This window comes from Streptosporangium subroseum (assembly GCF_900188345.1).
Taxonomy (GTDB): Bacteria; Actinomycetota; Actinomycetes; order Streptosporangiales; family Streptosporangiaceae; genus Streptosporangium; species Streptosporangium subroseum.
In genome coordinates this window covers 172676-228148 of sequence record NZ_FZOD01000006.1, presented here as the reverse complement: position 1 = coordinate 228148, position 55473 = coordinate 172676, and the positions used below count along the sequence as shown (strand labels likewise).

Here is a 55473-nt window from a genome sequence, read left to right as displayed (position 1 = left end):
TCGCGGCCACGTGCCGGCGGCTCCGCCGTGCTCACCCGCGCCGACGGATTCGTGCACCCCATCTGCGGGCGCGTTCCTCATGGTGCTGACAGAGAAAGCAGATGTGCAAACCTCGTTGCCGAATGGCAAAATGGAGGGGTGGACGAAGCCATTGATCGCACTCTTGACGCTGTCGGACCGAGGTTGAAACGCCTTCGGCTGCATCGCGACGTCACGCTCGCCGACCTCGCGGAGGAGACCGGCATCTCCACCAGCACCCTGTCCCGGCTCGAGGCGGGCCTGCGACGTCCCACGCTTGAGCAGCTGCTTCCGCTTGCTCGTGCCTACGGGGTCACACTCGACGAGCTCGTCGACGCGCCGCCGACCGGCGACCCCCGCGTCAATCTGCGTCCCATCCCCTGCGGCGACGGCTCGACCATCCTGCCGCTGACCCGCAGGGCCGGAGGAATCCAGGCCTACAAGTTCGTCCTCCCGACCGGCGATGACGACGCCGAACCCGACCTGCGCACCCACGAGGGCTACGACTGGGCCTATGTCCTCAACGGAACGCTCCGCCTTGTACTCGGGGAGCACGACCTCATCCTCAAGCCCGGGGAGGCCGCGGAGTTCGACACGCGCACCCCGCACTGGTTCGGGGCCACCAGCGCCGGTCCCGTCGAGTTTCTGAGCCTCATCGGGAAACAGGGCGAACGCGCGCACGTCCGTGCGGCACCGAGACAAGGCCCGGCCGAGTAAAAAAGCTCAGAGACCGGACAGCCCGGATCACAAAGAGCCAAGGGCAACACTGCCGGAACCTTCTGAACCCGTCAACGATTCTCCATGCGCCCGTCGATGCACCTCATCGCCCCTGATGCCTCGCCGTGAGGAGACAGTTGATGATCCAAGATCATGTCTCTTGTGGGACGCCGCTGGGATGAACTTCTCTCCGTCCAGGACGCCACCTTTCACGTGACGTATGAGACGGCGGCGGGGTGACCCGCATCCCGTGCATTCTCCAGTACACCTGCGGCGGCACCAACCAGCAGTGGCAGTGGATCGCCACCGGCGGCCACTACCAGCTCAAAGCCCGCCACAGCTGCAAGTGCCTGGACATCGTCAACGCATCCACGGCCGACGGAGCCGACATCCAGCAGTACACCTGCGGCGGCGGCACCAACCAGCAGTGGACCCGCAGCCAATCCTGAGCCGTGGGCTCCGCACGAGCACCGGGAGCGGACGACGCGCTCACAGTGTCCGCTCCCGACCTCTCCTTCTCCACCGGCATCGACGGGCCCGCACCGGACCGATCCGAACCGCTCCCTCCCCACCTTCCGCATCACCGGCTGAACCGAGCCTCGAGTGGTCGCATCCGGTGCGTGATCAGACGGAGGTCACGCCGAGAAGCGGGCGACCCACTCGCGGGCTCCGGGAAGGATCTCCTCCACCGGCGCCACCTGCGGATACCAGGTGCGCTCCCATTCCAGGGAGACCCATCCCCCGAAACCACGCAGCAGATCGCCGCACTCGTCGAGGGGAACCCCGCCCTCCCACATCGGCACCGGAGTCGTGTCGGTGGCCGAGATCGCGTCCTTGACCTGCACGTATGCCAGGTGCTCGCCCAGCGCCTCCAGGGTCCGGGCGGGCTCCTCGCCATGACGCCACGGGTGCAGCACGTCCCACAGCGCACCCGCCGCCTCGGGCACGCCCGCCGCATCCAGCAGCCGGCCGACCGCCGCACCGGTCGGCATCGCGTCATGGGTCTCCACCAGCACCCGGACCCCGGACTCCGCGCACAGGCCCGCGACCGCGCGCAGCCGCCGCGCCCCCGCCTCGACGTCCTGCCCACCGGGGAACACCCGCACAGCGGGAGCACCCAGGTCGGCGGCGAGCAACAGGTCCTCCCGCAGCGCCCGCACGACGGGCTCGTCCGGGCCGGCCACGGCGATCCTGACGTACCCGGCAAGAGCCGAGATCTCCAGCCGGGCGACCTCGGCCGGGAGATCGGCGGTGGAGGATGCGGGACTCCGGCCGCCACCGGACTCGGGCCCGGCCTGTACGCCACCGGACCCAGGCCCGGTCTGTGCGCCACCGGCGGAGAACGCCGGGTTCTGAGCATCTCCGGGGCGAGTGCCCGGTGCTCCGCCGACGGTCGCGCGGATCGCCGCTCGCCGCTGCGCGGAGAGCCCGGCGTGCACCCCTGTGTCGGGGTGAAGACGGAGTTCAAGCCCGGCGCACCCGTACTCCACGGCCGTCGCGATGGCCTCGTCCAGGCTCTGCCCCGGCATGCCGAGCGTGCTGAACGCCAACCTCATCAAGGTGCCCTTCCTCCGCTGAGCCGCTCCGGTGGACCAACCACCCTGGAAAGCGCTTCCCGAAAAGCTCATCATAGGGTTCGTGCTGTTGTCCCAGAACGCTACGTGAACCTCGGCAGACCTGTGGGGCCGGCAGGTCTGCCGTCGGGTGTACCCGGGCGGCCTCGGCCAGCACGGCCATGACCGGGCGCGGCTCGACATGCGTACGGCGCATCAGCAACGCGAGCTGCCGGCCCACCGTCTCGGCCGGCAGCCCGCCCCTGGCCGCCATCCGCACCAGCAGCGAGGCGGCCTCCGGATTCCGCGCGGCCACGATTTGGGCCAGGACGATCGCCGTCGCGTCACCGGCGGGTCCGTCTGCGTCGATCAGCCCCCGCACGCACGCCGGGTAGACACCGAGGTGCGGCAGGTAGTTGACGGCCACGACCTCCCGGTGCGAGGGCAGGATCGCCGGCCACCAGCACATCGCCTGGCCGTGCTCGTCCCAGCTCCAGTGCAGCGGCTCACGGAGCAGCTCGTCGAGGAGATCGTGCCCGGTGGGCGCGGCCCGCAGCACCGGCTTGAGGCGGAGCTCCCAGACGCGGTACCCCGGTTCGCGCTCGTCGTAGAAATAGTCCGTGGCGCCCTCCAGGTAGGCCCACCTCAGGCCCGCTTCCGGGTCGGGCAGCCCTTCCCCGGCCATCCATTCGGCGGCGGTGGCGGCGGCCCGCGAGCCGAGCCCGGCCGCCCGCGCGGCCGCGCGGCCGCGCCGGGGTGCGCGCCCCTGGGCAGCCGCAGCAGCGCCTGCAGCAGGTCGGCGGAGAGCGGCTCGACAGCGGCCGCCGCGCACGCCGCCAGCCGATCCACGAGCACGTCCGGATCGAGGTGGCCGCTCAGCGCCGTGGGCGTGGCCAGCAGCACGGGCGGCAGCGTGCCCTCCCGCAGCGCCAGATAGAGCTCACTGAACCGGTGCAGCAGGAAGAAGTGCGGCCGCGAGACCTGGTCAGGCTGCGGGAGCCGGTTCCTGCGACGGAACTCCGCCGACTCCTCCGGTGGCCCAGGCTCTTCCGGCTCCTGTGGCCTCCCGGGTTCTTCGGCTTCATGCGCTATCTCCTCGTCGGTGTCCGGTACGGCCATGACGTGCACCCGGAAGCTCGCCCCCGCCCACGGATCGACGGGTTCGGGCTCGGGCAGCCCGGGGTCGGAGCCGGGCGTGATCAGCTCCCTGGCCAGGCCGGCGATCCACTTGCCGGGGTCAAGCCAGCGGGTGTACTGGAACAGGTCGGGGTAGGCGCCGCCGAACTCGGCTACCAGCGTCCGACGCAGCTCCTCGCGATCACCGGCGGCCTGCGCGACGAACGCCGCCAGCCACCGCTCGCCCTCCGTCCACTCGTACACGCTCCATCCCAGCCGCACGGTGGGCTCCGGGAACGGCTCGGGCACGAAGGGCGTGAGCGGCGGCGGGGTGAATATCTCGTTTCTCCGGTTCCGCCACGTCACCGCCGAACACGGCGGCGACCCGCGACCCGAGGGCCGCCGGGAGTAGGGGCACGGCCTCGGCGAGGATCTGCCCGGCCGGGGCGAGGGTGATGGCGTGCCGGAGCGCGAGGCGGGCGGCCCGCCCCTGGACCTCGTACGAGGCGTGCCCGAACGCCGCCGCCAGCGCGGGTGCCGCCTCGGTCGCGGGCGGCATCTCCTCCTCCAGCCAGCGCAGGCCCGCCAGGGCCAGTTTGGCCTCCGGGCGGAAGGTCAGCGCGCCGATGGCCTCGGCCACGTCGGCGCTCTCGTGAGGGCCGACGAGCCGGAGCTGCGCGAGCGCCAGCTCGGCGACCGTGCCCGGGGCGGCGGGCAGCAGCCGCAGGTAGTCGCGTGTCCGCGCGGCGACCTCCTGCGGCGTCGGGTCCAGCATTCGGTGCAGCCGGACAAAAAAGCGCAGGCCGGCGGCGTCCCCGCCGCGCAGGAAGCGGCGCAGGCAACCGTCGAGCAGGTCCGCTCGCGAGACCCGTCCGGCTAGCTGCAACCGCCCGATCAGGGCCAGCCAGCGGGTGGGCCGGGGTTCGAGCCGCTCCTCGCGCAGTATGCGCCCGACACCCTCGGCCTCGAAGATCCGCGGCAGCAGCGGGCCGATCAGTGGGTCGTCGGCACTCGGCCGTCCCCTGAGCCAGGCGCTCACGAGCGGGTCGTGCTCAGGCGGTGTGGCGCCGCAGGCCCGCAGCAGCGCCAGCGCGAGCGGGGCGTTGCGATCGTCGGCCGTGCGGATCCGCCCGGCCAGCCGGGCGGCCGCGTCGGCCTGCCAGGCGGCGGGGCGGACGGTCAGCACGCGGAGCACCTCGTCCGTCCCGCTCTGGGGGCCGGTGAACTCGCGGCGGGTCAGCCAGGTGACCGCGGCCGCGGCCCCGGACAGGGTGCCGGCGCCCGCGACGCGCAGTGCCTCGCCGTACCCGCCGATCCCGTCGCCGGACTCCGGATCCCCCTCGTCCCACTCCGTCTCGTTCCCCTCGCCCTCGTCGTCCAGGTCGAGCATCCACCGCCTCATGGCGCGGCGGTCGGCGGCCTCGCGCAGTTCCTTGCGCAGCTCTGGCAGCCGACGCGCCACCTCGGCGCGCCGGTCCTCGCTCAGGCCGAGCACGTGGTCGGCAAGGTCGCGGGTTCTGCGGGCGGTGACAAGGTCGCGGACCCGGTCATAGTCCGTCGGGGAGTCGGAGATCACGGTCATGGACGGCATCCTAAAGATCAACTCCGACAAATTCGGGCACCGCTCCTGATCGCGACTCGCGACGATCCCCAGCGAGCAAGTCGTCCCTGGGACCAGGAGGACATCACCCCGGCGGGTTGCCGGGAGGACCACCGCGCTCGCCATCGGCGCCTCGGGCTCGGCCGTGGGGCGGTGTTCCTGAGCAGGGGCTGAAACACTTTTGGAGGTTCCGGACACCCAATGAGGTGTTCCAGCACCTTTTCGGCTAGTACTCCAGTGACACTTTGGGATCATGGTTGGTCGACACGCGTTTCGATGACGTTCCGCGCGGACTTCTCCTGAGCGTCGAGAAGCTTGTCACCGTGCTCAGTCGCCCAACGTCCGAGGGCCTTCATCGGGCCGTCGACCAGGCTCTGTCCCAAGCCTGTCAGGGCGTACTCGACACGCGGCGGGGCTTCGGCATGTGCGCGGCGGTCGATCAGCCCGTTTGCAAGCAGGCGATGCAACGCATCCGTCAACACCTTGTCACTGATGCCGCCGATGGCGTCGCGCAGTTCGCGCCGTCGGCGCGGCCCAGAGGCAAGAGCCGCCAGGACCACAGAATCCCACATGTGGGCGAACAGATCGGTGGCCGCACGCACACGGCAATCCGCCACGAACTCGTCTCGATCCATGTCCTGATCGCTCCTCTCGCCGAAGCATAATCGCCTGTTCGTTACACACCGATCGGTGCGTAACGGCTTCTCTACCGTGACCACCAGACGATCGTCGCTTGACGCGAGTGCGCGAGTGCATGAGAGGGGTACGCGGATGCGCATCGGAATTTTGGGCACGGGAATGCTGGCGGCGGCACTCGGCGAGGGCTGGGCCCGCGCCGGACATGAGCTGACCGTCGCCGGGCGATCTCCGGCCAAGGCGCAGGAGCTCGCTGATCGGCTGGGTTGCAGGGCGCGCGCCGTCACGCCGCGCCAGGCCATCGCGGATCGCGATGCCGTGCTGCTCGCGGTGTCATGGCAGGGCGCCGAGGACATGCTGCGCAGCGCGGGCGCAGCTGACGGCTCGCTGGAGGGAACTGCGTTGATCGATCCGACGAACGCCGTCGAGCACGGCGTGGGCGTGGTGCTGACCGGACCCGGCGAGGCGATGGCGCAGCGGATCGCCAGGCTGTCTCCGGGCGCGCACGTCGTGAAAGCCTTCCACATGTTTCCCTCCAATCAGTGGACGGGGTCTCGCGCCACTGGCGAACCCCCTGTCACGGTGGCGATGTGCGGTGACGATCCGGAAGCGTTGCGCGTTGTCGGCGAACTGGTCCGTGATGTCGGCGGAGTCCCGGCCGTGCTGGGGTCGCTGGATCGCGTTCGCCAGCTTGAGGAGGTCGCGGGTTTCGTTATCGGGCTGGCCTTCGCCGGTACCGACCCCAACTCCGCCATCCCATGCGTCCCATCAGCGGCTGTGTGATATCCGCGCTGACACTCGCGATCTTGGCGTGGTGGTCGCATGATGAAGGCCAACACGTGATCATTTGGAGTCTGTGAAGACATCTAAAGATCGCGTGATGGCCGTGGCCGGCAGCGTAGATCCTGACGGCTGGATGGTCACCTTCAATGACCTGATGAGCCGGATCGCCGGCCACTTCGGACGGGTCGAACCCCGTCGTGCGGCCACCGCCTACGTTCGTGGCCTACTGTCCGACATCGACCGGAAGAACTGCTGGAGCCTGGCCGAACAGGCCAGGCTCGCCGGCCCGCAGGCCATGCAGCGCCTGCTGCGCAGCGCACGATGGGATGCCGCGGCCGTCCGCGATGACGTGCGCGATTATGTGATCGAGCACCTGGGCGATACCGGTGTGCTGATCGTGGACGAGACGGGCTTCATCAAGAAAGGCACCGGCTCGGCAGGAGTTCAACGCCAGTACACCGGAACCGCAGGAAAGATCGAAAACAGTCAGGTGGGCGTTTTCCTTGCCTATGCCACCACTCGGGGACGAGCGCTGATCGACCGGCGCCTATACCTGCCGCAACAATCATGGCTGGCCGATCCCGGCCGGTGCCGGGCCGCTGCGGTTCCCGGCGATGTCACCTTCGCCACCAAACCCGCCCTGGCCGCGCAGATGATCGCCGCTGCGCTGGAGTCCGGGGTGGGCGCCCGCTGGGTGAGCGGTGATGAGGTCTACGGTCAAGACCCGAAGCTGCGTGCGTTCCTGGAGGAGCAGCGGCTGGGGTACGTCCTGGCCATCGCCGGGAACCGACGGGTGGTCCTGGATGGGTCCGACCAGACGGCCGAGCAGATCGCCGCCGCAGCAGCGGATCGGCACTGGCACCGCTACAGCGCCGGCAACGGTGCCAAGGGGCCACGCATCTACGCCTGGGCCTGGGCCCGCATCGACACCCATGAGTCCGGCTACCGCTGGCTGCTGATTCGCCGCAATCTCACCACCGGCGAGCAGGCCTTCTACCGCTGTTACGCACCCACCCCTCAGCCGCTGCTCAGGCTGGTACGCATCGCAGGGATCCGGTGGGCGGTGGAGGAGTCCTTCCAAGCTGCCAAAGGTCAGGTCGGACTGGACCACTATCGAGTTCGCACCTGGACCGGCTGGCACCGGCACATCACCCTGGCCATGCTCGCACTGGCATTCCTCGCCGCCCTCACCGCAGGCCAATCCGACAGCGACGAGGAACACGTCCCACTCACCATGCCTGAGATCCGGCGTCTGCTGGCCGTACTCGTGCTCGCCCTGCCCCGCCGGGTCGAGGAGGTCCTGCACTGGTCACGGTGGCGACGGCACCATCAAGCCACCGCCCGCCGATGCCACTACCAGCGCAGACGCCAACCATGATCCCAAAGTGTCACTGGAGTACTAGGAGATACCTGTGCAGGATCCACGCGTACCCCCCGGCGCGCGAGATCGTTTCGAGGCGCTCTACCTCGCCTGCTATCCGGCGGTCCATCGCTACGCGCTGCGCCGCACCGACTCGGTCGACGACGTCGCCGATGTGATCGCGGAAACCTTCCTCACCGCGTGGCGACGGCTGGATGACGTTCCCGAGGGGGACGCCACCCTGCTGTGGCTGTACGGTGCGGCCCGGCGCGTCCTGACCAACCACCGGCGCGGGCAGTCAACCAGCTCAACGAGATCGGCCGCCGCCGGGTGCATGAGCCGGCCGCGCCCGCTTCGAAGGCCATCCGACCCACAGCCACCTCAATAGAACGAATTCAAAAAGAGTTACCCGGTTTACTGGACAATCCCCGCACGCTATGGCCTGGTCGAGCGAATAATCTATGGCCGGCGAGAAACATGATTAGCATTGAGACATCTATCTCGTTGTGTGAAGCGGAATTTCATGCCCTTGCCAGTGGAGTCGACCCGCTGCCGACCCCGCTGACCTGGGATAGGACATCTTGGACGGCAGAACGAGTGCGTGACCTCAGCCGGCGAAGACGGCCGTTTCGGCTTTTCCAGCGGATGCGGGCGACTTGTATGGGGTCGAGCGTTTGCGACAGGCCGTTAAAGTCAAATTCATGGAATTGAATTTTCAGGCGGCCGAAGAACTCGCGGCTGCCTTGCGCGCCGGTGAAGTGAGTTCGGCGGAACTGACCGACGAGGCGATCGCCCGTATCGAGCGGGACGACAAGGTGATCAACGCGATTTGCGTGCCGGACTTCGACCGTGCGCGGGCCGCCGCGCGCGATGCTGACCAGGCGCGCGCCCGCGGCGAGGACCGGCCGCTGCTCGGCATTCCGGTGACGGTCAAGGAGTCCTACAACATCGCCGGACTGCCCACGACCTGGGGCATGCCGCCGCACCGGAGCTACATGCCGGCCGAGGACGCGGTACAGGTGTCGCGGCTCAAGGCCGCGGGAGCGGTGGTGCTCGGTAAGACCAATGTTCCGTTGGGGCTGCAAGATATCCAGAGCTTCAACGAGATCTACGGCACCACCAACAACCCGTGGGATCACGGTCGCACACCGGGTGGCTCCTCCGGCGGATCAGCGGCGGCTCTGGCGTCCGGGTTCGGCGCGCTGTCCATTGGCTCCGACATCGCCGGCTCGCTGCGCACCCCCGCGCATTTCTGCGGCGTCTACGCGCACAAGCCGACGCTCGGACTGGCGGCGAACCGCGGTATGGTCCCGCCGTCCGAGCCGGCATTGCCGGCCGACCTCGACCTCGCCGTCGTCGGTCCGATGGCGCGCACCGCCCGCGACCTCACGCTTCTGCTCGACGTCATGGCCGGACCGGACCCGCTGACGCTCGGCGTGGCGCACCGTTTGGCACTGCCGCCCGCCCGCCACGAGCGGCTCTGTGATTTCCGGGTCTTGGTCCTCGACGAGCATCCGCTCATTCCGACCGGGTCCGCCGTGCGGGCGGGTGTGAACCGGGTGGCCGACGCGCTCGTCGACGGCGGCGCCCGCGTCGGACGGCGCAGTCCGCTGCTGCCCGATCTGACCGAAGCCGCGACGCTCTACATGCGGTTGCTGATTTCGGGCTCCGTTGCGCGTTTTCCCATCGAATCGCACGAGCAGCTGCGGACCCGCGCCGCCGGACTGAGCGCGGACGACCAGAGTCTCGACGCCGTACGGCTGCGCGCCATGGTGTTCAGCCACCGCGACTGGATGGAGGCGAACAACCGCCGCGAGGTCCACCGCCACGGCTGGCGGCAGCTGTTCGCCGAGTTCGACGCCGTGGTGTGCCCGATCACGCCGACGCCCGCGTTCCCGCACGACCACAGCCCCAATCCGTTGGAACGGCGCATCGACATCGACGGCGTCGAGTACCCGTACTTCGACCAGCTCGTCTGGGCCGGCCTGGCCACCATGCCCGGCCTGCCCGCCACCGCCATACCAGCGGGCCGGTCCCCCGAGGGCCTACCGGTGGGAGTGCAGCTCATCGGTCCGATGTTCGAGGACCGCACCCCGCTGCGGCTGGCCGAACTGCTCGAGCAGAAGATCGGCGGCTTCCACGCACCGAAATAGAGCATATCGCCGGGTATCCGTCGAGGACGAGGTGTGGATCAGTCTCCTCCCGACACAGGAAATCCACGGTGCCGGCCGTCCGGCGCCTCCCGATGATTCTCGGCGGCGATGTCGTCGCCCGGCTCTTCACCGTGGTGCCGCGCCAGGGGTGCGTTCCAGGCGTGCCCAGTTGGCCAGGCGTACGAGCTGCGGGTGGACGAGGTAGGCGTCGTAGAGGCGGACGGCGTAGCCGGGCAGGTCTTCAGCTGTCAGCGGTGCGGCGTCGAGGATGCCTTCGACCTGGTCGGTGAGGACGGCGTCGAGGTTCTGGACGCCTACACCGAGACCAAGACCGTCATGGTCCACCTGTGACCTCCACACCGATACCCCATCGCATCCCTGTCCGCAGGGCATGACGCACCGGTCCGGTGGCCGAGCCCTCGGCCCGGCCACCGGACCGGCCAGGAGACAACAGTGCAGGAGAAGACAGTGCAGGAAACGATCCGCCAGGCCCTGGCCCTCACCCGCCGCTCCACCGCACGCGAACGGACCGTCGACATCACCACCACCGGCCGCCGCACCGGCCGGCCCCGCCGCATCGAAATCTGGTTCTACCGTGTCGGTGAGACCAACTACCTCAGCGCTACGGCGTATCGGCCGAGGTGTCCCCGTCCGTCGCGCGGCCGAGAGTGCGGTCGAAGACGTTCAGGAGGAGGTAGAGCACGCCTGCGCCGAGCATGATCCAGGCGAGGTGGTGCATGCCGCCGGTGTCCGCGCGCTGCCCGAAGGAGGCGGCCGCCGTGGAGGAGGCGACCATCGAGCCGATGTAGGCGAAGGTGCGCAGCAGGCCGGCCGAGGAGGCGATGCGCTCGGGATCGGCCTGGAAGTAGACGGAGTTCTGCAGGCCCAGGCTGTTCAGTCCCTGGGGGACGCCGAAGATCAGGGCGACGAGAACCAGCATCCACACGGGGCTGTCCCCGGTGAGCGTCAGCATCACCGCACAGGCGACAACCTGCCCGAGCGCGCCGACGAGCAGCTTGCCGCGCACGCCCTTGCTCCGCCCGGAGACGATCGAGACGCCGATGGCCACCAGGAACATGGGGATCTGCACCAGCCCGGCGTGGAAGGGCGAGAGTCCGAAACCCTCCTCCGTCCACTGGGTGAACCCGTAGAGGAAGGCGTAGGCGACGACGTAGGCGACCAGCGCGCGCCCGTAGGTGACCAGCAGCGGCGTGTTGCCGCCCAGCACCCGCAGGTCGATGAACGGGATGGGGGCCCGTAGCTCCCACGCCGCGAACGCGGCGCTCGCGGCGGCGGCGATCACCAGCAGGTACCAGTCGCGCAGGTGCAGGTTCATCAGGAACAGCAGCAGCGAGATGAGCGTCACGGCGAACAGCGCCATGCCGGGCAGGTCGAGCTGGGCGGCGAGGCGCCCACGTTGCTCCGGCTCCCCCGCACCGGCCTCCTTCGTGCGGGCCTCCTTGGGCAGCCGGAGCAGTCCCAGCAGCACGGCCGCGACGGCCAGCGGAACGTTCAGCGCGCAGGTCGCGCGCCAGCCGCCCAGCCCGATCAGCAGGCCGCCCAGCAGGGGGCCGATCACGGCGATGGTCTGGTTGGCGACGGCCAGGGCGGTCAGCACCCCGCCGGGACTGTCCTGCCCGGTGCGCCTGGCCTCGCTGCGCAGCAGCGCCATCGCGGCGGGATAGCCGGCGCAGGTGCCGAACCCGAGCAGGACCCGCGAGGCGATCAGCACTCCCAGGTTCGGCGCCAGGGTGCCGATGACACCGGCGACCCCGACAAGGCTCGTGCTGACGAGGAAGAGCCTGCGCGGCCCGAAGACGTCGATGAGCCGGCCCACGACAGGCTGCCCGAGAGCGGTGGCCAGGTAGAGGGCCGAGACCAGCCACGCGGTCTGCGAGGGCGGCGCGCCCAACGCGTCGCCGATGGGTACGAGCGTGACCGCGATGATCGTCGAGTTGATCGGGTTCAGGACCGAGCCCAGCAGCATCGGCGGCAGCAGCCGCCGGTCGAAGCCCGCCGTCGCCGTCCTGCCTCGCCTCTCCGCTTTCTGATCAGTCATGGGTGAGGCGCTCCAGTACGGCCATGGCGGCGATCACGGCCCGCCGTTCCTCCTCCGTGCACCTCTCCTGTAACTCACCGGCGAGCCATTCCTGCCGGGCCTGCCGTCCCTCCTCCACCCGCCGGTGCCCCTCCGCGGTCAACGCGATCAGCAGACGGCGCCCGTCATCGGGGTCGGGCCGCCGTTCCACCAGCCCCAAGGCGGTCAGCGACGCGACCGTCGCCGTCATCGACTGGTGGCGCACTCCCTCGGCGGAGGCAAGCTCGCTGGCCGTGACGCCTTGCTTGCCGGACAGGCGAGTCAGAACGGACGCCTGCCCAAAAGTGATGTCCTCGGCTTCGGCGGCGTTCAGGATGCGGCGCCGCAGGCGGCCGATGACCGTACGGACCTCTCGCGAAGCCTGAACCGCCGAGGGAGACAGACGCGGGCTCTCATTCATGCGCTCCACACTAGAACCCGCAGTCCGAGTTGTACAGTTTCATCTGTACAGTTTGGACTGTGTGATGAACCCCACCCCGCGGACCGTTTCAGGCGTCCGGTCACGCGCCGTCGGTGGCGCCCTTGTCGCGCGGAGGCCGCCAGGCGGGCCAGGGAGCTGGAAGGAGCGATGGCACGTCGATGCGGTGGTGAACGAACTCGCCGTACGGTTTCAGCACCGACGCGTCGCCGATGTCGAACCGCTCGGCGAGGCCGTCGACAACCTCCGCCGGGTCTATCGGGTCAGTTCGCGCAGGACTGCCGAGGCGACGGCCGCGTCGAGTGCGCCGACACCGGTCAGGTCCACGACGGTGATCGCGTCGTCCGGCCGCTCGGCGGGCTTTTCGAGCAGGAGGCCGACGGGAGTGTCGTCGGTGGCGGTGACGGCTCCGGCGCGAACGGCGTGTCCGAAGTCGCCGTGGTGCAGGCACTGGTCGTGGTCGTCGGTCGCGATCAGTGCCGCACGGCCGAAGAGCGCCGGGGGGAGCTCGTTCTTGTGGGGCATGTCGGCGCCGATCCCGGTCACGTGCGCGCCGTCCCGGACGTGGGCGGACTCCAGCACCGGGGCCGACGCGGGGGTGGTGGTGACGACCATGTCCGCGCCCGCGGCTTCTTCGGCGGAGGCGGGCCGGGCGTGCTGCCCGCGCGCGGTGAGCTCCTCGCACAGCGCCCGGGCTCTGTCCCAGCTACGTCCGTGGACGAGTATCGCGGCGATCGGGCGGAGCCTGGCGAGCCATTCGACCTGGAGACGGGCCTGCTCTCCGGTGCCGAAGACGGCCAGGGTCGTCGCGTCGGGGCGGGCCATCGCGTGGGTGATCAGCGCGCCGGCGGCGGCGGTGCGCCAGGCGGTGAGCAGGCCCCGGTCATCGAGGATCGCGCGGACCTGACCGGTCTGGGCGCTGATGACGCAGACCAGACCGTGGTTGGTGGGCAGGCCGGCTGCGGGGTTGCCGTAGAAGCCGGTTGCGATCTTGACGGTGAAGTCGGGGTCGCCCGTGACCCAACCCGCCTTGACGTGGCAGTCCCCGTCGGTGTCGGGGAACCGCAGGTGCAGCGGTGGCGGCACGGTGGTGCGGCCGTGGGCGTGGGCGATCAAGGACTCTCGGACGGCTTCGAAGACCAGGTCCGCGGTGGCCGCCCGTTCGATGGCGGCGGTGTCGAAGACGGGCATGCTCATCGCTGTGCTCTCATCCACTGCGCGAAGGCGGCCAGGCCCTCCTCGGGGTTGGCGCGGCCGATGCCGATACGGAAGCGGTCGGTGGGGGTCGGGGTGAGTTCGGAGTGGTAGATGCCGGCGGGCAGCAGCAGGACGCCGGACTCCTCCACCAGGCGGGTGCAGAGCCGCTCCACGCCTTCCGGGCCGAGGTAGCGGGGGTAGGCGACGCAGCCGCCGTCCGGTGCCCGCCACTCGAAGACGTCCGCGAACTCGGCGAAGAACGCGTCGAAGGCCGGCAGGTTCGCCGCGATCAGGGCCCGGTTGCGGTCCAGGATCATCTTCCGGGCCTTGATCGCGATACGGGCCAGAACCTCGCTGGGGGCGGAATTGCAGATGGTGGTGTAGTGCTTGGCCCGCTCCAGCCGGGACAGCAGGTCCCGGTCGCGGCAGGTGATCCAGCCGATCCTCAGGCCCGGCAGGCCCAGGGACTTGGAGGTCACGTTCAGCGACAGGGCCCGCTCGGACAGGTCAGCGGCCTGCGGCAGGGTGCGAGCGGGATCGCGCTCCAGTCCGCGGTAGACCTCGTCGCTGAACAGGTGGATGCCCTGCTCGTCGCACAGCCGCGCCAGCTCGGCGAAGTCGGCGGTGTCGATGATCTTGCCGGTGGGGTTGTTGGGAAAGTTCACCGACACCACCCGGGTGTTCGGCCGGATCGCCGCCTTGATCTGGTCGAGGTCCAGGGCCCAATCACGATCCGGGTCGAGGGCGACGCCGGTGACCTCGCACAGTGCGAGCGGCACGGTCTCGGCCGCCTGGTAGTTCGGGGTCACCACCACCGCGTGGTCGCCCGCGTCCAGCAGGACGTTCATCGCGAGGTACAGGGCCTCCTCGGCGCCCGCGAAGCAGATGACGTCGGCGGCGTCCGCCCGCTCGTAGGACTGGGCGATCGCCTCGCGCAGGGCGGGGTCGCCGTAGGTCTCGGTGTATCCCAGGGACAGGTTCTCGAACGCGGCCCGGTCCTGGTCGTCGGCCAGGGCAAGCAGCTCGGTGAGCGTCATGGTCTGGGCGTCGGAGGCGGTCAGGTGGTGGCGCGCGGTGAACTCCCATCGGGAGAAGTACGTTTCCAACCGGAAGTCGGGCAGGCGGGTCATGACGTCTGGTCCTTTGCGTTTGCTGCTCTGAGCTCGGCCAGCAGGCCGTAGAGGGTCGATCGGGAGACCCGCAGGGCGCCGGCGACGACGGGAGTGGCACGGCGCACGGCGAAGACCTTGGCCTCGTCCAGGTCGGCGAGGACGGCCAGGCGGTCCTGGCGGGTCAGACGCTCCACCGGACGGCCGCACTCGCGCACGTACGCGCCGACGATGTGCTGGACACGCTCGCTCCAGTCCTGCTCGAACAGCGGCTCCGGGCGGGGCACGGTCGGTGCGCCGAACGCGGACAGCACCGCCGCTGCCTGCTCCAGCGGCGTGCGGTCGAGATTGACGCACAGCACCGCCGAAGCCTTCCCCGCCTCGTCACGCAAGACCGCGCTGACCGATGACAGGCGCCGACCGTCCGCGAGCAGCTTCTCGTACGGCCCGAACACATCCCGAGCCGACGGATCGAGGGTGTCCAGCTCGCCCAGTAGCGACGGATCCCCGGGTCCGCGCGAGCTCATCGAATTCCAGATGGCCAAGATCCGGTCGGTATCCGGATCGTGAAGCACCACCTCGGCGTACGGACCAAGCAGCAGCGCCACGGCCTGGCAGGCCGGTGCCCACATCCGCACCCGAGCGTCGACGCCCTCCCCCGCAGATCCCATGCGTTGGACTTTATGTCCATATTGGACGATACGTCCAGCCCTCAGGTGCGCCGGTTTTATGAGTGATCGAGCTCGACGATCGAGTGCCTACAAAGATCTCCGACTGTGACGCTCCTGTGCGGCAAGGGGTTGCCGTGACCGCCTTGCCGCACAGGAGCACCGGTATCCGTCCCGTTCGCGCGATCCTTGGCCGGGCGTCGGGTGACGCTCCAGGACCCGAGCGGTTGCGGGTCAGCGGTCGATCAGTTCGCGGTGGGCCCGCCCAGGGTTCAGCCCGCCTTCACCGCGCTCGTGGTCATGGGCAGGCAGGGCGGCGTTTGGAACGTCACGCCGTCCAGGAAGTTGCCGGCCGTCGGGGTGCCTCCCGCGGCCGACACCGACTCGAAGGCGAATCGGGTGGTGGTCTGCCCCGGAGGTACGACGTACACCCCGGTGTAGTGGCGCCAGGCGGTGTTGTCGTCGGAGATGTCCGGGGAGGAGGCTCCGGCGGGGACCTGCGCCACGGTCGCGCCCGGTGCGCCGATGAGCACCCGCATCACGTCGGTACCGAGGCGGCCTCGGTGATACAGCGACCAGGTCATCGGCGTTCCCGGAACGGTGGGAACGTTCTGGTAGAGCGTGGAGACCTGGTTGGCGTTGAGTTCGGCGAACTGCTGGCCGTCGGCCGCCGGGGGCCCGCTGGTGCCGCCACGCCAGAGCTCCAGCTTGTTGTCGGTGGCGGTGGTGTGCCAGCCGGTGCCCGGGTTGACGGAGGCGTCGGGGATGGACCAGTCGACCGTGGCCACGGGCGGTGCCTCGAAGCTGCCGTTGACCAGGTTGACCGGAGCGTAGGCGCAGGTGACGGTGACCGTGACCGTGGCGGTGCTGGTTCCGCAGGCGGTGGTGATGGTGTAGGCGAAGGAGTCGGTGCCGCTGAGGCCCGCGGCGGGGGTGTAGACCACGGTGGCGCCGGAGATCGTCGCGGTGCCGTGGGCGGGCTGGGTGACGCTGCTGATCGCCGGCGCGGTCGCGGTGTCGTTGGCCAGGACGGGCACGCTGACGGCGGTGTCCTGCTGGGTGGTGGCGGTGTCGCCGACGGCCGTGGTGGGTGAGATGGACTGTCCGTTGACGATCTGGATCGGGGGTGCGGGCGTGTTGTTTCCGAGCTGGCCCGGGGAGGCGATGACGCTGCTGATCCCGGTCGGCCGGATGGTCATGCTGCCCCCGACGGTGCCCTGCCTGACCTGGAAGGTGATGACCTTCGCAGGCGGGTCGGTCTTGGTGCCCGATGAGGGGATCGTCAGGGTGTTGCCGCTGATGGTGCCGGCTCCGGACTGGCTGACGACATCGGCGTTGGCCAGCAGGGACGACAGGTCCCACGTGGTGGTGTAGCTCCTGACCAGCAGCGGCCACTGGGCCGTGCGGTGCCCCAGCGTGATGGTGAAGGTGCCGCCCGGCGCGATCTGTCCGCCCCACAGGGGTGGGGCGGTGTCGACCGGAACCGACCCGCTGCCCAGCTGCATGCCGAGTACGTTCTTCCAGTAGTAGCTGACGGGGTAGGTCGCCTGCCCCTGCCGGACACAGGGCGTGACGGCGGCTCGCGTGACGGCCTGCCGTACACCGCCGGCGGCGTGTTCGTCGGCGGCGGCCGCCACCGGCGTTCCCGGTACGGCCAGCAATGCCAAGAGTGCGCAGGCGGACGCGGTGAGCGCGGATCTGGATCGTTGTGACACCAACGCTGAACTCCCATTTCTGTCGTGGGGATGTCCTCGTAGATCAACTTCACAGCGAAGGTTACTCTCCGTAGTCAACTTGCTGCGCCAGGCGTACCTGTGATCTTCGTGTCGCATGTCCTCGTCGCGGATCGTGCGCCGGGAGCGTCGCCCTCCGACTCACACACGGTGGCGTCGCGGGTCCTCCGGGCCACCCGTCTATCAGCGTATGAGCGAGCCGTCCGGGGTGGCCGGCGGACCGGCGACCACGGCGAGCCGCAGCTTGGTCTCGTCCGCGCTGCCGGGCACGGTGCTCATGATCACGATCTTGCACTCGGAGTCACCGTCGGCCAGTACGTCGCAGTCCACCGTGACCGTTCCCACCGAGGGGTGCTCGATCGTTTTGTGGTCCTCACGATGGGCGGCCACCGTACCGGCCGCCCAGAGTTCGGCGAACCGCCGGTTGCCCGTACTCAGGTCGTGAATCAGCTCTGCCAGGCGCGCGTCCCGAGGAAAGCGGCCGGTGGCGCGGCGCAGGTCGGACACGACGGCGGCGTCGGTGGTGTCCTTGTCCAGCTCGGTCACCGGCCATCGTGCGAGGCGAGCGGGGCCCGCGCCCACCGGGAACCTGTCACGGGCGAAATTGCGCAGCCGCCGTGGCGACGACGAGGGATCGCCCAGCAGCGCGGCCCAACCGCGGTTCCACCAGATCAGCTGCCAATCCGCCGCGAACACCGCGACCGCGACGTCTCCGAGCCGGGTGAGCACGCGGTGAACGCCGGGTGGGATGTGGTCGGAGATCGCGGTGTCCGCCGGCGGTATGAGGCGGGCCAGCCGGTACAGATGGTCCCGTTCGGTGACGGTCAGCTGCAGGGCACGCGCGAGGGACGCGACCACCTGGGCCGAGGGTGTCGTGGCCCGCCCCTGCTCCAGACGCACGACGTAGTCGACCGACACACCGGCGAGCTCGGCGAGCTCCTCCCGGCGTAGCCCGATCGCGCGGCGTGCCCGGCCCACCGGCAGCGCCGCGGCCGACGGGGGCAACCGCTCCCGCCAAGTACGGATCATCGCTCCCAGTCCGGCCCCGGGCGTCGTCGTCATGACATCCATCTTCCTGCATCCCCGGTCCTCGAACGCGAGATCGATGGTGGTACTGCTTCTCCTACCGTTGAGGCGTCCCTGGCCGGATGCCGCAGGTGAACCGAACAATGGCCATATGACAATCACCTTCATCACCGGAGCGAACAAGGGGCTTGGCCGCGAGACCGCCCGCCGTCTCGTCGAACTCGGTCACACCGTGCTGCTCGGGGCCCGCGACCCCGAGCGGGGCGCGCAGGCCGCCGCCACGCTCGGCGCGCGGTTCGTCCCCATCGACGTGACCGACGACGCGTCCGTCAGCGCCGCGGCCGCGAATGTCGCCGAGCACGAGGGCTCGATCGACGTTCTGATCAACAACGCCGGCATCCACGGCCCCGCCGGTGATCCCACCGCCCTAACCGGCGCCGACGCCCTCGGCGTCCTCGACGTCAACCTCGCCGGTGTGGTCCGGACGACCACCGCGTTCCTGCCGCTGCTGCGCCGGTCGTCAGACCCGGTCATCGTCAACGTCAGCAGTGGAACGGGCTCGCTCGCCCACACCCACGACCCGTCGCGACCCGAGTCCAGGGTGATCGCGCCGCTCTACACCGCCTCGAAGGCGGCGCTCACGATGCTGACCACCCAGTACGCCAAAGCGCTGCCGGACATCCGCGTCAACGCCGCCGATCCCGGTTACACGGCGACCGATCTCAACGGCCACAGCGGTCCCCAGACCGTCACCGAGGGCACGGACGCGATCGTCGGCCTGGCAACGGAAAAGCCCGGCGCGGGCTCCGGACGTTTTGTCGACCGAACCGGTGAGATCGCCTGGTCCTGATCCTGGGGACCGCCGGGAGCGGCGCCGGTCGAAGACCCCCGGCCGCCGCCACCGCTCTCCAAGGGCGCCGCCGACCTCGTCGGATGCTCCACCTCGACGTTGATCAAGCGCTGTCCGCTGGATTCTCCGCCGTTGTCACCGAGACCCCGTCATCGGGAGACGGCGGGCGCCGGTGCTCCCACCAGAGCGCGGCCCCGGTGACCACCGCGCCGACCCCCTCCCAGATGCCGACGCCGACGAACCGGGCGGGGGCGGCGCCGGTCACCACCAAGAGGGTGAAGACCGTGAACGTCAGCAGGCGGAACGGCACCGTCCACAGGAAGAAGGGCCGGTAGTCGGCGGCGGCGGCCAGGAGATAGTAGACGCCCATGTTCACCGCGGCCATCGAGGAGGCGGCGAGGTACACCTTCGTGTAGTCGCCGGGGTCACGCGTCTGCAGCACCTCGAAGCCGAGGAGGGCGAGCATGGTGTCCGGCGACACCAGGCCGACGACGCCGAGCGCCACGGCGAGGAAGCCGAAGACGGCCATCGTCCAGCCGGAGAGGGAACGAGGGAGTCGCATGGTGGATCCTCCGGATGCCAGATCAGCGATCATGTGGGGGGTGGCCTCTCAGCGATCTTAGGATTACCACATATGCCAGAAAGCACTACAGAGTGCACAAACACCTCAACCGGCTTCCCGCTCTGACACCTGCAAGTCGACGGTTACTTATTTGACCATTTCGGTCATTTGACGTCGGATCCTTCGGCAGAATGATCAACTGCTGATCCCCCGGTAAGCGGGGGACGGTTGAGATGGGATGGCTGAATGCGCGGGTCCACGAAGACGATCCTCCTCGCCGCGGCACTGTCGATCGGAGGGATCATCATCAACCCTGCGCAGGCGGCCGCCTCCGCCCTCACCCCGGAGCGGGTGTGCGGTTCCGGCTTCGCTCGGGTCTCCCACAGCAAGCAGGTCGCGAAGACCCCCTCCGGAGACGTGTTCGGTTACGTCTACCTGCTGTACAACCGCAGGACCGGCTACAACTGCGTCACCACGATCAAGACCTCGAATGTCGGCATCGCCACCTTCGCCTCGGCCACGATCACGACGCAGACGCGGGGGGCACACTCACGCACGGGCGGCAAGAACGAGGGGCGTCAGGTCAAGCACTACTTGGGTCCGCTGAAGACCTACGGCAAGGGCCGGTGCGTCAAGTACTCCGGCACGATCTGGGACGACGGGCGCGATGCCGCCGTCGCCACGGCTCACTGGAAGTCCTGGGGCAACTGCGGCTGAGCCGGGTCCGGCGGAACGCGGTAGACGGACACGTGAGAACGCGACTCGGCGGTGAAGTCGGCTCCGGCCCAGTCGGCATGCCGGGTCTCCAACGCGAATCCGGCCAGCTGAGCCATGAGGTCGAGCTCGGCCGGCCAGATGTAGCGGTGCGGGCTACGGACCAGCTGAGCCTGTTTGCTCTCACCGAAGCTGAAGTGGTGCGATACGACGTGCTGGCGCAGAACGTCGTAGGTGTCCAAGCCGATGTAGCCGGGCTCGCAGTGCCAGACCATGGCCTGCTGGCCCGGTGGAAGCTTGCGCAGCTCAGGCACCCAGAGCTCGATGACGAACCGGCCGCCGGGTGTGAGGTGGCGGGCGGCGTTGCGGAAGCACTCGACCTGCTCGGCCTGGGTGAGCAGGTTGGAGATCGTGTTGAAGACGAGGTAGACGAGCGTGTACTTCCCCGGGGCGAGGGCGGTCGCCATGTCGCCGGCGATCACCGGGATCGTCGCCTCGTCCACCTTCGTTCGCAGTTGGTCGATCATCGGGGATGACAGCTCGATGCCGGTGACGGGCACCCCTCGCCCGGCGAGCGGCACGGCCACGCGGCCGGTTCCGATGGCGAACTCGAGCGCCCGTCCGTCACCCGCGAGTTCGGCGAGGCGGTCCACGGCCGGCCCCAGGACCTCGGGCGCGAACATGCCGGTGCCCGGCGTGTCATAACCCTGGGCGGCGTCGACATCCCAGATCTCCTCCTGCTGCATGCCGCCAACGATGGTCGTGGACACAGGCGTTGTCCAACGATTTTGTGACCCGCGTGCAGCCGTATCACCGCCCGCGTCGTCGGTGGTCGCGGCGGTGCCTCAGGTCAGTGGTTCGCCGCCGTCGACGCGTAGGGTCACACCGGTGAGGAACGGGCTGGTCATGGCATACAGAACCGCGTCTGCGATGTCTTGCACGGTTCCGATGCGACGGGCCGGGTTCCGGGCGCGTAGATTGTCGAAGTAGGCGCGCTTACCCTCTTCGCCCAGTGAGTCCCAGATGCCGGTGTCGATCACGCCGGGCGAGATCGCGTTGACCCTGATCGGCCCCAGCTCCAGCGCCAGGGACCTGGCGAGGAAGTCCACCGCTCCGTTGGTGATCGCCACGCCGAGGTAGCCGACGACGGGCTTGAACGCCGCGACGCCGGAGAAGATCACGAAGGAACCGCCGTCGGCGATGCGCGGTGCGAAGTGCTTGGCGAGCATGACCGGCCCGATGACCTTGGTGTCGAAAGAGCGCCGCAGGGCTTCCCGGTCGAGGTCGGCCAGAATCCCCCGGGCGCGCGCCGAAGCGGTCGAGACGACGTGATCTACCTGGCCGAGCCGCTCCGCGAGCGTCGCGATGGTCGTGTCGTCATTGAGATCGACGGTCTCGGCCACGATCCCGGGATCGTCGTAGGCGGCCCCCAGCGTCGCCCGGTCGCGTCCGGCGACCACAACGCGAGCGCCTTCCTTGCGGGAGGCCAGTGTGATGGCACGGGCGATCCCGCTCCCCCGGCCGATGACAAGGACGGTGCGATTTTGCAGTGAGAGTGCCATGCCACATGCCTCTCTGTCCGCTTTTCTCCCCAAAGTCGATTTTATCAACCGGTTGACGAGCCGGATCTTTCCGGTGCGGAGCTCGCCGCCGAGCCTTCCGTGCGCCACGACCCTGAAACGGCCCGGTTCACGCCCGCCCAGAGTCAGCCGACCGGTGGCTGATGCGCCCGCCGGTAGTGCCGCCGGGCCTTCATCCTGTTCCCGCATACGGCCATGGAGCACCAGCGGGCCTTGTTCGTCTTGCTGCGGTCGAGCAGGAAAAGGCGGCACTCGTCGTTCGCGCACGGCCTCAGCCGTCCGGGCTTCGTCCTTTCCAGTGCGCTCCAGGAGAGAACGGCTCCGACCGCCGGCCCGCGCTCCGCCGGCACGTCGAGGGACCATTCCACCCCGTGCTCGGACATGACCGGACGGTAGCCGACGCCTTCGAGGAACGGCGCCAGAACGGTCGGCGGCCGTTCACCGCGGACGACCGACTGCAGCGCGTCCCGCGCCTGCCGCGTCGCGTCCCACTCCCCCTGCGACCCGACCCCCCCTCGCCGCCGGAGCCAGGCGCGGGCCTCAGCCGCGTCACCCAGGTGGTCCTGCTGGACGCCGTCGACGACCGGGGTGCTGTTGAGCAGGTCCAGCAGGGCGTCCTCTTCCGTCCGTGTTATCGCCATGAGCATTTCTAACCCCTTTCCGCCATTTGACAGGTTACACCTTCCTCTGCTTCAGTCTAACCAATGAAACGAACCGAAGGGGTTAGGTACGGGTGACCATCACCGTTGTGCGACCGTACGGGGCCGGCAGCCGTTCCACCGGCAGGCCGGACCGGCGATCGCGCGGCGGCACCGGCCTGTTCTCACGCTCTCGAGAGCAGGCCGCAGCCCTCAACAGGCAGAGGGGCCCTCCGCGCGAGCGGCCGAACCACCTCGACGCGGCGAAACATCGAACAGGAAGGGGAAAGATCATGGGTCTGTCATGGCAGCAAGGTCCGCTCGCGGCAGGCGCGATCGGGAGATTTCTGACTCCCGATCCGCTGCCGGAAAGACTGCTGTTCGCCGAGCGTCTTCGCCGGAGGTTGCGTGTCCGGTTCGGAGGCGAGTGGATCGCCGACAGTGAGGACGTGGTGCTGCTGCACGAGCCGGGCCGATATCCGGTGGCCTACTTCCACCTGGAAGACGTGAGGCCGGGTGTGCTTCAGCGGACCGACCGCGTCACACACCATCGCGACCTGGGCGCCACCTCCTGGTTCACGGTCCGCGAAGGAGACCACGAGGCGGAGCGCGCCGCGTGGCGGTACGTCGAGTTGCCCTCCCACGCCACGGAACTGGAGGGGCGGGTCGCTTTCGCGTGGCGTGCCATGGACGCGTTCTACGAGGAGGATGAGCGGATTCTGGGGCATGCGGCCGACGCCTACCATCGGATCGACATCCGCCGGACGTCACGAAAACTGGAGGTTCACGACGGCGACCGCGTCGTGGCCAGGTCGGCGCACCCGGTCGTCCTGTACGAATCCGGCTTCGCGCCTCGCTGGTACGTCCCCAGGACCGACATCGACGAGAGCCTGCTCACGCCGGTCGAGGGACAGACGTTCTGCCCCTACAAGGGGCTGGCCGCCTACTACGACATCGGCGACTCCCAGCGCGCCGCCTGGTCATACCAGGACGCCTACACCGAGGTGAGTCCCGTCTCCGGCATGGTCTCGTTCGAACCGGACAAGATCGCGGTGTTCCTTGACGGCAGGCGGCTGAAACTCGAACCCGGGCAGACCGTGCTACCCCACGGCGTCGACCGAGGTCTGGACGTCGACGAGGTCCGCACCCGCTGACCGCGGACCGCACCGCTCTTGTGCCACGGCAACGCCACAGACCATGGCGGCAGCGGGCGGCGCTCCACAAACGGTGGCCGCGCTCCGCAAACAGTGAGCGGGCGGCGCTCCACAAGCATTCGCAGAACCGTGCCAGAGCAAGCGAAAAGATTCATACCCGGAATGTGCCTGTTCGAGGGTGCGGCGACCTGTCCACACTTTCGGACAACCCGAAGGAGGACCGAATGTCAGCGAACCTGCAGGACAAGACCGTGCTCGTCGTCGGCCGCGGAAGCGGCATCGCCCGCGCGATCACCCTGGCGGCTCGGGCGGCCGGCGCCCGAGTCGTGGTCGCGGGACGCGACCGCGAGGCCCTGGCGGACGCCTACGACGACGCCGGTGTCACCGCCGAGGAGGTGGATCTCACCGACGAGAAGTCGATCGCTGCACTGGCCGAGCGGATCGGCGAAGTCGATCACGTGGTGTCAACCGCCTCGGCGCGGGCTCGGGGTCGCGTGGAAGACCTCACCCCGGACACCTTGATGCTGTCCTTCAGCACCAAGGTGATCGGGCCGATCATGCTGGCCAAGCACTTCGCGCCGCGGGTCCGTACGGGAGGATCCTTTGTCATCTTCTCCGGGTCGTCGGCTCTCAGGCCGACCGTCGGAACCCTGGGCGTCGCGGCCACCAACGGAGCCGTGGACGTCGTCACCAGAGCCCTCTCCCTGGAGCTCGCGCCCATCCGGGTCAACGCCATCTCACCCGGAACCGTCGACACCGGCGCCTGGGACGGGCTCGGCGAACAGAAGAAGGCAGAGCTGTTCAGGCAGCGCACCGCCCACAACCCCGCACGACGCATCGGAACGGCCGAGGACATCGCGGACGCCGTGCTGTTCGCGATGACCAGCACCTTCATGACCGGCGTGTCGTTGCCGATGGACGGCGGCGAACCCCTGGCCTGAGCGGCGACCAGAAGGAGACCGCCCAGGAACCACCGGCACGCAGCGGATCAGCGCATCGCGCCCAGGCCGCGTTCGACCTTCTCACCCGGGTACGGCGTCGTCCGATCGACGCCGTACAGATCCCAGTAGAAGTCGTTCAGGGCCGCCGCCACGGGTGCGTACCGGCGGATCACCGCGGCAACGGCCGGCGGAGCACCGGCGGGGTCCGCACCGGCCGCGCACGCGCGGACGTACTCGTTGCGCCGTGCCGGTCCGCCATCTTGTGGCACCCCCACCCCGCAGACGTTGGTGACGAGCCAGTTGACCAGCCGCATCAGCGCGTACCCCATGTCGTGGGTCCGGTTGCGCTCCAGGAATTCGATCTCCTGCTTGGACAGGTCGAACCGAGGGGAGGTCGCCAGTCCGAGGTCGGCGATGTACAGGCGTTCACCATCGGTGAGGATGTTGCCGAAGTGGCCGTCGAAGTGCATCAACTCCTGGTCGTTCATGAAGGCCACATCGGTGAGCAGGAACGACTCGACCATGGCGCTTGCCGCTATCGCGGCGTCCTGACCGGCGGCGAGCTGAGCGGCGAGCCAGGCGTCGAGGGTGTGGGGGATGAACTCCTGGAACAGCACGATGCCGGCCGAGGCGCCGGCAAGGGCGTGGAGACGGTCCCGTACCGCTGGTGATCCGTCCCAGTACTGCACGACCGCCTCGATGTCGGCGTGCTCCTCGGTGGGCGGCGGTGCGCCCGGCAGCACCCGCCAGTGGTACAGCAGCGGAAAGGCCGCGCTGCGCCCGGTCAGTACCCAATTGGTCGCCATGACGTTGGCCGCGAGTTCACGCCAGGCGCCGAAGCCCGGCCCGGCGACCTCGACGATTCCGTACTGGCAGATCGGAGGCACCCCGAACAGGTTCGCCGTGGACATCACGTTGTCCGCGCGACGCTCCAGGTCGGTCAGCGGTACCCGCTTCGCGAAGACCGGTACGCCGGCGACGTCCAGCAGCACCGAGGTGCCGCCTATCCCCGAGCCCAGAACCCGCGCCTGCTCCAGTGACTCGGCGAGCTGCCGGTCACTGCGCAACGCCAACGCGCTCGCCACCTCGCCGTACTTGCCGACACGCTCACCGTGAGACATGTCCACCTGTGTATCTCGCAGCTCCAACAGCAGGCACCCTTCATGATCGATTCGCCTGGTTAGACGCTACACCCGCGCGCCGACCGGTCGACTCGCCGCAGAACCAGGCAGCACGATCGGCCGCTGATCGCTGGTTTTCGTCGAGGAGCACCTCATCCCCGTCGATCGTTCGACGGCACCGGCCCCGCCCCGCCACCCATCTGGCTTCGGGGGTGGCGTGGGCGCGTTCTGTACGTCCGGCTTCTCCCGTCGCTCACGCGACGATCACGCTGGGATCGTGGTCAGCCCTCAAGGATGAGCGCCTGGACGGGACAGCTGCGGACGGCCTCTTCCACGACGGCCCGGAGATTCTCCGGAGGGTTCTCCTGGAGGATGATCGCGATGCCTGATTCCTCGTCCAGGTCGAAGACCTCGGGAGCCGTCAGCAGGCAGTTCGCATAGGCCTGGCAGTTCTGGGTGTCGAGTTTGACGTGCATGTGCTGGATCACTTTCAGAGTGCTGATCGGGAGTTGGCTCAGAAGAAGATCGCAAGGTTTTTCGTGCCGAGGGTCGACTGGTCGAGGATCACGCGGCGGCGGGCGATGGCGATCCGATCGGCCTCCAGCCTCAGCAGGTCATGCCGCTCTCCGGAGATCAGGTCATGGGTGCCGCGGTCGCCGCGGCTGCGGTAGAGCAGCAGGTAGCTGCGTATGGCGAGCTCGCCTTCCCGCTCGCCCCAGGCGACCCTGACGTTCGTGACGAACCGCCGGGTGAAGGAAGGCGGGTCCTCCGCCCAGGCGACGTTGGTGCCGAGACGGCGGACCCGCAGGCCGAGGCTCGCCCTGTTCTCGTCGAAGTGGAAGATGTCGTCCACCACGTCGGGATTGCCGATGCGACGGGTGATCCGTACGGGGACGCGATACTCCACGTCGTCGGTGAACAGCGCCAGCCACTCGTCGAAGCGGCGGGAGTCGAGCAGCTCGGCCTCGTCGATGAGGAAGTCCTGCACCGCCAGCCGTACCTCGAACGGCACCGGGCCGGCAGGCTGGAACGCGGCCAGGAGGCCGGGATCGATCACCGCGGTCACTTCTCCTCCCCCGCTACCGTGTCGAGCCAGCGGCGGTAGAAGGAGCGGGCCGCCGCCTCGTTGAACTTGCCGTCATAGACGGTGCCGAGGCCGGGGAAGTCCTTCATCGGCTCGCGATCGAGCCCCATTCCGTAGTGCAGCACAACCGGTTCCTCCAGGGTGAGCGCCACCTGGGAGTTGCGCGTCTGCGCCTCCCAGTTCTCCGTGTCGTCCTGCTCCAGCATTCCGGAGGTGCCGAAGGTCTGAACGTAGGCTTTGCGTCCCAGCTCCTTCCACCACTGGGGCGCCTGCTTCTCCACCAGGTGCCAGGACCACGCCTGGATGCGGTCCGGTCCGATCGGTTGCCACTGCCGCAGCGTCATGCCGGTGACCCGGCGCCCGCCGAACTCGATGACGTTGGGAATCAGGAAGGACAGGTTCGGGAAGACGTTGCCGTGAAAGTTCTTGATCCGATCCAGCAACGCGAGCTGGTCCGCGGAGAGGTTTCGCTCATACTCCGGGCGGAGTTCGGCCGGATACCACGGTCCGTCCTCCTGCACCCCGATGCCCAGTCCGTGGCCGTTGCCGGCGTCGACGTGATAACCGACGCGACCGAAGTCCACCCCGCTGACCAGGCCGAGCTTGGCCAGAAAGGCGTGCGTCGTGGCGGTGTGGTAGGCGTCGGAGGCGAAGTTCTCCGCGGGGAGCTTCCAGGCGGTCGGAACGATCCAACGCTGCGGCGTGCCGACGACCTCGAACTCGGCCCTGCCGACCAGGATGTCGAGATACCACGCCATGGAGCCGAGGAAATCGACAAGCGGCTCGGAGGCCTGGTTCCACGTGGCGAAGATCAGCCCCTTGTAGGACTCGCTGCGGGCCTCGAGGAGCCGGAGCGCGTCGCGTTCGAGCCCTTCGGTGTAGGCGAACCGCTGGTACGGAGCTCCGAGGAACGAGCCGTCGTTGCGGAAGGTGAAACCGTGGTACGGACAACGCCAGGACGGGCCGTTGCCCATGTCCTCGCATGCGAGCTTCATGCCGCGGTGCCGGCAGGAGTTGAGGAACACCCGCACCGTGCCGTCGTCACCGCGTGAGACGATCACGTTGGCCTCGCCCATGTCGCGGACGACGAAGTCGCCGGGAGCGGGGATCTCCGATTCGTGCGCGACGAAGAGCCAGGTCCGCCCGAACAATCGCTGCATCTCCAGCCGGTAGACGTCCGGGTCGGTGTGTATGTATGCCGGGATCAGGCCTTCTTCCGGCAGAACGGTCTGGTGGAGTCGCTCAGCGGTCTCCGGGAGAGTTGTCATATCAGTCGCCTGCAGTCATAGATGTCGAAAAGTGTATTCAGGTTTATCGCATCTGCCGGGTGCTACTGAAACGCGGTCGCGTCACCCGTCCATTCCACTCATGACCCCCTCCGTCCCAGCTCACAGGGCCGGAACACGTTGTGGGTGGGTCAGCCGGCGCCGATAGGCCAGCAGCGCGCGCGGCGCTCCCGCGACGACCGCCCCGACGAGCTCACCCGTTCGGAAGAACTCCGCGACAAAACGATCGCCCGCCGGATCTCCCTCGATCACCCTGGTTTCGTCGGCGAGCGCGGGGAGGCCGACCCCTTGCAGCCGGATGCCGAACTGGTCGCTCCAGAACGAGGGGACGGGAGCGCACGGCCCCGCCGCGGTCCCGTGCAGCAGCCGCCGGGCCGCGATCACCGCCTGTTCCGCGGCGTTCGTCCAGTGTTCGAGGCGTAACGGTGCGCCACCGAACGCCGGGTGCGGCCAGCGGGCCACGTCGCCGGCGGCGACCACCCCGGGCAGGCCGACGACGCCGAGCCCGGCGTCGCAGATCAGCCCGTTGTCGAGCGAGGCTCCCGAGTCGCGCAGCCATCCGGTCGCCGGCACCGCGCCTACCGCCACGACGAGCACGTCCGCCGGAAGCGTCCGGCCGTCACCGAGGACGACCTCTTGCACGCGGTCGTGGCCGCGTACTTCGGTGACGGTCGCCGGATGCACCACGGTGACCCCGTGGTCGGCGGCGCGAGCGGCCGCGCCCGCTGAGAGCGGGCCGAGAGCGCGGGCGAGCAGGGGATCCGCGGTGACCAGCGTGACGTCGAGGCCGAGCGTTCGGCAGCTGGACGCCACCTCGGTCCCGATGAAGCCGCCGCCGAGGATCACGACCGAGGGCCTGCCCGCCAGCTCCCGCCTCAGCGTGATCGCATCGTCGAGAGTACGCAGCGTGATGACTCCGGCGAGGCCTTCCGGCACGGCGGGGAGACGCCGGGCCGTCGCCCCCGTGGCGACGACGAGCCCGTCATAGGGAACGCGTCGCCCACCGTCGAGCAGGACTTCCCGGTCGGCGGCGTGGAGGGCGACGGCGCGCTCGCCGAGGCGCCATTCGACCGCGAGATCAGGCCGCTGCCGCAGGGTCACCGCAGACAGGTCGGTCGCTCCGGTCAGCAGTCCTTTCGACAGCGGCGGGCGATCGTAGGGCGGGTGCACCTCATCACCGATCACCACGATCCGGCCGTCGTATCCTTCCCCGCGCAACGCTTCCACGGCGCGGAGTCCGGCCAGAGACGCGCCGACCACCACTACGGAATCCATGTGGAAACTGTAGACACTTATGGGTGAGGTTGGCAACGGTGCCCCCGCACGCAAAGGGGGTCACCCTCCGCAAGGCACTCAGCCCGCCGGCTCCACGATGGCCTTGGGGCGCTGGTTGCGATACATCCGTACGGCCTCGTCACGGGTGTGCAGGATGTGCTGCTCGACCTCGCGCCGGGCGGAGGCGACGTCGCCGTTGCGGACGTATTCGAGGATCCGCTCGTGCTCCCGCGTCGCCTCGGCGTTGCGGTGGATCCCCTGCCCCTCGCTCCACATCCGCAGGTAACGCTCGGCCCGCCCGCGCAGCTGATTCGCCAGCTCGAGCGCCGTCGTCGCATCGGAGGGTTCGTACAGCACCTGGTGGAACTCCGCGTTGAGGGACAGCCACGCGTTGTGGTCCAGCGGCTCGTGCATGAGCTCGATGAAACCGGCGAGCTGGGCGATGACCTTCTCGTCGATGTTCGGCATGGCTTTTTCCACCAGGTAGCCCTCGATCATCGCTCGGAGGTCGAAGATCTCCATGACCCTCTCCAAGGTCAGGCGACGGACGATCGGACGGCGGTGCGCCTCGGCGCTGAGCAGCCCCTCCGCCTGGAGTTGCCGCATCGCCTCCCGCACCGGCACCCGCGAGACGCCGAAATGCTCGGCGACCGCGACCTGGTTGAGGATCGCGCCGTCTTCCAGCGATCCCTCGTAGATCGCCTCTCGGAGCACGGCGACGATGTAGTCCGGTGCCGTCCGGCGTTGCTGGAGCTCTTCGCTGACCCTCAGGGGGAGGACGGTCTTCTTTCTCACCACGGAACTTAGTGTATACAGCTTGGCAGTTATCGTGAGAGAAATGAGGGTTCCGGGATGACGGATCTCGAAGACGGCAGTGGCCTGACAGTACCGCTTTCCGATGGCGTGGCGATCGTCACGGGCGGGTCGGGCGGCATCGGCGGGGGCGTGGTCGCGGCGCTGAGCGGGCGCGGTGTCCGGACCGCCGTGCTCGACCTCGCCGCGTCCGGCTCCTCCGGACCCGGCGGTGCGGCGCTCACCCTGGACTGCGACGTGCGCGACCCGGCGGCCGTCGCGGCGGCGGTGGCCCGGGTGAGCGCCGAGCTCGGCCCCATCGGATATCTGGTCTGTGCCGCCGGGGTGGTCTCGGAGGCGCCCGTGACCGAGCTGGACCCGGCGGAGTTCAGGCGGGTGGTCGAGATCTCGCTGTACGGGACCTTCCACGCGCTGCGGGCCGTCCTCCCGCACATGGTCACCCGCGGCCGGGGCAGCGTCGTCGCGATGTCCACCGGCTGGGCGACCAAGGGATATCCGAACGGCGCCCACTACGCCGCCGCCAAGGCGGGGGTGGAGGCCCTGGTGAAATCGGCGGCCCTGGAGGTCGCCGCCGCCGGGGTACGGGTGAACGCGGTCGCCCCCGGGCCGGTGGAGACGCCGATGCTCACCGACTTCCCCGACTACCGCGCCCGCGCCGCGGACCGGGCGCGGGCGATTCCGATGGGGCGGGTGGGCGAGGTCGGCGACGTCGTCGGCCCGGTCATGTTCCTCCTCGGACAGGACAGCGAATACATGACGGGCCAGGTCGTCCAGGTCAACGGCGGCCTGCTGATGCCCTGACGACGCAGAGGTCTTCCCGCAAGGCCTTCGGGGACGGGGGCATCCATACGAGTGCAAACTGCCCATTGACGCGACCTAAAAAGTGGATACAGTTTCCGTAATTCAGAACATGCTTCGGTGCCCGTCACCCCCTGGAGGGTCAATGGCCACGATGGCTTCCCCGTCCCCTGTCCCCTCATCCCCCTCGGTCACCGAGTCGAACGGCAACGCCGCGGTCGGCGTGCTGTCGTATCTCGGCTTCACCGTCCTGCTCCTCCAGGTGGGCATCGTTCCGATGCTGCCCGCCATCGGCAGGCAACTCGGCCTCTCCCCCGGCGACGTGGCCTGGGTGCTCACCGCCGAGCTCCTGGCGGGCGCGATCGGTCTCGCCGTCTTCACGCGGCTGGCCGACCTGCTCGGAAAGCGCCGCATCATGGTCGTCTGCCTGAGCCTGGCGCTGGTGGGGGCGCTGCTCGGCGCGCTGACCCACGACATCGTCATGCTCTTCGTCGCGCGAGCGCTGATGGGCGCCCAGGCGCCGATGCTCGCCCTGCCCGAGGCGATCGCCAACGACACGATGCACCCGAAGCGCGCCCGCCGGACCATCGTCACGATCCACGCGGGCAACAGCGTGGGTGTGGCCGGCGGCCTGCTGGTCGGCGGGCTGGTCGGGGGCGTCGGACACGACTACCACGTCTACTTCTGGCTGGCCGCGGTGACGCTGGCACTGGGCCTGGCGAGCACGCTGCTGGTGCTGCGTGAGTCTCCGTACCGGGCGGAGGGCGGGTTCGACCTGCCGGGCGCGCTGCTGCTCGGGTTGAGCCTGGTGAGCTTCCTGCTGGGCACCAGCAAGGGCCCGACCTGGGGCTGGAGCTCCCCCGAGGTCCTCGTCCTGATCATCGGCGGGCTGGTCCTCCTCGGCCTGTGGGTGCTGGTGGAACGACGCTCCACGCACCCGCTCGTCGACCTGACGGTGATCACGCACGCGGCGACCCGCCTGCCCACCCTGGTCGTCTTCCTGATCGCGTTCGGCATCTACGGAGCGATCTCGGCGGTCACCCGGTTCGCACAGACCAACCCGCAGGTGGCGGGGTACGGCTTCGGGTGGACCCCGCTCCAGGCCTGCCTGTTCGCCATACCGGTGGGGATCGGCGGGCTGGCCGCGGCGTGGGCGCTCCAGCCGATCGGCAGACGGATCGGCTTCGCCGGCGCCGCCTCGGTGAGCGTGCTGTGCTGCAGCGTCGCCTACTTCGCGCTGGCCGCGACACACAGCATTCCCGCCACGATGATGGTGAGCCTGGCCATCTACGCGCTCGGCAACACGATGGGACTCGCCGCCGCGCAGATCATCGTGCTCCAGGCCGTACCGCCGTCCCAGTCGGGAGTCGCGCTCGGGGTGACGGCCATCCTGTACGCGGTCGGCAACTCCCTGGGCAGCACCGTCGTCGGGGTGTTCTTCTCCACGAACACGTTGCCCGGAACCCAGCTCCCGGCGAGCGGCACCTACACCGCCGCCTTCCTGGTCTGCGGGGCCTGTACCACCCTGGCCGCCCTGCTGGCCTGGCGCGTGAAGCGGGTCCCGGTCGGCGAGCTCGGAACGCTTTAGTAGAGTAAGTGAATACAGTTTATAGTTTTGATCGAGAAGGCAGGAAAGATGGAGCTGCACGTCCGTAAGTGGCTGACGGTCGTCGAAGAGATCGCGGACGACGGAGGACCACAGGTGAATCCGCCGCTGCGCAAGGCCGCCGTGGCCGCGGTGATCGCCAACCCGTACGCGGGCCGCTGGTCGGAGACGCTGGACGAGCTCACCGAGCCGTCCGGCAAACTGGCCGTCGAGCTCGTCACCCGGGCCAAGGAGGCGCTCGGCGTCGAGGCGGAGAGCTGCGGCAAGGGCGCCATCGTCGGAGTCTCGGGCGAGCAGGAGCACGGCGTCGCCTGCCTGACGACCCCGTTCGGCGACGCGCTGCGGGACGGGATCGGCGGCAACACCTGGGTCACCTCCAACACCAAGGTCGCCGCCGCCGGAACGACGATCGACATCCCGCTGGCCTACAAGAAGGCACTGTTCGTCCGCGAGTTCTACGACACCGTCACGGTGTCCGTGCCCGACGGCCCCCGGCCTGACGAGATCGTCGTCATCGTGGCCCTGGCCAGCCGTGGCCGCGTGCACAGCCGCCTCGGCGGGCTGGCCAAGGCCGACGCCAAGGGGGACGGCCTGCAATGACGGGATCCGAGGTGGAGGTCGCGGAGGGAGGGCGCACCGCGATCGTCAACATCGGCGACTCCCATGCCGGAGACCTCGCCGGCTCTCCCATCGACGGTGACGCGATCATCTGTCAGGACGGCCTGATCACCTGGATCGGGCCGACCGCCCAGGTCGACTCGGACAGCTGCGAGGTCGTCCTGGACGCGGCCGGCGCCGCGGTCGTCCCGGGGCTCATCGACTCCCACGTGCACGTGACCTTCGGCGACTACACGCCGCGGCAGCGGACCGTCGGTTTCCTGGAGAGCTATCTGCACGGCGGAATGACCCGGGCGATCAGCGCCAGCGAGGTGCACGTGCCGGGCCGGCCGACCGACGTCGTGGGAGTCAAGGCGCTGGCCATCGCCGCGCAGCGCTGCTTCCGTGACTACCGGCCGGGGGGCGTCACCGTCCACGCCGGTTCGGTGATCCTGGAGCCCGGGCTCACCGCCGACGACTTCGCCGAGCTGGCCGCGGCCGGCGTCGGGCTGGCGAAGGGCGGGTTCGGCGCCTTCGACGGTCCTCGCGGTTACGTGCCGGTGGTGCGCGCCGCCCGCGAGGCGGGCCTCATCGTCATGGTCCACACCGGCGGCGGATCCATCCGCGGCAGCCTCGAACTCATCGACGCGGACGCGCTGCTGGAGATGCGGCCGAACGTGCTCGGCCACGTCAACGGTGGCCCGACGGCCCTGTCCCCCGCGGAGAACGAGGCGCTGGTCACCCACGGCCACGGCATGGCCCTCCAGCTCGTCCAGGCCGGCAACCTGCGCTCCGCGATCCACATCAGCGAGCTGGCGTTGGAGGCCGGCTGCCCGGAGCGGCTGCTCATCGCCTCCGACACCCCCACCGGTACCGGGGTGATCCCGCTCGCGCTGCTGCGCACCATGGCCGAGCTGGTCTCCCTGGGCCCGCTCGACCCCGCGCAGGCGGTGGCGGCGGCGACCGGGAACGTCGCGGCGACCTACCGGCTCGACGCGGGCCGTATCGAGGTGGGCCGTCCCGCCGACCTGGTCGTCATCGACGCTCCGCTGGGGTCCCGGGCCTCCGACTGGCGCGGCGCGCTGAAGCTCGGCGACCTGCCCGCCGTCGCCTCGGTGATCACCCAGGGCGAGGTCCGCTTCGTACGGAGCCGCAACACCCCGCCACCCCAGCGACTCGTACGCCTGTCGGCGGGCGTGTCCCGACCGCTTCCCTGATCGCGGAAACCGTGATCGCAGAAATCCGTGGCCGCAGATCCGTAGCCGCGGAGACCCGTGATCGCAGAAAGGAGAGAGCCGTGAAAGGCCTGCTGTTCTCGCAGATGGAACCGCCTCCCGGGCAGGAGGACGACTTCCACGACTGGTACGAGACCGAGCACATTCCCGTACGCCTGGCCCTGCCGGGTTTCTCCGCGGCCGTTCGCTACGAGGCGCTCGAAGGAGAGCCGCGCTTTCTCGCGTGCTACTTCATCGACGACCTGGCCGCGCTGGAAACGCCCGGCTACCAGCGGCTCAAGACCGACCCCGGCGAGCGGACCGCGCGAATGCTCGGCAGCGTCCGGGGTTTCACCCGCCACATATGCGAAGAGATCTCGGACACCGGGGAGAACACCGAACCGTCCGGCTACCTCTGGGCGGTCGCCTTCACCGTGCCCGAGGAGGCGCGGCCGGAGTTCGAGGGCTGGTACGGCGAGGAGCACGTTCCGATGCTCATGAAGGCCGACGGCTGGCTGCGGGTGCGCAGATATGCGGTCCGCCCCGGCAGCGCCGGCCCCGAATGGACCCATATCGCGCTGCACGAACTGCGAGACCTGTCCGTTCTGGACGCCCCGGAGCGGGCCGCGGCCCGCGACACTCCCCGCCGGGCGGCCCTCGCCGCGCAGGACTGGTTCGGTCACTCCGGGCGCTGGCTGTACCGCGCCATCCACGCCGCCGGTGACGCCCGCGTGGACGTGCCCGCCTCTTGATCCGTCCCGCGTGGACGTACGCGCCTCTTAATCCGTTTCGATGAAAGGACTGTCGTAGTGAGCCTCCCCTACACCAGGGCCGAAGTGAAGGACCGGGCCCGCACCGAATGGCGCGGCCTGTGCAACGTGACGCTGCCGTCCTTCACCTCCGATTTCAGCACCCTCAACGCCGCGGGCATCGCGCACGATGTGCGTCTCGCCGCGCAGTACGGGTTCTGGGGCACGCTGGTCGCCTCCGAGAGCGGCACCACGCTGGAGGAGTATCTCCGCTTCATGGAGATCGCGGCCGAGGCCGCGCCCGAGCGCTTCCGGCTCGTCGCCCACCTGAGCTTCTCCACCGTCGAGGAGGAGCTGATCGCCGCCAAGGCGGCCGAGGCGCTGGGCTACGAGGCCGCGCTGCTGTCGTACCCGCCCGGCTTCCGGCCCGGCTCGGCCTCCGACATCGTGGACCACACGAAGTACGTGGCCGAGCGCACCGATCTGGCGCTGATCATGTTCGCGGTGATGACCTGGGGATTCTCTCCGCTGCATCCGTCGGGTTTCCCGCCGGAGGCGATCGAGGAGATCGCCCGGATCGACACCGCCGCCGCCCTGAAGTACGAGGGGGGCGGCTCGGCCTCGATGACGGCCTTCGCCGACATCCACCGCCGGGTCGGCGACCGGCTGATCGTGGAGAACCCGATGGAGCAGAACCTCCCCGCGCTGGTGGAGAAGTTCGGCGTTCCGTGGTTCGGCACCAGCGCGTACGAGTCCTTCGGCGACCGGGTGCCCCGCGTCTACGAGCTGGCCTCGGCCGGCAAGTACGACGAGGCGATGGACGTCTTCTGGTCCTACCAGGCGGCACGGGCGGCCAAGGGCGCGTTCCACGCGAGCTTCGCGGGGGCGGGGCTCATCCACCGGGTGGGCTGGAAGTACCTCGGCTGGCTGCAGGGCTTCAACGGCGGCCTGCTGCGCATGCCGCAGATGCGGCTGAACCCCGGCCAGATGAAGTCGCTGCGCGCCGGGCTCGCGGCCTCCGGATTCGAACTGCCCACCGGTGACGAAGACTTCTACCTCGGTCGCAACCCGGCCTGAACCAGGAAGACAACAGATGACCCTGCATTTGTCCGCGCACGACATCCGCGAGCTGGCCACCGACGACGTGGTGCTGGCGGCCGCCCGCTCCGTGCTCGACGCGGAATCCCTCGGGCGCACCGAGCTGCCGCCCCGCATCGACGTCCCCAGCGGCTCGGGCTTCCTGCGGGTCATGCCCGCGGTCCTCGGCGACGTCATGGGAGTGAAGGTCATGACCCTCGCCGAGGGCCTTGGCACCCGATACCTCGTCCTGCTGTACGAGGTGGCCTCGGGGCGCCTGCTCGGCCTGTTCGACGCCGATGAGCTGACCCGGTTGCGTACCGCCGCCTACACGGTGGTGGCCGGCGAGCTGCTCGGCGCCGACGGCCACCAGCAGGTCGGGCTGGTCGGCTCGGGTTTCGAGGCGACGGGGCACCTGCGGCTCATGGCACGCCGCTGGCCGGTGAAGCAGGTGCTCGTGTACAGCAGGTCGGCGACGCGGCGCGCCGAGTTCGCCGCCCGCATGACCGAGGAGCTGCAGATCGACGTACGGGCGGTGGACACCGTACGCGAGGCGACCGGCACTCCCCTGGTCGTGCTGGCCACCAAGTCCCGGGAGCCGGTCGTGAACGGGGCGGATCTGGCCCCGGGCGCCGTGGTGCTGTCGATCGGTTCCACCCGTCCTGACCTGCGCGAGCTCGATCGCGCCACGCTGGCCCGAGCGGGTACCCTGCTCGTAGACGATGACCGCCAGGTCCGTCTGGAGTCCGGCGACGTGATCGACGCGATCACGCACGGCGCGCTGCCCACCGGTCGCATCGTGCCCGCGGCCCGCGCGGCCGCCGATACGGGTGCCGTACGCCGGGACGATGATCGCGATCTGCTCGTGTTCAAATCGGTCGGCACCGCGTTGCAGGACCTGTCGCTGGCTCGCAGCCTGCTCAGCGCGGCCGGCGCCCGCGGAACCGGGCGCGAGCTCGATGAGATCTGCGAGCTGAAACCGTTCGCGGGCGCCGCTGCGACGCCGGCCGCCCGTGCGACCCTGGAGGGGACCCCATCATGAGCACAGACGTCACCCCCGAGCGGGTGCTGGCCGAGATCCCGACCCGGTTGCGGATCGGGGACGGCTGGCGGGAGGCCACCGGCGGGCGGACCTTCCCCGTCGCCAACCCGGCCGACGGCACCGACCTCGCCTCGGTCGCCGACGCCACCGCGGCCGACGGCCTGGCCGCGCTCGACGCCGCGGTGGCCGCCCAGGCCTCGTGGGCGGCCACCCCTCCGCGGGAACGCGGCGAGATCCTGCGCCGCGCGTTCGAGGAGATCCATGCCAGGCGCGAGGAGCTGGCCCTGCTCATCACGCTGGAGATGGGCAAGCCGCTGGCGGACGCGTACGCCGAGATCGACTACGGCGCCGAGTTCTTCCGCTGGTTCGCCGAAGAGGCGGTTCGCATCGACGGTGGGTACACGGTCTCGCCGAACGGCCGGGGGCGGATTCTCGTCATGCGGCAGCCGGTGGGGCCGAGCCTGCTCGTCACCCCGTGGAACTTCCCGCTCGCCATGGCCACGCGGAAGATCGGCCCGGCCCTCGCGGCCGGCTGCACCGTCGTGGTCAAGCCCGCCGAGCAGACCCCACTCACCACGCTCGCGCTGGCCGCGATCCTGGAAGGCTGCGGCGTTCCCGCCGGGGTGGTCAACGTCGTCACCACGTCGGACCCCGCCGCGGTCGTCGGCTCGCTGCTGAAGGACTCGCGGCTGCGCAAGCTGTCGTTCACCGGCTCCACCGAGGTGGGAAGGCTCCTGCTGTCGCAGGCGGCCGGGGGCGTTCTCCGTACGTCGATGGAGCTGGGCGGGAACGCCCCCTTCCTGGTGTTCGCCGACGCTGACCTGGACGCCGCGGTCGAGGGAGCCCTCCTGGCCAAGCTGCGCAACATGGGAGAGGCCTGCACCGCGGCCAACCGGTTCTACGTGCAACGCCCGGTCGCCGCGGAGTTCGCCGACCGGCTCGCCAAACGGATGGCGGAGCTCCGCGTGGCTCCCGGACTCGCCGAGGGCAGCCAGATCGGCCCGCTGATCGACGAGGCCGGCCGCCAGAAGGTCGGCACACTGGTGGATGACGCGGTCCGCAAGGGTGCGCGGGTGCTGACCGGCGGTGCCCCCCTCGACGGCCCCGGATATTTCTATCCCCCCACGGTGCTCGCCGATGTCCCCGGCACGGCCGATCTGCTCACGCAGGAGATCTTCGGGCCGGTGGCCCCTGTGCTGGCCTTCGACACCGAACAGGAGGCGGTCGCGCTCGCCAACACCACGGAGTACGGCCTGGTGGCGTACCTGTACACCCGCGACCTGGGCCGGGCGCTGCGTACGGCCGAGGCCCTGGAGACCGGAATGATCGGGCTCAATCAGGGGGTCGTCTCCAACGCCGCGGCGCCGTTCGGCGGGGTGAAGCAGTCGGGCCTCGGCCGGGAGGGCGGCCGGGTCGGCATCGACGAATACCTGGAGACCAAGTACGTCGCGATCGCCGTCTGAGGTCGCCGTCCGAGATCGCCGTTCAAGAGGAACACCGATCGATGTCCGAGAGGGGCGCCAGTCGATGCCCGAGCAGAGCACCAGTCGATATTCGAGAGGACAGCTGATGTCCGGTAGAAGCGGTGATCGATGCCTGAGAGGAGCGGCATGAGCCCCGACCACGAGAGCACCCTCCCGATCCGGCTGGGCTCGGTCACCGTGGCCGTGCCCGACCCGGCGGCGACCGCGGCCTTCCTCCGTGACGGCCTGGGGTTCCACGTCACGCCGCGCGGCGACGGCGGCATGAACGCGACAACCTCGGGAGAGTACGCGCAGCCCGCTCCCGGCCGCTATCTCACCCTCCTGCCGGGGGACGCGACCGAACTGCGGGAGATCACCTTCGATGTGACGGACGGCTACCCGTTCGAAGAGCTCGAACGCCGGGCCGCTTCGTACGGGCTGGACGCAGGCCGGCTGCGGCCGGACGCGGACGGCGGTGCCGGAGTCGCCGTCGTCGACACGTCCGGGCTGCGGCTGGTCTGCCGCCCGGCGGGGCCGCCCATCGCGACGCCGCTGCCCGCCGCTCCGCTGAGGCCACGGCGGCTCGGCCACATCAACGTCAAGGTGCCGGACGCTCCGGCGACGGCGGCGCTCATCTCCGGCATGCTGGACCTGAAGCTGTCGGAGCAGATCGGGACGGGCCTGTTCTTCTTCCGGGTCGGCACGGAACATCACAACTTCGGGGTCAGGGGCGGATCGGTCCGCCCTGACGCGCACCATCTGGCCTTCGAGGTCGCCGGCTGGGACAGCTACCGCGTGCTCTGCGACCATCTCGCCGATCTCGGCCACAAGGTCGAGTACGGCCCGGGCCGGCACGGCCCCGGTCACAACCTTTTTGTCTACCTACGCGATCCCTCATCCGGACTGCGCCTGGAGCTGTACAGCGATATGGCGCACATCCACGACGAGGCCTCCTACACTCCGCCGCGCTGGGAGATGAGCGACCGGGGCAACACGGTCAACCGGTGGGGCCCGGCACCCCCGGAGAGTTTCCTCGAGTGACCCCGGCGGGGCGGCGCGAAGCCTGAAAAAGCCCTGGGCCGACGCGGCCCAGGGCTGACCCGATGATTTTTCCTGCACGGTTCACGGACGCCATGCCTGGATGATCCGGCTCAGCCCCTCCTCCACGTCGGGATGGGCGGGCATCGTCAGCATCGCCTGCCTGATCGATACGGCCGACCGGCTTCGACTCCCATCGAACTGTCTTTTGCACGCCCGTGTCGCCGGAAGGCACGCACCGAGGCGGCGGCACGGTACGGCCGGCATCGGGGAGCCGTGCCGGTCCAGGCGGGGGTCGCCTGGACCGGCACGGAATTGAGACTGGTTCCGGGTTGTGCCCTGGTCCACCTCTGGGTGGCCTGGCCGTTGCGGGTGGCGATGGTCACGGTGCTGGTTCAGTTGAAGCCGAAGCCTCGCGGAAGCGGCTCGTCCTTGAACAGGCGGGTGGGGACGGCGTCGGCGAGTGCCTTGTAGCCGGCCGGATTGAGGTGCAGGTGATCGCCGACGTCGTAGGCGGGCAGCAGTTGCCGGGGGTTGGCCGGGTCGCGGGTCGTCCTGTCGAAGTCGATCACGGCGTCGAACCGGCGGCTGGTGCGGATCCACTGGTTGACCGTCTGCCGGGCCGCTTCCCTGTATCCCTGGGCGTCGTCGTATGCCGTGTTGGCGCCGAACGGCGTCAGCGTCGCGCCGTACACCCGGATGCCCTGCGTGTGGGCTCGGGTGATCATCTGGTCGTAGGCGGCGATCAGGTCGGCCGCGACCTTCTTCTGGGCGACTTCTGTGGCCTCGGCGGTGCCGATGTCGTTGACGCCCTCGAAGAGGATCTGCCACTTCACCCCGCTCTGCACGAGGACATCGCGATCCAGCCGTGCGAGGGCGTTGGGGCCGAGCCCGTCGTTGAGTACGCGGTTGCCGCCGGCCGCCTGGTTCAGGATCGCGATCTGGCCGGTGGAGGAGTGGGACTGCAACCGGTCGAGCAGCTGGTCGGGCCACCGGTTGTTCATGTTGGTGGTGGAGCCCCGGCCGTCGGTGAGCGAGTCGCCGACGATGGCCGCTGCCGCGGTGGTGTGCTTGGACCACACCTCCAGGGCGCTGAGGAAGTACCAGTGATCGGCGGAGGTCGCCCCGGGCAGGTCCCCGGCGTCGACGTGGTCACCGGACAGCAGGTACGAGGTGGTCCGGGAGCCGGGGTGGGAGGTGATGGCGTTGGAGTTCTGCCCTTCCGCCAGGTAGATCGTCACCGTGAGGTTCGACCGGGGGGCCAGCTCGAAGTTCAGCGGATCGGAGACGGCCTGCGCCCCGACCGGGATGACCACGCCGGGCTGCCCGTGGAAGGTCACCGGCTGGGAGGTGCCGGGCTTGATGGCGCTGACACCGGCCTGGCCCCCGGCCGGGAGCGCCACCGAGATCCGGGTGATGGGCAGGGCCGTGCCGCCGAAGGCGTTGGAGAAGCGCAGCCGCATCTGCCGTCCACCGGTGGAGGTGTGGATCGTCTGCCGCAACGTGCTGTCGGCCAGGACCAGGTTGTCCTGGGTGAACGGGGCCGGTGGCATGTTGCCCGGCTCGGTCAGCTGCGGCATCGACACCCAGGTGCCGACCCAGTGCCCGTCCATCTTCGGGGTCACCGGGGCGGCGGACCCGGGCGTCCCGGGACCGCCCTTCGCGCCCATGGCCCCGAGCGCGGGGGACGCCGCGGTGACGGCGACCGCGACGGTCGCCACGGCCGCCATCCTGAGCACCAGGGAAGTGCCCTGCGAGATCGATGCCACCGTGAACGGCTCGGACCTGCTCGGCCTACGGCCGCCGCGGCGAAGGCCGGCCCAGGCCGTGAGCAACAGGGGCATGAGGCGTGTCATCAAAAGGTCTCCCATGGGCACGGGTACTGACGGGGGGTGTTCGAGATCTTTTGTCGTGTCTTCGGAGCCGTTTCACGGCCGCACAGCCGTAGCGATCAACCTGGCGACGCCTTCCGCCACCTCCGGACGGGTTCCCCGAAGGATCGGATCGCGGACGCCCGGCACCGTGAGCCCTCCCGTGGTCGACGTTGGCGGACCGTACGGCGGCAGGTGGAGCTGGGTCTGGGTGAGCAGACCGAGCTTCCACGACGAACTGTTGTGGTTGCCTCCGGCGTTGGGGTCGAGACTCTGGTAATCGAGTCGTCCAGCGGCATCACTCGCACTCCGCCGTTGGACTCGGCACCGGTCACACGGGGAACGAGCACGGTTGCCAGGACGGGCGACGGTCCAGCAGCCAGGCCACCGAGCAGGCGCGTCAATCTCGCCATGGAATTACCCGTTCCCTCCACCCGCGCAGGGAGCGCGGACGATCGACGTGCTGGTGATGATCAAGCTGTGCGTAAACGGCAACAGAGCAGGTCAGGGCGTTGTTCGCGTTACCGTCTCCCTGAGGCTTTGAATGGGGCTTTTTTCACGGTTGGTGGTAGCCGCGCTCGTGAGGCGGAGCAAATCCGACGTGGCGGGTCACGTCAAGGCGCGGACATCGGCGCGCCGGCGCCTGCGCGCCGATACAGGCCCTCAACTGCGGCTTCGACGCCAGGCGTCCACCGCGAATCACCGCGGCCGATGAAACGTTCATTGCGACGAGCCGGATAGAGCCCCGAAACATATCGGCCGAGCGCCCCCGAATGCCCTCAGTCGCATTCTCAATAGCAACCTTCCGATAGTTTCGGCGTTTGAGAAAAAAATATGTGCAGGCCAGAGGCGCTTATGTCAGTTCGGTCAGAAAAAACATTCGGCTAGACAATTGACATGTTTCGAAAAACTTCTCACACTGCGGATGATCTAAGGGACGAGGACCTAAGTCCGCACTGAATAGCCGCGGCGGGTCAGCCGCCGGGCGACGTGGTCGCCGGACAGGCCGTTGACTCCGGTGCCCGGCCAGGTGGAGGCGCCTATCAGGTAGAGGTGCTTGACCGGCGTCGCGTAGCGGGACATACCGGGGAACGGCCGGAACACGAAGTTCTGCCGTAGATGCATCGAGCCCGCGGTGCTGTCGCCGCCGACCAGGTTGGGGTTGCGCCGCTCCAGGTCGAGCGGGCTGAGTACGGCGCGGCCGAGGACGCGCCCGCGCAGGCCGGGCGCGTAGCCCTCCAGACGGTCCAGAACACGCTCGGCGTACGGCTCCGCGGCCTCCTCCCAGCTCGTCGCTGTGATCTCGGCTGCCTCATCGCCCCTGATCTTCGAGGGCAGCGTGCGTACCTGGACCCACAGCACGTGTTTGCCCGCCGGCGCGCGCGTCGGGTCCACCACGGAGGTCTGGCCGCAGACCAGCATGGGGTCGCGGGGAAGCAGGCCGTTCAGCGACGCGGTGTAGGTGCGGGCCAGGTCCTCGACGTAGGGGCCGATGTGCACGTAGGCGTGCCCGGCCACCGCTTCGCCCGCGCGCCAGGGCACGGGGCCGTCGAGGGCGAGGTGCAGCATCATGGTCGCGGGGCCGTATCCGAAGTGCGCGGCGTCCTGTCGTGTTCTGGCGGGCGCTCGATCGAGGAGCCTGCCGAACAGCGCGGTCGGCGTGGTACTGGCGATGATGGCGCGCCGGGCGGTGACGCCCTGGCCGTCGGCGAGCACGACCTGTCTGGCCGTGTCGCCCGAGGTGATGATCCGTCGCACCTCGGCGTCGGTGCGCAGCTCGCCCCCGTACTGGTTCAGAAGGCCCACCAAGGCCTCCACCATGCGCGAGGCGCCGCCTTCGACGATCGACATGCCCTGCCGCTGATCGGTGAAGAGTTCGAGGAAGGGGAACATCGCGCCTCCCGAGACGTCGGGTCCGAGGTCGAGATGCATGCCCCAGCAGGCCACCATCGCCTTCGCCTCGGGGGTGGCGAAGAAGTCGTCGCCCAGCTCCCGCGTGGAACTGAGCAGGAGTCGTCCCAGCCGGGTCAGGCCGCCGGCGCGCAACCGCAGCGCGGCCTTGGCCATCCTCGACGCCATCGTCATCGAAGGCGCGGGCGCGGAGTACAGCGAGAACAGTGTGGGGCTGAATCGGTCGTACAGCGCCTGCAACCGCAGCCAGCCGTCCGCATCCGCCCCGTCGCGCTCGCCCAGACTCGCCAGGGTCCGTCCCAGGTCCTGCTCGACGCCGAGCGCGGTGCCGTCAGGGAAGGCGTTGGCGTACGGCTTGCGCCCCACCGCGTACTTCAGCCCGTACCGGGTCAGCGCCGAGGAGTGCTCCGCGTAGAACGGTGAGCCGAGCAGCAGATTCTGGTTGGTGGAGAACACGTCATGCGTGAAACCGGGAAGGGTCAGCTCCTCACTCAGCACCGCGCCGCCCGCTCTTGGCCCCCGTTCGAGAACCAGCACCGACCATCCCGCCTTCGCGAGCTGTATCCCCGCGATCAAGCCGTTGTGCCCCGCTCCCACAATCACCGCGTCGTAAGCCACATCCTCACGCTACGCGCGTGATCGCAACCATCGGGCTAAGGCTTGTTCTGCTCGTCATGGGTCCGAATGCGATGGATGGTCGAGTCGACCGACAGCACCTCACCGAAGCCGAAGGCCAGGGTGGCCAGCACGGCGCGTTGGAGATCTTCGGCTTCGATGGGGCCGGTTCCGGTACCGGGGAGCGAGGAGCAGGCGGTGCCGTCGGAGAGGAACAGCACCTTGAAGTCCCGGGCGGTCGCCTCCCGCGCCGTGGTGTCGCAACAGACATGGGTGGCGATGCCGCCGATGATCAGGATGTCGATCTGTGCCGTGCGCAGGATGAGTTCAAGGTCCGTGCCGTGGAAGGCGCCGAAGCGGGGCTTGCGTATGAGGATGTCCCCGGAGCGGAAATCGGCCAGGGGATGCAGCTCGGCCGGCGGGCTGCTCTCATCGATCAGCCCATCCGCGATCAGGGGCGCTATCTCGCGCATGATGCCGGTGTTGCTGCCGTCGGCGCGTACGACATGCGCGGTGTGAATCACGGTGATGCGGTGCTCTCGGCAGATGCCGGCAAGCCGGGCGAGCCGTTCGCGACCGCGAGGCCGTCCGGAGCCGCCTCCACGAACACCCTCTGCAGATCGACGAGTAGCAGGGCGGTACGGGTCGGCTCGATGGGGAAGCGAACCATACCTCGGTCCCTCCTGAGCGTCGGTATGGCATCACCTTGGGAGGTGGCGCTCTGCCCCGTCCAAGATCGCGATGCATGAGAAGGCTGCCCTATGTACCAATTTGAGCAGATATCGCGCTGATTGCAGCGTTTGCACTGTCTGCTTCTGTCGCGACGTCCGGCACGCGAGCCTGAAAAGGCCCATTCTGCGGAACTCCAACACCCACACCGCGTACGGGTTCTTCGTGAGCCCACCGGCGTTACGACCAGCCTCCTGCTGACACTCGCCATTCCGCGTTCACTGCTGCGGCGTCTTTTGCCAGACAGAAATGTGGCTTGTGCTGTCGCCGGTGAAGGGCTCGCGCTTCCAGTCGGCCCACCGCTCTCGCAAGGTCATTCCGGCGAGTCGCGCCATGAGATCCAGCTCCGACGGCCATACGTAGCGGTGTGGCGACGATCGGGTCTCAAGCCGACCGTCCACTACCCAGTAGTGATGGGAGAACGCGATCTGCGACGCAACGTCGTACTCCTCGAAACCGAGGTGTACCGGGGTCACGGTGAACGGGTGGATGGTCTGGCCGGGCGGGAGACGCCGAAGTTCGGGGACGTAGACCTCGATGACGAAGCAACCGCCGGGTTCGAGATGAGCCGCCACATTGCGAAAGCATTCAACCTGTTCGTCTTGCGTGGTCAGGTTCGTGATCGTGTTGCGCACCAAGTAGGCGAGCCGGAAGGTGCCGCCCGGCCCGGTGGTCGCGAAGTCGCCGACGGTCACACCGATACTCTCTGCGCCGGGCTTGGCCCGCAGTTGCGCCACCATGGCCGGCGACAATTCGATTCCGTGCACATGAACGCCTCGCCGGCTGAGCGGCAACGCGATGCGGCCGGTACCGATGCCGAGTTCGAGAGCGGCGCCTGATCCTGCCAGATCGGCGAGAAAACCGACAGCCGGTTCGACGACCGCCGGGTCGAACAGTTCCGGCCACTTGGCCTCGTAGGTCTCCGCTATCCGTTCGTCGAAGTTGTTCTCCGGCATAGACCCACTGTGACCACAGACCCTCCACAGCCGCCACCCATTAATCCCGGCCGGCAGCCGGCCCATGCGTGCCTGGCCCACATGGGGTGCCGCCGTCCCGCTGCCGGGAGAGAAAACCTCATGATTCTGATGACGCGAGCGACCGGCGTCCGGCGGGGGACGTCTGACCGTCAGGCGTCATGCCAGTGCTGCTGCCGCAGCAGGTCCAGCAGGGCGGTTTCGGCCGGGCCGGCGTGCTGGCGGACGGCGGCGATGACCGGCTGGGACAGCGGCGGCTCCAGGGTGCGCGCGTGGTCCTCGCACCCGGGCGGTATGGCCGCGGCCGGCACGATGGTGATGCCGACGCCTTCGGCGGCCAGGCGGACCGCGGTGACGATCTGCGAGGCCCGGGCGACCGTGGTGACGGCGACGCCTGCCTCGCGCAGAGCGCCGGACACCAGGTCCTCCAGGGCGCTGCCGCGGGTGAACCGGATCCACGGCTCGTCGGCCAGGTCCGCCAGGGTCAGCGTGGCGGCCGCCAGCAGCGGGTGCCCGCCGCCAAGGATCGCGACGTAGGGTTCGACGCCCAGGCGATGCTCCTCGAACCCGCACCGCTGCGGCGTCGCGTTGACCAGGGCGAGGTCGAGCCTGCCCTGGCGGACCATGCGTTCCACGTCGGCGGGGTCGGACTCCTCGAACAAGGTCACCGCCAGGGCGGGGTAACGCCGGCGCAGGGCCCCGAGCGCGACCGGCAACTGGCGCGATCCGAGCCCCATCTGCGCCGCGACCACCAGCTCGCCCGTGAGGTCGCCGGACTCCGCCCGGGCGGCGGCGCGGGCACGCCGCGACGCGGACACCGCGATCTCGGCCTCTTTCAGGAACGCGCGACCAGTCACCGTCGGCACCAGCCCCTGCGGCGTGCGGCCGAACAGGGTGACGCCGAGCTCCTGCTCCAGGGCCCGGATCTGCTGGGAGATCGACGGCTGAGCGACCCGTAGCCGCTCGGCCGCCGCCGTCACCGACCCCTCCTCGGCGATGGCCAGGGCGTACTCGTACTGGCGCAGGCTCATCACATCTCCCGGCTCGACGCTCGATATAGGAAAATCCTATCCCTCCCGCTGGATTTCGCTCTTTGCCCCTAACCTCGACCAGGCATAACGTCTCTCACAGAGCACCCCGCACCATGATGCGGAGGGCGCCTCCATCCACCTCTCCGTGCCTTCCCACGCCGGGATCACGGTGTTCAGCGACCCCGGGAATCGGACCATGACCCAGCAGACAGCCGCCCACGTACCCGACGAGCACACCCGGATCGACCTGTCGGGCAAACGCGCGATCGTGACCGGCGGCACCAGAGGCATCGGCCTGGCCATCGTGCGACGGCTCGCCCGCGCCGGAGCCACCGTCGTCGCGGCGGCCCGCAAGGAGGCCGGTCCGCTGCCGGAGGCGGCCACGTACATCGCCGCCGACCTCGCCACCGCCGGCGGCGTCGCCGACCTGGCGGCCCGCGCCCTCGACCGGCTCGGCGGCGTGGACATCATCGTCAACAACGCCGCCGCGACCGCCCCGCATCTGGGCGGCGTGCTCGACATTCCCGACGAGGACTGGCTGCGCAACCTGGAGATCAACTTCATGGCGGGCGTACGTCTGAACGCCGCCCTGCTACCGCACATGTACGGGCAGGCGAGCGGCGCGATCGTGCACCTGTCCAGCGGGGTGACCCAGAGCCCGCCGCCCACGATGCTGCACTACGCCGCCTCCAAGGCGGCGGTGGCCACCTACGCGCGCGGTCTGGCCACGGAGGCCGGTCCCCGCGGGGTGCGGGTCAACGTCGTCACCCCCGGCAACACCGCCACCCCGGGAGCCGACGAGATCCGCGAGGCCCTCGCCGCGCTGGGCACCGCAAGCGCGGAGGCCGGCACCACGTTCATCCCGATGGGCCGCATCGGCCAACCCGAGGACGTCGCCGAGGCCGTGGTGTTCCTCGTGTCGGAGGCGGCCCCCTGGATCACCGGGAGCGAACTCGTGGTCGACGGCGGCCAGCTCAACGTCGCCTAGCCGCAGGGAGGACTCCCAGGGAAGATCCACGATGACGCCGAACCGGTTCCTGCCGCGCTCGCGGACGCACGAAGGGCGCGTGCCGATCGCTCGCCGGGCTCCCGCGACTGCCGGGCGTCGGGGCTGAGAGCCGGCACCCGGAGTTTTCTCATCAAAAATCACATCCACCGCTGTAACAAAACCAGTTACCTCACAGATCGGGAAGCACATGGGAAAGCTCGACGGGAAAGTCGCCGTCATCACCGGAGGATCGCGCGGAATAGGGGCGGCCACGGCCCGGCTCCTGGCCGCCGAGGGGGCCGCTGTCGCGATCAGCTACTCGGCCTCCGCGGGCCAGGCCAGGGACGTGGTCGCCGACCTGGAGAGCAGAGGTATGCGTGCGGTGGCGTTCCAGGCCGACCAGGCGGACCCCGTACAGGCGGCAGGCCTCATCGACGCGGTGGTGGATCACTACGGAAAGCTGGACATCCTGGTCAACAATGCCGCGGTGACCGTCGCGGGACCGATCGACGGCGAGAACGCCGACGCGGCGGCATTCGACCGTCAGCTCGCGATCAACTACACCAGCGTCGTCGCCGCGATCCGGGCGGCGTTCCCGATCCTTCCCGACGGCGGCCGGATCATCAGCATCAGCTCCGGAGTCGGAACCCGCGTGGGCTTTGTCGGAATGACCGACTACGCGGGCACCAAATCGGCCCTGGAGGGGTACAGCCGCGGCGCTGCCCGAGATCTGGCACACCGGGGTATCACCGTCAACGTCATCCAGTCCGGATTCACCGACACGGCCATGAACCCGGCCGACAGCCCCATGGCGCCGATCTTCCTCCCCACGACCGCGATGGGACGTTACGGCAGGCCCGAGGAGATCGCCGCGGGCGTGGTGTTCCTCGCCAGCCCGGAAGCGTCGTACGTGACCGGTGCGGTACTGCGGATCGACGGCGGGTACGGCGCGTGAACCGGCCTTCCTGACGCGGCCGGTGATGATCACGGATCGCCGGGGACGACGGGCGGAGCCGGCGGCGTTCGGGCACGCCCGTCGGCATCCCGGCCGGCCGCGCCGTCGCCCTGCTCGACGAACTCGTCGAACTCGTCGAACTCGTCGAACGAAGGGGCCGGTGACCGAAGCCGCCCGTCTACGGCATCACCCTGCACAGCGCGTCCAGCGCGCCCGCCCACGCGCTGTCCGAGGGAGCCGCGTAGTTGACCACCAGCGCGTCCTGCTCGGGCAGCCGCCGGCCGGAGTCAGCCGTTTCGTGGCGGAACTGCGTCATCCCGCTGACCGCCAGGCCCTGCCGGGCCGCCGCCTCGACGACCGAGTGCTCGGTCCCGCGCGGGAGTTCGAGGACCGCCTGAAGCCCGGCGGCCATGCCGGTCACCTGGACGCCGGGGGCCCGCCGTGCCAGGGCCGCGACCAACTGGTCGCGGCGGCGCCGGTAGCGCAGCCGCATCGAGCGCACATGACGGTCGTACGCGCCCGACGCGATGAACTCCGCGAGCGTCAGCTGCTCCAGCGCGCTCGACATGTAGTCGGTGTGCCCCTTGGCCGCCAGGATCTCCGGGACGAGTTCCTCCGGCAGCACCATCCAGCCGAGCCGCAGCCCCGGCGCCAGCGACTTGCTCGCGGTACCGAAGTAGACCACCCGCTCCGGGTCGAGGCCCTGCAGGGCGCCCACCGGCTGACGGTCGTACCTGAACTCCCCGTCGTAGTCGTCCTCCAGGATCAGCCCGCCGGTGGCACGCGCCCAGTCGACGGCCGCCGCGCGCCGGTCCGGGCGCAGCGCGACCCCCGTCGGATACTGATGCGCCGGTGTCATCAGCACCGCGCCGACTCCGCGCAGCCGCGCCAGATCCTCGGTGCGCGCGCCGTACTCGTCGACGTAGAGGGGCGGGATGCGCAGGCCGGCGCCGGTCAGCAGGTCACGATAGATGTCGAGGCCGTACGACTCGACGGCCACCGCCCGCACCCGCCGCGCCCTGAGGACCTGCGCCATCAGCGTCAGACCGTGGTGGAAGCCGGAGCAGATGACGACCCGCTCCGGCTCGGCGTACACCCCGCGGGCCCGTGCCAGATAGCCCGCGAGGGCGGTGCGCAGCTCTACCCGGCCGAGGGTGTCGCCGTAGCCGAAGGCGTCGTGCGGCGCCGCGGTCAGAGCGCGGCGGGCCGCGGTGAGCCACTGCGTGCGGGGAAACTCCGCGAGGTCCGGCGAACCCGGCAGCAGGCCGTACGTGGGACGGTGCCGGGCCGGCCGGGGCACAGCGGGCGCGGCGGGCGCTGTGGGCACGGCCCTGCGCGGCTCGGCCCGCCTGGCCACCCGGGTCCCGGAGCCCTGCTGGGCGGTGAGCCAGCCCTCGGCGACCAGTTCGGCGTAGGCGTCGGCCACGGTGTTACGGGCGACACCAAGATCCGCGGCGAGCGACCGGGACGACGGCAGCCGGGTGCCTGGCACCAGACGCCCCGTGCGCACGGCCTCCCGCAGGGCGTCCGTGAGCCCGGCGCGCAGCCCGGATCCGTGCAGCTCCAGATGCAGGTCGGCGCCGAACGCGGAGGGTGGGGCAGCCTCGGAAGTGGCCCAGGAATCCGTCATGGAAATGGACCATATCCCAGGGCCACCGGGCGCGTAGCGTTGCGGGTATGACGAACGAAGCACACAGAAGCATGGAACGCCTCCCGGAACACGCACCGCGCCTGGACTGGGCAAAGCTCGCTCCCGAGGCCTACAAGGCCATGATCCGTCTTGACACGGCCGCGAGGCAGGGCGTCGAGCCGACCTTGCTCAACCTGGTCAAGATCCGCGCGTCCCAGATCAACCACTGCGCCTTCTGCCTGGACATGCACAGCAAGGACGCGCTGGCGGCCGGCGAGTCGGCGGAGCGGATCATCCAGCTCGACGCGTGGACGGAGTCGAAGCACTTCTACACGGCGAAGGAGATCGCGGCGATCGAGCTGACCGAGGCGATCACCGTGCTCACGGACGGATTCGTCCCGGACGAGGTGTACGCGAGGGCCGCGAACGAGTTCGACGAGACCGAACTGGCCTGCCTCATCGTCGCGATCACGACGATCAACGCGTGGAACCGCTTCGGGGTGTCCACCCGGCTGGTCCCCGGTCACCACACGCCGAGCGCCTAGCGCACCGGCCGCTCCCAACCCGGCCGCCGGACCGGACAAGAAGTCCGTGACCGAGCCGGAACGGCCGGGCGCGACGCGTAAGAAGATCATAGCGGGTACCGCTTCCCCTCTTCAGGACCGGCTGCCCTGGCGCGCGCCGCCGACGAGTTCGTGCTCACCACCGCCCCGCTGTTCCTCGCGGTGACCGTCGTCCGCTGCCGTACGCCATCGGACTGTCCGCCGGGCTGGTGATCGCTCTCCTCGGTTCTCGCGGCGGGGGCTCGGCCAACCCCGCCCGCCGGTTCGACACCGAGGCTCACCCGCCGGATCTTGTCCGGCCGGCGCGGCAAACCGCGCCGGCACCTCTATGAAGGAACGAAAAAGCTCATGACACTCATCACTACTCCTTTCCCCGCGCGTGCCACCGCGGCAGAGGTTCTGGCCGGGGTTGACCTGACCGGACGCCGCATGATCGTTACGGGAGGCGCATCGGGGTTGGGGACCGAAACGGTCCGCGCTCTCGCCGGTGCCGGCGCGCACGTCACGATCGCCACCCGCAACCCCGCCCTCGCCGAACCGATCCTCGAGGAGTTCCCCAAAACCGAGGTCGCCGCCCTCGACCTCGCCGACCTGGAGTCGGTACGCGCCTTCTGCGCCGCGTGGAACGGCCCCGTGGACGCCATCATCGCCAACGCGGGCGTCATGATGCTTCCCGAACGCCAGGTCAACGCGCAGGGCTGGGAGATGCAACTCGCCACCAACTACCTCGGCCATTTCGCCCTGGTGACCGGCTTGCGGACGGCCCTTCAGTCCGCGGAGCGGGCGCGCGTGGTCACGGTCAGTTCCGGTGCGCAGCTGCTCATGGGCTTCGACTTCGACGATCCGCAGTTCGAGCGCCGACCGTACGACCCTCTCGCCGCCTACGCGCAGTCGAAGGCGGCCACCGTGCTTCTCGCCGTCGGGATCAGCCGCCGATGGGCGAAGGACGGCATCCACGCCAACTCCTGCGCTCCGGGGACGATCCACACGAATCTGGGACGCCACCTGGACACGGCCACCCTGCAGGTGCTCGGCGCCCGGGACGCGGACGGCAACGTGGCCACTCCGGATTACTACAAAACGCCCGAGCAAGGGGCCGCCACCACCACCCTGCTGGCCGCGTCACCGCTCCTCGAAGGCGTGACCGGACGCTACTTCGAAGACAACCGGGAGGCCGAGCTCGTCGAGGACGGCCCCGCGCTCATGGCGGCGGGTGGCCCCGGGGCGATGGTAGGCGTGGCCAGGTGGTCCGTCGACCCCGCCGCCGCGGACCGCCTCTGGGAGTACGCGCTCACGGCCACACGAAACGCCGTGTAGGGACACGCACGATCCGGCCGAGGCTCCGGTCTTCGGCATCGCCGCCGTGATCGTGCCCATGACGGACCCGCCGGGCGGCGGCCGGTGGGCGGGCCAGAGAATTGGCCCGGGAATCCGTCATGGAAATGGCCCATATTCCAGGGCCACCGGACGCGTAACGTTGCCGGTATGACGAGGAACGAAGCACGTGAGGGCACGGAACGCCTCCGTTGCGAGGCGGGTTTCCGAGTCGGGCAGAGGGGGGTTGTCATGCGTGTTGTGGTTGCGGGGGCCACCGGTGCGGTTGGCCGGCTGCTCGTTCCGCTGTTGCTGGACGCGGGACATCAGGTCACGGGGATCTCTCGCACGCTTGCGGGAGCCGAGCGGGTGCGGCGTCAGGGCGCGTCGGCCGTTCAGGTGGACGTGCTGGATCGGGACGGTCTGCGCCAGGCGGTGGCGGTGGCCGCCCCGGAGGTGATGATCCACCAGCTCACGGATCTGTCGGACGCCGATGGGGAGGCGACCGACCGGCTGCGGCGGGACGGGACGCGCAATCTGGTGGACGCGGCCAGATCCGCCGGGGTGGAGAGGATCGTCGCGCAGTCGATCTCCTGGGTGTACGCGCCGGGAGAGGGTCCGGCCGACGAGACCGTACCGCTCGACCTCGGGGCCGCGGGGCCGCGAGGAGCGATGGTGGACGGTGTCCGGGCGCTGGAGGACACGGCGGCGGAGATGGACGTGGCGGTGCTGTTGCGGTACGGCATTCTGTACGGCCCCGGCACCTGGTACGCGCCGGGTGGCGCCGTGGCCGCGGCTCTGGCCGGTGATCCGGACGCGCGTTTCCTCGGAAGCATCGAGGCGGATCTTTCCGTGATGTCGTTCGTGCACGTCGCCGATGCCGCGAGTGCCGCCGTCGCCGCTCTCGACTGGTCGGCCGGGCCCGTCAACATCGTCGACGACGAGCCGGCGCAGGCTCGCGAGTGGCTGCCGGTCCTGGCCGCCGCTCTGGGCCTGCCGGCGCCCGAAGCCAGGCCGGGGCGGCAGAGCTGGGCACGGGGGGCCTCCAACGCGCTGGCCCGCTCCCGAGGATGGAAACCCGAGCACACGACCTGGCGATCCGGTTTCGCGGCACAGAACGCCTGACCGGAGACGGGACACCGCACGCCGCTGATCCGTGGTGGGTCAGCGGCGTGTCATCGACCGACCTTCTGGTCGTTGGAAAGAGATTTCATGACAACCGAGGTCGGACGTCCTCATCACCACGTCACCTTCGCGGTCCTCACGGCGGGCATCGTCACCTACTCCCTGCTCCAGTCGCTGGTCACCCCCGTGCTGCCCACGATCCAGAGCGAGCTGCACACCGGCCGGTCCACGGTGACCTGGGTGCTCACCGCCTATCTGCTCTCGGCCTCGATCTTCACGCCGATCATGGGTCGCGCCGGCGACCTGATCGGGAAGAAGCGGGTCTTCGTCGCGGCCCTGATCGCGCTTTCGCTGGGCGCTCTGCTGGCGGCTCTGGCGACCGACGTCACGGTGCTGATCATCGCCCGGGCGATCCAGGGCATCGGCGGCGGTGTGCTGCCCCTGGCCTTCGGTATCGTCCGGGACGAGTTCCCCCGGGAGAAGGTGTCCGGAGCGGTCGGCGCCATCGCCTCGCTGACCGCGGCGGGCGGCGCCGCGGGGATCGTGCTCGCCGGTCCGATCGTCGGCGCGCTCGGCTACCCGTGGCTGTTCTGGCTGCCGATGATCCTCACCGCGGCCTCCGCCGTCGCCGCGCACTTCCTGCTCCCCGAGTCTCCCGGCCGCTCCCCCGGCCGGATCGGCCTGCTGCCCGCCGTCCTGATGTCCGGGTGGCTCGTCGCGCTGCTGGTGGCGGTCGGCAGGGCACCCGACCGGGGCTGGGGTTCGGGCGAGGTGATCGTCCTGCTCGTGGTGGCCGTCGGGGTGGCGCTCGCCTGGATCCGGGTGGAAAAGCGCTCGGCGCGGCCTCTCATCGACATGGCCATGATGCGGCAGCCGGCGGTGTGGACGAACAACCTGATCGCGCTCCTGGTCGGTGTGGCCATGTACGCCCTCTTCGCCTTCGTGCCGGTGTTCGTCCAGACCCCGACGTCGGCGGGGTACGGATTCGGCGCGAGTGTCACCCAGTCGGGACTCATGGTCCTGCCGCAGCCCATCACCATGTTCCTCGCCGGCATGATCACCGGTGGGCTCTCACGGCGAATCGGCGAACGGGCCGTGGTGATGCTCGGCCTGCTCGTCAGCCTCGCGTCCGTGGCGCTGCTCACCTTCGCCCGCAGCGAGGAGTGGGAGCTGTACCTCGCCACCACGATCATGGGTGCCGGCTTCGGCTTCGCCTTCTCGGCGATGTCCAGCCTCATCGTCGGCGCGGTCCCGCCCGCCCAGACGGGCGTCGCGAGCGGCATGAACGCCAACATCCGCACGGTCGGCGGATCGATCGGGACGGCGCTGATGGCCGGGGTCGTCACGGCCGATCTCCGCCCCGACGGCCTGCCCGAGGAAGCCGGATACACCAACGGTTTCGGAATGCTCGGCGTGACGCTGGTCATGGCCGCCTTCGCGGTGCTGCTGGTGCCCCGGAGCCGAGGCGTCTCCGTCGCCGAGTGCAGACCCCCGGGCACCGCTACGACCGCCATGGCCAACCAGGCCGAGTGACCCCGCCCGGCACCTGTCCGATCGCCCGACTGCCTTGTCGGAACCGGGCCTACGCCGCGAGATGCGGCGTCATCGGGCGGAACGAGGAATTCGTCGACGGGTCGCAAAAAGGCGGGGGCGCTCACCGTGTACACGGTGAGCGCCCCCGCCTCGATCCGACTCAGTGGTTGCTCGGCACGAACTTCCCGCGGGACGCGTGCACGGCGCCGTCGCCGGCGAACGACATCGACGCGCCTCGCCAGTTCACGGCAGGCACGGTCGCGCAGCCGCCGTCTCCGGTGACCAGGTCGATCGACTTCTTGCCCTTGCCGTTGCCCTTGGTCAGGCTCACCGTCTTGCCGGGGAAGCCCAGGCCGTTGTCGGCGTTGACCAGGCAGACCTCATCGCCGTGCCCCTTGTCGCCATGCCCCTTGTCGCCATGACCCTTGCCGCCGCGGTCGTTGTCAC

Annotated in this window: 56 protein-coding genes (1 of these 56 running past the window's edge); 25 read left to right on the top strand and 31 right to left on the bottom strand. The window is 69.4% G+C overall.

Annotated features, from left to right (window positions below; genetic code table 11):
- The first annotated feature begins 183 nt into the window (after positions 1 to 183).
- Both CHC08_RS08995 and CHC08_RS08990 read left to right on the top strand, forming a co-directional pair.
- Complete coding sequence (locus tag CHC08_RS08995) at positions 184 to 735, top strand: helix-turn-helix domain-containing protein (protein ID WP_420823562.1); 552 nt, start codon at positions 184 to 186, stop codon at positions 733 to 735.
- Positions 736 to 971: 236 nt separating this feature from the next.
- Positions 972 to 1184 (top strand): RICIN domain-containing protein, encoded by a 213-nt coding sequence (locus CHC08_RS08990; RefSeq protein ID WP_089206713.1) that lies wholly within the window; start codon positions 972 to 974, stop codon positions 1182 to 1184.
- Positions 1185 to 1370: 186 nt separating this feature from the next.
- Here CHC08_RS08990 and CHC08_RS08985 read toward each other — a convergent pair whose 3' ends face one another.
- The 5 genes from CHC08_RS08985 to CHC08_RS08965 form a co-directional block, all read right to left on the bottom strand.
- Complete coding sequence (locus CHC08_RS08985; protein ID WP_245878219.1) at positions 1371 to 2291, bottom strand: sugar phosphate isomerase/epimerase family protein; 921 nt, start codon at positions 2289 to 2291, stop codon at positions 1371 to 1373.
- Positions 2200 to 2973, bottom strand: a complete 774-nt coding sequence (locus CHC08_RS08980; protein WP_089206712.1) for a hypothetical protein — start codon at positions 2971 to 2973, stop codon at positions 2200 to 2202. The genes CHC08_RS08985 and CHC08_RS08980 overlap by 92 nt, the downstream gene beginning before the upstream one ends.
- A complete protein-coding gene (locus CHC08_RS08975) occupies positions 2934 to 3668 on the bottom strand; it encodes a hypothetical protein (RefSeq protein WP_089206711.1) in 735 nt (244 codons plus the stop codon). The genes CHC08_RS08980 and CHC08_RS08975 overlap by 40 nt, the downstream gene beginning before the upstream one ends.
- Complete coding sequence (locus tag CHC08_RS08970; protein ID WP_089206710.1) at positions 3607 to 4986, bottom strand: hypothetical protein; 1380 nt, start codon at positions 4984 to 4986, stop codon at positions 3607 to 3609. Before CHC08_RS08970 ends, CHC08_RS08975 begins: the two co-directional genes overlap by 62 nt.
- A 269-nt stretch (positions 4987 to 5255) precedes the next feature.
- On the bottom strand, positions 5256 to 5639 hold the full coding sequence (locus CHC08_RS08965; protein ID WP_089206709.1) for a winged helix-turn-helix transcriptional regulator: 384 nt from the start codon (positions 5637 to 5639) through the stop codon (positions 5256 to 5258).
- 136 nt (positions 5640 to 5775) lie between these two features.
- Between CHC08_RS08965 and CHC08_RS08960 the strand changes: the two genes are divergently transcribed.
- The 4 genes from CHC08_RS08960 to CHC08_RS08945 all read left to right on the top strand — a co-directional run bounded on the left by CHC08_RS08960 (position 5776) and on the right by CHC08_RS08945 (position 9936).
- Positions 5776 to 6423: an NADPH-dependent F420 reductase gene (locus CHC08_RS08960; RefSeq protein WP_089206708.1), complete on the top strand. Its 648-nt coding sequence runs from the start codon at positions 5776 to 5778 to the stop codon at positions 6421 to 6423.
- 97 nt (positions 6424 to 6520) lie between these two features.
- On the top strand, positions 6521 to 7801 hold the full coding sequence (locus tag CHC08_RS08955) for an IS701 family transposase (protein ID WP_420823561.1): 1281 nt from the start codon (positions 6521 to 6523) through the stop codon (positions 7799 to 7801).
- Between the two features lie 34 nt (positions 7802 to 7835).
- Positions 7836 to 8171 carry an RNA polymerase sigma factor gene (locus CHC08_RS08950; protein ID WP_089206707.1) on the top strand — a complete coding sequence of 112 codons (336 nt, stop codon included), beginning with the start codon at positions 7836 to 7838 and terminating at the stop codon, positions 8169 to 8171.
- Between the two features lie 313 nt (positions 8172 to 8484).
- A complete protein-coding gene (locus tag CHC08_RS08945; RefSeq protein ID WP_089206706.1) occupies positions 8485 to 9936 on the top strand; it encodes an amidase in 1452 nt (483 codons plus the stop codon).
- A 126-nt stretch (positions 9937 to 10062) separates the two neighbouring features.
- Here the strand turns inward: CHC08_RS08945 and CHC08_RS49385 are convergent, their stop codons facing one another.
- The 8 genes from CHC08_RS49385 to CHC08_RS08900 form a co-directional block, all read right to left on the bottom strand.
- Entirely contained in the window at positions 10063 to 10281 is a 219-nt protein-coding gene (locus tag CHC08_RS49385) for a hypothetical protein (RefSeq protein ID WP_245878218.1), read from the bottom strand.
- Positions 10282 to 10558: 277 nt separating this feature from the next.
- Positions 10559 to 11995, bottom strand: coding sequence for an MFS transporter (locus CHC08_RS08930; protein WP_218825182.1), 1437 nt, complete (start codon positions 11993 to 11995; stop codon positions 10559 to 10561).
- Positions 11988 to 12434, bottom strand: coding sequence for a MarR family winged helix-turn-helix transcriptional regulator (locus CHC08_RS08925; protein WP_089206795.1), 447 nt, complete (start codon positions 12432 to 12434; stop codon positions 11988 to 11990). The genes CHC08_RS08930 and CHC08_RS08925 overlap by 8 nt, the downstream gene beginning before the upstream one ends.
- 273 nt (positions 12435 to 12707) lie before the next feature.
- On the bottom strand, positions 12708 to 13649 hold the full coding sequence (locus tag CHC08_RS08920) for an ornithine cyclodeaminase family protein (RefSeq protein ID WP_089206705.1): 942 nt from the start codon (positions 13647 to 13649) through the stop codon (positions 12708 to 12710).
- Positions 13646 to 14779: an aminotransferase class I/II-fold pyridoxal phosphate-dependent enzyme gene (locus CHC08_RS08915; protein WP_089206704.1), complete on the bottom strand. Its 1134-nt coding sequence runs from the start codon at positions 14777 to 14779 to the stop codon at positions 13646 to 13648. The genes CHC08_RS08920 and CHC08_RS08915 overlap by 4 nt, the downstream gene beginning before the upstream one ends.
- The gene (locus CHC08_RS08910; RefSeq protein WP_089206703.1) at positions 14776 to 15429 is read right to left on the bottom strand and encodes a helix-turn-helix transcriptional regulator; all 654 of its coding nucleotides are present in this window, start codon (positions 15427 to 15429) and stop codon (positions 14776 to 14778) included. Before CHC08_RS08910 ends, CHC08_RS08915 begins: the two co-directional genes overlap by 4 nt.
- A 269-nt stretch (positions 15430 to 15698) precedes the next feature.
- On the bottom strand, positions 15699 to 17141 hold the full coding sequence (locus CHC08_RS08905; protein ID WP_143653147.1) for an Ig-like domain-containing protein: 1443 nt from the start codon (positions 17139 to 17141) through the stop codon (positions 15699 to 15701).
- A gap of 201 nt (positions 17142 to 17342) precedes the next feature.
- Positions 17343 to 18221 carry a helix-turn-helix domain-containing protein gene (locus CHC08_RS08900; RefSeq protein ID WP_218825181.1) on the bottom strand — a complete coding sequence of 293 codons (879 nt, stop codon included), beginning with the start codon at positions 18219 to 18221 and terminating at the stop codon, positions 17343 to 17345.
- A gap of 115 nt (positions 18222 to 18336) precedes the next feature.
- On the opposite strand from CHC08_RS08900, the gene CHC08_RS08895 reads away from it, so the two are divergent.
- Entirely contained in the window at positions 18337 to 19035 is a 699-nt protein-coding gene (locus CHC08_RS08895) for an SDR family NAD(P)-dependent oxidoreductase (protein ID WP_089206700.1), read from the top strand.
- 103 nt (positions 19036 to 19138) lie between these two features.
- Here the strand turns inward: CHC08_RS08895 and CHC08_RS08890 are convergent, their stop codons facing one another.
- Positions 19139 to 19597, bottom strand: a complete 459-nt coding sequence (locus CHC08_RS08890; RefSeq protein ID WP_089206699.1) for a hypothetical protein — start codon at positions 19595 to 19597, stop codon at positions 19139 to 19141.
- A 246-nt stretch (positions 19598 to 19843) separates the two neighbouring features.
- Here CHC08_RS08890 and CHC08_RS08885 point away from each other — a divergent pair, with 246 nt between their 5' ends.
- Positions 19844 to 20314, top strand: a complete 471-nt coding sequence (locus tag CHC08_RS08885; protein ID WP_089206698.1) for a hypothetical protein — start codon at positions 19844 to 19846, stop codon at positions 20312 to 20314.
- Here CHC08_RS08885 and CHC08_RS08880 read toward each other — a convergent pair.
- From CHC08_RS08880 to CHC08_RS08870, 3 genes are all read right to left on the bottom strand, one after another.
- Complete coding sequence (locus CHC08_RS08880) at positions 20284 to 21057, bottom strand: class I SAM-dependent methyltransferase (RefSeq protein WP_089206794.1); 774 nt, start codon at positions 21055 to 21057, stop codon at positions 20284 to 20286. The genes CHC08_RS08885 and CHC08_RS08880 overlap by 31 nt on opposite strands.
- A gap of 99 nt (positions 21058 to 21156) precedes the next feature.
- Positions 21157 to 21873, bottom strand: coding sequence for an SDR family oxidoreductase (locus CHC08_RS08875; RefSeq protein WP_089206697.1), 717 nt, complete (start codon positions 21871 to 21873; stop codon positions 21157 to 21159).
- A 143-nt stretch (positions 21874 to 22016) separates the two neighbouring features.
- Positions 22017 to 22532, bottom strand: coding sequence for a CGNR zinc finger domain-containing protein (locus tag CHC08_RS08870; protein WP_089206793.1), 516 nt, complete (start codon positions 22530 to 22532; stop codon positions 22017 to 22019).
- Positions 22533 to 22822: 290 nt separating this feature from the next.
- Between CHC08_RS08870 and CHC08_RS08865 the strand changes: the two genes are divergently transcribed.
- Positions 22823 to 23683, top strand: a complete 861-nt coding sequence (locus tag CHC08_RS08865; RefSeq protein ID WP_089206696.1) for a DUF427 domain-containing protein — start codon at positions 22823 to 22825, stop codon at positions 23681 to 23683.
- Between the two features lie 224 nt (positions 23684 to 23907).
- Positions 23908 to 24624, top strand: coding sequence for an SDR family oxidoreductase (locus tag CHC08_RS08860; RefSeq protein WP_089206695.1), 717 nt, complete (start codon positions 23908 to 23910; stop codon positions 24622 to 24624).
- Positions 24625 to 24671: 47 nt separating this feature from the next.
- Here the strand turns inward: CHC08_RS08860 and CHC08_RS08855 are convergent, their stop codons facing one another.
- The 6 genes from CHC08_RS08855 to CHC08_RS48080 form a co-directional block, all read right to left on the bottom strand.
- Positions 24672 to 25745: a serine/threonine protein phosphatase gene (locus CHC08_RS08855; protein WP_089206792.1), complete on the bottom strand. Its 1074-nt coding sequence runs from the start codon at positions 25743 to 25745 to the stop codon at positions 24672 to 24674.
- Positions 25746 to 26026: 281 nt separating this feature from the next.
- Positions 26027 to 26233, bottom strand: coding sequence for a ferredoxin (locus CHC08_RS08850; RefSeq protein ID WP_338055667.1), 207 nt, complete (start codon positions 26231 to 26233; stop codon positions 26027 to 26029).
- A gap of 26 nt (positions 26234 to 26259) precedes the next feature.
- A complete protein-coding gene (locus tag CHC08_RS08845) occupies positions 26260 to 26811 on the bottom strand; it encodes an aromatic-ring-hydroxylating dioxygenase subunit beta (RefSeq protein WP_218825179.1) in 552 nt (183 codons plus the stop codon).
- Positions 26808 to 28097, bottom strand: a complete 1290-nt coding sequence (locus tag CHC08_RS08840) for a Rieske 2Fe-2S domain-containing protein (RefSeq protein WP_089206693.1) — start codon at positions 28095 to 28097, stop codon at positions 26808 to 26810. The genes CHC08_RS08845 and CHC08_RS08840 overlap by 4 nt, the downstream gene beginning before the upstream one ends.
- A gap of 120 nt (positions 28098 to 28217) precedes the next feature.
- Complete coding sequence (locus CHC08_RS08835; RefSeq protein ID WP_089206692.1) at positions 28218 to 29390, bottom strand: NAD(P)/FAD-dependent oxidoreductase; 1173 nt, start codon at positions 29388 to 29390, stop codon at positions 28218 to 28220.
- 78 nt (positions 29391 to 29468) lie between these two features.
- Positions 29469 to 30188 carry a GntR family transcriptional regulator gene (locus CHC08_RS48080; protein ID WP_179281956.1) on the bottom strand — a complete coding sequence of 240 codons (720 nt, stop codon included), beginning with the start codon at positions 30186 to 30188 and terminating at the stop codon, positions 29469 to 29471.
- A 54-nt stretch (positions 30189 to 30242) separates the two neighbouring features.
- Here CHC08_RS48080 and CHC08_RS08825 point away from each other — a divergent pair, with 54 nt between their 5' ends.
- From CHC08_RS08825 to CHC08_RS08785, 9 genes are all read left to right on the top strand, one after another.
- A complete protein-coding gene (locus CHC08_RS08825) occupies positions 30243 to 31004 on the top strand; it encodes an SDR family NAD(P)-dependent oxidoreductase (RefSeq protein WP_089206690.1) in 762 nt (253 codons plus the stop codon).
- 142 nt (positions 31005 to 31146) lie between these two features.
- Entirely contained in the window at positions 31147 to 32589 is a 1443-nt protein-coding gene (locus CHC08_RS08820; RefSeq protein ID WP_179281955.1) for an MFS transporter, read from the top strand.
- A 27-nt stretch (positions 32590 to 32616) separates the two neighbouring features.
- Complete coding sequence (locus CHC08_RS08815) at positions 32617 to 33207, top strand: amino acid synthesis family protein (RefSeq protein ID WP_218825178.1); 591 nt, start codon at positions 32617 to 32619, stop codon at positions 33205 to 33207.
- On the top strand, positions 33204 to 34421 hold the full coding sequence (locus CHC08_RS08810; protein WP_089206688.1) for an amidohydrolase family protein: 1218 nt from the start codon (positions 33204 to 33206) through the stop codon (positions 34419 to 34421). Before CHC08_RS08815 ends, CHC08_RS08810 begins: the two co-directional genes overlap by 4 nt.
- 80 nt (positions 34422 to 34501) lie before the next feature.
- Entirely contained in the window at positions 34502 to 35170 is a 669-nt protein-coding gene (locus tag CHC08_RS08805) for a DUF4286 family protein (RefSeq protein ID WP_089206687.1), read from the top strand.
- Positions 35171 to 35227: 57 nt separating this feature from the next.
- On the top strand, positions 35228 to 36244 hold the full coding sequence (locus tag CHC08_RS08800) for a dihydrodipicolinate synthase family protein (RefSeq protein WP_089206686.1): 1017 nt from the start codon (positions 35228 to 35230) through the stop codon (positions 36242 to 36244).
- 16 nt (positions 36245 to 36260) lie between these two features.
- Entirely contained in the window at positions 36261 to 37286 is a 1026-nt protein-coding gene (locus CHC08_RS08795; RefSeq protein ID WP_089206685.1) for an ornithine cyclodeaminase family protein, read from the top strand.
- Complete coding sequence (locus CHC08_RS08790) at positions 37283 to 38749, top strand: NAD-dependent succinate-semialdehyde dehydrogenase (RefSeq protein WP_089206684.1); 1467 nt, start codon at positions 37283 to 37285, stop codon at positions 38747 to 38749. Before CHC08_RS08795 ends, CHC08_RS08790 begins: the two co-directional genes overlap by 4 nt.
- Before the next feature lie 147 nt (positions 38750 to 38896).
- On the top strand, positions 38897 to 39790 hold the full coding sequence (locus tag CHC08_RS08785; RefSeq protein ID WP_179281954.1) for a VOC family protein: 894 nt from the start codon (positions 38897 to 38899) through the stop codon (positions 39788 to 39790).
- Positions 39791 to 40182: 392 nt separating this feature from the next.
- Here CHC08_RS08785 and CHC08_RS08780 read toward each other — a convergent pair whose 3' ends face one another.
- The 6 genes from CHC08_RS08780 to CHC08_RS08760 all read right to left on the bottom strand — a co-directional run bounded on the left by CHC08_RS08780 (position 40183) and on the right by CHC08_RS08760 (position 46918).
- Positions 40183 to 41643, bottom strand: a complete 1461-nt coding sequence (locus tag CHC08_RS08780; RefSeq protein ID WP_245878216.1) for an SGNH/GDSL hydrolase family protein — start codon at positions 41641 to 41643, stop codon at positions 40183 to 40185.
- Between the two features lie 960 nt (positions 41644 to 42603).
- The gene (locus CHC08_RS08775; protein WP_089206682.1) at positions 42604 to 44187 is read right to left on the bottom strand and encodes a phytoene desaturase family protein; all 1584 of its coding nucleotides are present in this window, start codon (positions 44185 to 44187) and stop codon (positions 42604 to 42606) included.
- Between the two features lie 35 nt (positions 44188 to 44222).
- Positions 44223 to 44708, bottom strand: coding sequence for a cysteine hydrolase family protein (locus tag CHC08_RS08770; protein ID WP_245878215.1), 486 nt, complete (start codon positions 44706 to 44708; stop codon positions 44223 to 44225).
- Positions 44705 to 44854 (bottom strand): hypothetical protein, encoded by a 150-nt coding sequence (locus tag CHC08_RS49380; protein ID WP_179281953.1) that lies wholly within the window; start codon positions 44852 to 44854, stop codon positions 44705 to 44707. The genes CHC08_RS08770 and CHC08_RS49380 overlap by 4 nt, the downstream gene beginning before the upstream one ends.
- 277 nt (positions 44855 to 45131) lie before the next feature.
- A complete protein-coding gene (locus tag CHC08_RS08765; protein WP_089206680.1) occupies positions 45132 to 45869 on the bottom strand; it encodes a class I SAM-dependent DNA methyltransferase in 738 nt (245 codons plus the stop codon).
- A 170-nt stretch (positions 45870 to 46039) separates the two neighbouring features.
- Positions 46040 to 46918 carry a LysR family transcriptional regulator gene (locus CHC08_RS08760; protein ID WP_089206679.1) on the bottom strand — a complete coding sequence of 293 codons (879 nt, stop codon included), beginning with the start codon at positions 46916 to 46918 and terminating at the stop codon, positions 46040 to 46042.
- 196 nt (positions 46919 to 47114) lie between these two features.
- On the opposite strand from CHC08_RS08760, the gene CHC08_RS08755 reads away from it, so the two are divergent.
- Both CHC08_RS08755 and CHC08_RS08750 read left to right on the top strand, forming a co-directional pair.
- Positions 47115 to 47906 (top strand): oxidoreductase, encoded by a 792-nt coding sequence (locus tag CHC08_RS08755; RefSeq protein WP_089206788.1) that lies wholly within the window; start codon positions 47115 to 47117, stop codon positions 47904 to 47906.
- 208 nt (positions 47907 to 48114) lie between these two features.
- Positions 48115 to 48861 carry an SDR family NAD(P)-dependent oxidoreductase gene (locus CHC08_RS08750; protein WP_089206678.1) on the top strand — a complete coding sequence of 249 codons (747 nt, stop codon included), beginning with the start codon at positions 48115 to 48117 and terminating at the stop codon, positions 48859 to 48861.
- A 178-nt stretch (positions 48862 to 49039) separates the two neighbouring features.
- Here CHC08_RS08750 and pdxR read toward each other — a convergent pair whose 3' ends face one another.
- Entirely contained in the window at positions 49040 to 50491 is a 1452-nt protein-coding gene (gene pdxR / locus CHC08_RS08745) for a MocR-like pyridoxine biosynthesis transcription factor PdxR (protein ID WP_089206677.1), read from the bottom strand.
- Positions 50492 to 50538: 47 nt separating this feature from the next.
- Between pdxR and CHC08_RS08740 the strand changes: the two genes are divergently transcribed.
- From CHC08_RS08740 to CHC08_RS08725, 4 genes are all read left to right on the top strand, one after another.
- Entirely contained in the window at positions 50539 to 51036 is a 498-nt protein-coding gene (locus tag CHC08_RS08740; protein WP_089206676.1) for a carboxymuconolactone decarboxylase family protein, read from the top strand.
- Positions 51037 to 51402: 366 nt separating this feature from the next.
- Entirely contained in the window at positions 51403 to 52371 is a 969-nt protein-coding gene (locus tag CHC08_RS08735; RefSeq protein WP_089206675.1) for an SDR family NAD(P)-dependent oxidoreductase, read from the top strand.
- 249 nt (positions 52372 to 52620) lie between these two features.
- The gene (locus tag CHC08_RS08730) at positions 52621 to 53493 is read left to right on the top strand and encodes an NAD-dependent epimerase/dehydratase family protein (RefSeq protein WP_089206674.1); all 873 of its coding nucleotides are present in this window, start codon (positions 52621 to 52623) and stop codon (positions 53491 to 53493) included.
- A gap of 87 nt (positions 53494 to 53580) precedes the next feature.
- The gene (locus tag CHC08_RS08725; protein WP_089206673.1) at positions 53581 to 55026 is read left to right on the top strand and encodes an MFS transporter; all 1446 of its coding nucleotides are present in this window, start codon (positions 53581 to 53583) and stop codon (positions 55024 to 55026) included.
- Between the two features lie 160 nt (positions 55027 to 55186).
- Here the strand turns inward: CHC08_RS08725 and CHC08_RS50595 are convergent, their stop codons facing one another.
- On the bottom strand, positions 55187 to 55473 hold the 3' end of the coding sequence (locus CHC08_RS50595) for a glycerophosphodiester phosphodiesterase (protein ID WP_089206672.1). 1009 nt of this gene lie beyond the right edge of the window; only the last 287 of its 1296 coding nucleotides appear in the window; its start codon lies beyond the right edge, outside the window; the stop codon is at positions 55187 to 55189.

What these genes read in the sequence shown, in the direction of transcription:
- CHC08_RS08870 (WP_089206793.1), bottom strand. Translation starts at nt 22,532, where the DNA reads ATGGCGATAACACGGACGGAAGAGGACGCCCTGCTGGACCTGCTCAAC.
- CHC08_RS08780 (WP_245878216.1), bottom strand. Translation starts at nt 41,643, where the DNA reads ATGACACGCCTCATGCCCCTGTTGCTCACGGCCTGGGCCGGCCTTCGC.
- CHC08_RS08820 (WP_179281955.1), top strand. Translation starts at nt 31,147, where the DNA reads ATGGCCACGATGGCTTCCCCGTCCCCTGTCCCCTCATCCCCCTCGGTC.
- CHC08_RS08760 (WP_089206679.1), bottom strand. Translation starts at nt 46,918, where the DNA reads ATGAGCCTGCGCCAGTACGAGTACGCCCTGGCCATCGCCGAGGAGGGG.
- CHC08_RS08890 (WP_089206699.1), bottom strand. Translation starts at nt 19,597, where the DNA reads ATGCGACTCCCTCGTTCCCTCTCCGGCTGGACGATGGCCGTCTTCGGC.
- CHC08_RS08860 (WP_089206695.1), top strand. Translation starts at nt 23,908, where the DNA reads ATGTCAGCGAACCTGCAGGACAAGACCGTGCTCGTCGTCGGCCGCGGA.
- pdxR (WP_089206677.1), bottom strand. Translation starts at nt 50,491, where the DNA reads ATGACGGATTCCTGGGCCACTTCCGAGGCTGCCCCACCCTCCGCGTTC.
- CHC08_RS08865 (WP_089206696.1), top strand. Translation starts at nt 22,823, where the DNA reads ATGGGTCTGTCATGGCAGCAAGGTCCGCTCGCGGCAGGCGCGATCGGG.
- CHC08_RS08955 (WP_420823561.1), top strand. Translation starts at nt 6,521, where the DNA reads ATGGCCGTGGCCGGCAGCGTAGATCCTGACGGCTGGATGGTCACCTTC.
- CHC08_RS08965 (WP_089206709.1), bottom strand. Translation starts at nt 5,639, where the DNA reads ATGGATCGAGACGAGTTCGTGGCGGATTGCCGTGTGCGTGCGGCCACC.
- CHC08_RS08945 (WP_089206706.1), top strand. Translation starts at nt 8,485, where the DNA reads ATGGAATTGAATTTTCAGGCGGCCGAAGAACTCGCGGCTGCCTTGCGC.
- CHC08_RS08910 (WP_089206703.1), bottom strand. Translation starts at nt 15,429, where the DNA reads ATGGGATCTGCGGGGGAGGGCGTCGACGCTCGGGTGCGGATGTGGGCA.
- CHC08_RS08915 (WP_089206704.1), bottom strand. Translation starts at nt 14,779, where the DNA reads ATGACCCGCCTGCCCGACTTCCGGTTGGAAACGTACTTCTCCCGATGG.
- CHC08_RS08825 (WP_089206690.1), top strand. Translation starts at nt 30,243, where the DNA reads ATGACGGATCTCGAAGACGGCAGTGGCCTGACAGTACCGCTTTCCGAT.
- CHC08_RS08925 (WP_089206795.1), bottom strand. Translation starts at nt 12,434, where the DNA reads ATGAATGAGAGCCCGCGTCTGTCTCCCTCGGCGGTTCAGGCTTCGCGA.
- CHC08_RS49380 (WP_179281953.1), bottom strand. Translation starts at nt 44,854, where the DNA reads ATGGTTCGCTTCCCCATCGAGCCGACCCGTACCGCCCTGCTACTCGTC.
- CHC08_RS08750 (WP_089206678.1), top strand. Translation starts at nt 48,115, where the DNA reads ATGGGAAAGCTCGACGGGAAAGTCGCCGTCATCACCGGAGGATCGCGC.
- CHC08_RS08880 (WP_089206794.1), bottom strand. Translation starts at nt 21,057, where the DNA reads ATGCAGCAGGAGGAGATCTGGGATGTCGACGCCGCCCAGGGTTATGAC.
- CHC08_RS08885 (WP_089206698.1), top strand. Translation starts at nt 19,844, where the DNA reads ATGCGCGGGTCCACGAAGACGATCCTCCTCGCCGCGGCACTGTCGATC.
- CHC08_RS08840 (WP_089206693.1), bottom strand. Translation starts at nt 28,097, where the DNA reads ATGACAACTCTCCCGGAGACCGCTGAGCGACTCCACCAGACCGTTCTG.
- CHC08_RS08855 (WP_089206792.1), bottom strand. Translation starts at nt 25,745, where the DNA reads ATGTCTCACGGTGAGCGTGTCGGCAAGTACGGCGAGGTGGCGAGCGCG.
- CHC08_RS08795 (WP_089206685.1), top strand. Translation starts at nt 36,261, where the DNA reads ATGACCCTGCATTTGTCCGCGCACGACATCCGCGAGCTGGCCACCGAC.
- CHC08_RS08980 (WP_089206712.1), bottom strand. Translation starts at nt 2,973, where the DNA reads ATGGCCGGGGAAGGGCTGCCCGACCCGGAAGCGGGCCTGAGGTGGGCC.
- CHC08_RS08875 (WP_089206697.1), bottom strand. Translation starts at nt 21,873, where the DNA reads ATGGCACTCTCACTGCAAAATCGCACCGTCCTTGTCATCGGCCGGGGG.
- CHC08_RS08970 (WP_089206710.1), bottom strand. Translation starts at nt 4,986, where the DNA reads ATGACCGTGATCTCCGACTCCCCGACGGACTATGACCGGGTCCGCGAC.
- CHC08_RS08755 (WP_089206788.1), top strand. Translation starts at nt 47,115, where the DNA reads ATGACCCAGCAGACAGCCGCCCACGTACCCGACGAGCACACCCGGATC.
- CHC08_RS08835 (WP_089206692.1), bottom strand. Translation starts at nt 29,390, where the DNA reads ATGGATTCCGTAGTGGTGGTCGGCGCGTCTCTGGCCGGACTCCGCGCC.
- CHC08_RS08810 (WP_089206688.1), top strand. Translation starts at nt 33,204, where the DNA reads ATGACGGGATCCGAGGTGGAGGTCGCGGAGGGAGGGCGCACCGCGATC.
- CHC08_RS08920 (WP_089206705.1), bottom strand. Translation starts at nt 13,649, where the DNA reads ATGAGCATGCCCGTCTTCGACACCGCCGCCATCGAACGGGCGGCCACC.
- CHC08_RS08730 (WP_089206674.1), top strand. Translation starts at nt 52,621, where the DNA reads ATGCGTGTTGTGGTTGCGGGGGCCACCGGTGCGGTTGGCCGGCTGCTC.
- CHC08_RS08895 (WP_089206700.1), top strand. Translation starts at nt 18,337, where the DNA reads ATGACAATCACCTTCATCACCGGAGCGAACAAGGGGCTTGGCCGCGAG.
- CHC08_RS08790 (WP_089206684.1), top strand. Translation starts at nt 37,283, where the DNA reads ATGAGCACAGACGTCACCCCCGAGCGGGTGCTGGCCGAGATCCCGACC.
- CHC08_RS08725 (WP_089206673.1), top strand. Translation starts at nt 53,581, where the DNA reads ATGACAACCGAGGTCGGACGTCCTCATCACCACGTCACCTTCGCGGTC.
- CHC08_RS08765 (WP_089206680.1), bottom strand. Translation starts at nt 45,869, where the DNA reads ATGCCGGAGAACAACTTCGACGAACGGATAGCGGAGACCTACGAGGCC.
- CHC08_RS08985 (WP_245878219.1), bottom strand. Translation starts at nt 2,291, where the DNA reads ATGAGGTTGGCGTTCAGCACGCTCGGCATGCCGGGGCAGAGCCTGGAC.
- CHC08_RS08960 (WP_089206708.1), top strand. Translation starts at nt 5,776, where the DNA reads ATGCGCATCGGAATTTTGGGCACGGGAATGCTGGCGGCGGCACTCGGC.
- CHC08_RS08735 (WP_089206675.1), top strand. Translation starts at nt 51,403, where the DNA reads ATGACACTCATCACTACTCCTTTCCCCGCGCGTGCCACCGCGGCAGAG.
- CHC08_RS08740 (WP_089206676.1), top strand. Translation starts at nt 50,539, where the DNA reads ATGACGAACGAAGCACACAGAAGCATGGAACGCCTCCCGGAACACGCA.
- CHC08_RS08900 (WP_218825181.1), bottom strand. Translation starts at nt 18,221, where the DNA reads ATGACGACGACGCCCGGGGCCGGACTGGGAGCGATGATCCGTACTTGG.
- CHC08_RS08785 (WP_179281954.1), top strand. Translation starts at nt 38,897, where the DNA reads ATGAGCCCCGACCACGAGAGCACCCTCCCGATCCGGCTGGGCTCGGTC.
- CHC08_RS08930 (WP_218825182.1), bottom strand. Translation starts at nt 11,995, where the DNA reads ATGACTGATCAGAAAGCGGAGAGGCGAGGCAGGACGGCGACGGCGGGC.